Genomic DNA, 57,008 nt, shown 5'->3' with positions numbered 1-57,008 from the left:
GGATGGAGCTTCTGACGTAGAGGCGCTTTTTGCCTCGCAGGAAGACGCGAAGCTACCGACCATTCTAGCCGCTGAAGCTGGATAATATCTAAAAGCGGCAGCGGCTCGCTCAGAATGGGAGGGGAATGGAGCTTCTGACGTAGAGGCGCTTTTTGCCTCGCAGGAAGACGCGAAGCCACCGACCATTCTAGCCGCTGAAGCTGGATAATATCTAAAAGCGGCAGCGGCTCGCTCAGAATGGGAGGAGGATGGAGCTTCTGACGTAGAGGCGCTTTTTGCCTCGCAGGAAGACGCGAAGCTACCGACCATTCTAGCCGCTGAAGCTGGATAATATCTAAAAGCGGCAGCGGCTCGCTCAGAATGGGAGGGGAATGGAGCTTCTGACGTAGAGGCGCTTTTTGCCTCGCAGGAAGACGCGAAGCCACCGACCATTCTAGCCGCTGAAGCTGGATATATTTAAAAGCAAGGCGGCTAGATTCCTCCCATCACTCAAATATAAAATCCCCTGCTTTTTAGCAGGGGATTTTATCATTGTAATTCTTCCTTCTTTTCCTCTAAAGTAGGCATTTTCTCTTTTTTCGGCTTCCCTAGCTTAATTACGAAGAAGTATAGGGAAAGCAATGTAATAAGAAAAACAATTAAAAACGGGTACGGAGAGTAAAAGGCACGCGCCGCCTCAGTCTTTCCCGCAACAAATTTCAATGACTCAATATCTAAAAACTCAGCAAACATTTGTACACCGAGCATACTAAACCAAAAAACAAAAAAACTAATAATAATACCAAAAACTTGCTTCAATCTCGTCATTCATCTCATCCTTTCTATATCTGTAATTTTTAGCGCAATAAATATAGTACAAACAAAATATTCACAGAAAGGAACTATCTCACCATTCACGAATTAACTTAATCTAACCTAACATCGAAATTTGCAAAATAATACCCCAAATTATAAGTCTTCTTAGCCATCGAGGAAAGAAGGTTAAAAATTTAACATACCATTCCAATAGCTTGTTCATAATTCCCTCCTACATAAAATTATATAGGAAAAAGGATATATAATCCAAACCCAACCAAAATGATACCACCTACTATCTCACCATATGTACCGAGCATATCTTTCGCATGTCTCCCAATTAACAAACCAATCCACGCTAATAACATGCTAACAAATCCAAAAAGTAAAATCGTAATAATTGTTTGTGCCCCATAAATACCAAGACTAAGTCCTACTGAGAAACTATCTATACTGACGCCAAATGCAAATACGAATAAACTAATTCCAATAGGGGCTGTTCTAGTCTCTTCATTTTGTAAAATGCTCGAATATACGATATAAAACCCTAGTCCAATTAATAAAATAGCACCCGCAAAATGTGCGATATCTCCATACTTCTCTGATAAAAAACGACCTAGTACCATTCCTATAAACGGCATAATAATATGAAATATCCCTATCGTCATACCAATATACAGGATTTGTCTTAACTTTAGGGGTATCATCCCCATACCAAGACTCACCGAGAACGCATCCATCCCTAAGGCGAACGCCATAATTATTAAAGGTATTATCTGTTCAAGCGTCATTCATGTCCCTCCTCGGACGTGCTACTTCAAAATATGCTTACCCGAGGAGAAATATTCTGTTTGCTAATCATACCTTATGATTCAGTAATAATTTGATGTCCTGCCGCTTTTGTTAAACGATTCATAATGGCATTCCCTATTCCTTCATTCGGGAATGATTCACTAAAAATAACATCCACTTCACTTGCATCAAATGTTCTAAGTACATCATATAATTTAGTCGCAACGCTAGCTAAATCACTTCGAACACCACAAGATAATACAACATCCGCGCTATATACATGCTGATACTCTTCTGTCGTTAATACACCGACTTTGAATCCTTCTTCCTTTTTCTTATCCACAATAAGCTGAATAAATTCACGTGAACCTTCAACAATACTAAGTGGAGCTTTCGGTGCATAATGTGTATATTTCATTCCAGGTGATTTAGGTTTTTCCTTCTCATCCTTTAGAGCCGGATCTAAAGAAACCGTGCCAATCACCGCTTCCAATTGTTCTTTCGTAATCCCACCTGGGCGTAATATCGTTGGAACAGCGCTCGTACAATCAATTACAGTCGATTCAACACCGACTCCTGTTGCACCACCATCTACAATACCTGCGATTTTCTCATTTAAATCTTCATATACGTGAGATGCTAACGTCGGGCTTGGACGACCTGAACGATTCGCACTTGGTGCTGCAACAGGTACATTTGCCTCTTCAATAAGAGCAAGAGCTACCGGATGATCAGGCATTCTTACTCCAACCGTATTAAGTCCTGCCGTCACCCTCTCTGAAATTCCTTCTTTTCTAGGTAAAATAATTGTTAACGGACCTGGCCAAAAATGCTCCATTAACTTCTCTGCAACTGGCGGGATTTCCTTCACAATCCCATCTAACTGCGATTTTGTCCCGATGTGGACAATAAGTGGATTATCACTCGGTCTTCCTTTCGCTTCAAAAATTTTCGCAATCGCTTCATCATTCATCGCATTTGCACCTAGTCCATATACCGTTTCTGTAGGGAAGGCAATCGCCTCATTTTCCCTTAATAATTTTGCTGCTTCTTGTAACTGTGGATAATATTTTTTTCTTTCCACAACATTATCCACAACCCACATATTTGTATGCATTTTTTCCCACGTCCTTTTCTACCATGAAATACTTGTCTATTTTTAGTTTACTATGAGATTTATCCAAAAGACAAACAAGGTTTATCCACAAAATGTGGATAAACCTAATTAATCCGTGGATAACTTTGTGAATAGCTGACAATTTAGTATTATTGCATTCTGCTCTTTTATATTTTTACAAAAATGTTCTAGTTGTTGAATTCCCTCTGGAACCTCATCCTTTTCTATAGTAAAAAAGTCAAAAAACTGAAAGATCGGTACAGATTGTGGATGATTTGTTAGTAAGTACAATTGTTGAACACTTTTTTCTTTCATATACTGCAAAAACATTTCAAAAAAATATAAGAAAGTCTGTTTATCCACATGAGGTGTGAATAAACAAGAACGAATAAGCACATCTTCCCCACTTTGTTCATAACCAATTACAGCTCGTATTTCTTCCGCCTCTTCCAAAATCATAAATTGTGCGTACAACTCATTTATTTTATCATCTTTTTTATTAGCTTGTCCGAAAAAAGAATGTAATCTTTCCACATCTGCTTTCGTAGCAAAATACACTTTCTTCATAATAAATCCCTCCTCATTTTTATATATGAAGAGGGATTTATTAATAGTACTATTTAGAGAATAAAGATGTAAAAGCTTCTACAATAAACAATTTAACTTCTGGCTTTTCTTCTTCCTCTTCTACTTTTACATACTCATTTTGCTTTTCTTGTTTTTTCTCCACAGGTTTCTCCACTTTTTCCACAGTTTTCATTTCTTCTTTACTTACAGGCTGCTCTTCGACTTTTGTTTCATTTTTTACTACTTTCTTTTCAGAAGCTGTTACTTTTTTTACTACTTCCTGCTTTACAGCTTTCGTTTCTTTTACCTTATCTACTTTCTTCTCTTCTTTATCTATTACTTCCTCATCTAGTTGTTTCACCTGCTCCTCTTCAGGAGATTCCGCCTTCACAACGTGCTCTTCTTTTCTTACAGCTGTCCCGCTCGAAAAATCTAAGAAACACATTGGTGGAAATAATACACACCACCAGTTCGCCCCTTCACCTTCTCCAATTGTGATTAATACTGCTTCATATTCTCCTGCTAGATAAATAAAATTCCCGTATACCTTTGTAGGAAACTTTACATTCTTACTAAATTTCACTTGAAATGAATCTTTACTTCCTTCTCTTTTTAACGTATTTTCCACCGTTTTCTCGATTTCTGGAATATGACTTTGAATTACTTTGCGTGCCTCTTCAAATGAAGTTAAATCCGCTACCCACCCATCAATTTGTGCTTTTACTTCATCACGCACTTTACGTTTCAATGCCTGGTCTTTATCTGAATCACTATTTGCTAAAATTCGTAATCGAACGGCCTCTTTCGGAATAACTGAAGGCCCTTTCGCATCAGCTTTCATATATCCAAACTGCACAAGTAACTGTGCACCAATTAATAGTATAAGAAGATAAGCAATAACTTGTTTTTTCATTTCCTCCACCGTCCCTTCTACAAACAGTGTGGACAGACTTTCATCTTTCTAAACTATTAAATTCAAAATCTATATGAATTTTTCCACAAAAAAATAGAGTAAGGTGTGAACCTTACTCCATCTCTGCAAATACCATACGATCTTTTCCGTTAATATCGAAAACAACCTCAACATGAGCATGTGGAAAAGCTTGTTGTAACAATCTTTTTACATCCTCACCTTGTCCTACTCCAATTTCAAACGCCACAATCGCTTTCTTCTGCAACACATTCGGCAATTCTTCCATAAAACGGCGATAGAAATCTAATCCGTCTTCACCACCAACAAGTGCTCTCTTCGGCTCATGCTCTTTCACAACAGGAGAAAGACCACGCCAATCCTCTTCCGGTATATATGGAGGATTTGAAACAACAACATCTAGCTTTTGACCCGTTTTATGAAATGGTGACAATAAATCACCGTGATAGAACGTTACTTCTGCACCTAAAGCTTTTGCATTTTCTTTTGCAACTTCAATCGACCCTTGTGCAATATCTACTGTATAAACATGAAGATTTTCATTTTCTAAAGCAAGCGTAATAGAAATCGCTCCACTACCTGTACCTATATCTGCTACATGTAGTTTCTCATCACCAAAATGGCGCTCGATTCTTTCTAATACTCCCACTATAAGCTCTTCTGTTTCCGGTCTTGGTATTAATACTTCTTCATTCACAAAGAAAGACCGTCCATAAAACATTTCATAACCAATCATATATTGAATAGGAATACCTTCTACATGCTTGTGGATAAACTCCGTAAAGCTTTTCTCTTGATCCTCAGTTATTTCTTCACGCATATTCATAAGTAATCCTGTTCTGTTCACCTTTAATACATGACAAAGGACAATTTCTCCCGCATTTTCATCTCGTCCATTTTCCTGTAAAAAAGAAGAAGCCCATTTCAGGGCTTCATAGACACGCATTACTCAGCTGCCTCCATCTTTTGAGCCTGATCTTCCATCACTAAGGCATTGATGAAATCATCTAACTTACCTTGTAAGATTTGATCTAGCTTTTGAATCGTTAAACCGATTCGATGGTCTGTAACACGGTTTTGCGGGAAGTTATACGTACGAATACGCTCTGAACGATCTCCCGTACCAACAGCTTGTTTACGGTTTTGATCATACTCAGCTTGCGCTTCTTGTCTAAACTTATCATAAACACGTGCGCGTAATACTTTCATCGCTTTTTCTTTATTCTTGATCTGTGATTTCTCATCCTGACAAGATACAACTACACCAGTCGGTAAATGCGTTAAACGCACCGCTGACATCGTTGTATTAACGCTCTGTCCACCAGGTCCACTAGAAGCGAATGTATCAACACGAACATCTTTCTCATGAATATCAATTTCTACTTCTTCTGCCTCTGGTAATACAGCTACAGTTGCTGTAGATGTATGAATACGTCCACCAGATTCCGTTTCAGGAACACGTTGTACACGGTGAGCACCATTCTCGAATTTCAGCTTCGCGAAAGCACCTTTACCATTAATCATAAAGATAATCTCTTTATATCCACCTAACTCTGTATAGCTAGCCTCAATAATCTCCGTTTTCCAGCCCTGTACCTCAGCGTAACGGCTATACATACGGTATAAGTCACCAGCAAATAAAGCTGCCTCGTCTCCACCAGCAGCTCCACGAACCTCAACGATAACGTTCTTATCATCATTAGGGTCTTTTGGAACAAGTAAAATTTTCAGACGCTCTGATAATGTTTTATCTTGTGATTCTAACTCAGAAACTTCTTCTTTTACCATTTCACGCATTTCTGCGTCTAACTTATCTTCTAACATTGCTTTCGCATCTTTTAATTGCTCACGAACATCCTTATACTCACGATACACCTCTACCGTTTCCTGTATATCAGACTGTTCCTTTGAATATTCACGAAGCTTATTTGAATCACTAATAATCGCTGGATCACTTAACAATTCATTTAACTTCTCATAACGATTTTCTACAGCTTGCAAACGATCTAACACATCATTCACCTCTACATCCTAGTATCTAATACAAATAGTATATGGTACTTACTCAAAAAAACGCAAATTATATTTAAAAGCGCAAGCGGCTCGCTCAGAATCGCAGGCCACTTTCAACTCTCGACCTTGAAGCGCTTTTTGCTTCGAGCGAGAGAGCGAAATGGCCGGAGATTCTAGCCGCTGGAGCTAGATAATATATTTAAAAGTGGCGGTGGCTCTTTCAGCTCTGACCAACTAAGGTTCTTTCGACCTAAAGGTGCTTTTTACCTTTCGGGCGGAAGGTTCTTAGATGCGAAGAGCTAGCCACCGGAACTAGATATATTTAAAAGCATAAGCGGCTCACACCGCTCATTCTCTCTATTTTGAAAAAAACCCGCCTTGCGCAGCGAGTTTTACTTATCTTTGTTTGCAGGTACTGCATGACAATGACGACAACGTGGTTCATACGATTCTGAAGCTCCAACTAAAATAATTGGATCATCAAATGCCGCTGGTTCTCCATCAATTAATCGTTGTGTACGACTTGCTGGAGATCCACATACAGAACATACTGCTTGTAGTTTTGTCACATGTTCAGCAATCGCCATCAGCTGAGGAACTTGTCCAAATGGTAGACCACGGAAATCTTGGTCTAAACCAGCTACAATGACACGATAGCCACGATTTGCCAATACTTGCACCACTTCCACAATGTCCCCATCAAAAAATTGCACCTCATCGATTGCAATAACATCCAGCTCTTCTGTAATATGTTCAAATATATCCTTTGAAGCTGAAACAGGAACTGCTTTTACCTTTAATCCGTTATGTGATACAACATCTTCTTCACTATATCGATTATCAATACATGGTTTAAATACAATTGCATGTTGTTTTGCAAATTGCGTACGGCGCACACGGCGGATTAGCTCTTCTGACTTGCCAGAAAACATACTACCGCAAATCACTTCAATCCAGCCATTTTGATTTATTAAGTACATGAAGCTCTCCTTTCATCTACTTTTCAGTTAAAAGTAGGGTAAAGGTATAATATTTTCGCAAAAAAAACAGACAAGCGAATACATACACTTGCCTGTTTTATGTTTTTATTACTTAAGACCGTATTTCTTATTGAAGCGGTCAACGCGTCCGTCTGCAGTAGCAAACTTCTGACGTCCAGTGTAGAATGGGTGAGAATCAGAACTGATCTCAACTTTTAGTAATGGATAAGTGTTACCATCTTCCCACTCAACAGTTTCGTTAGATCCTTTAGTAGATCCGCTTAAGAATTTGAAGCCTGTGTTTGTGTCCATGAATACAACTTTCTTGTAATCTGGGTGAATTCCTGCTTTCATTCTTTTCATCTCCTTCCGCCCTGAATCATTTTCGAAACAGAGTTTTTCATCTTCAGCTGCATACACAACTATATTGATGAAACACATATGATGAAATTATAACAAGGCTAACTTCATTTTGCAACTACCTGTTTTTGTCTTTTTAATTTTAAAAGCGCAAGCGGCTCGTTCAGAATGGGAGGGGGATGGAGCTTCTGACGTAGAGGCGCTTTTTGCCTCGTAGGAAGACGCGAAGCCACCGACCATTCTAGCCGCTGGAGCTGGATATTAAATTGAAAGTGGAGGTGGCTCGCTCAGCTCTGACCAGCTAAGGTTCTTTCGCCCTAAAGGTGCTTTTTACCTTTCGGGCGGAAGGTTCTTAGATGCGAAGAGCTAGCCACCGGAACTGGATATTATCTTAAAGTGGAGACGGCTCGTTCAGAATCGCAGGGCATTGGAACTCTCGACCTTGAAGCGCTCTTCGCTTCGAGCGAGAGAGTGAAATGACCGGAGATTCTAGCCACTGGAGCTGGATATTAAATTTAAAGTGGAGACGGCTTGTTCAGCTCTGACTGGCTAAGGTTCTCTCGCATAAAAGGTGCTTTTTACCTTTAATGCGGGAGGTTCTTAGACACGAAGAGCTAGCCGTCGGAACTGGATACATTTTAAAAGCAGAAGCGGCTCATCCAGCTCTGACTAACTCAAGTTCTTCCACTTATTTCCCTCTTTAATATCACCTAAACAGCATAAAAAACTCGCTTACTATAAAATAAGCGAGTCCTGATTTTTTCCCTTTACTTAGTTGTTACATACCTTTTCGAGTCTGCAACAATGTTTTGTAAAAACTCTTCATTTGTCTTCGTTTGACGAAGCTTACGTAAGAAACTTTCAACGAAGTCTGGTGTATCACGCATTGTTTTACGAATGCCCCATAACTTGTCTAAATGTTCTTTTGGAATTAATAGATCTTCTTTACGTGTACCAGAACGACGAATATCGATCGCCGGGAAGATACGACGTTCAGCTAATGAACGATCTAAGTGAAGTTCCATATTTCCAGTTCCTTTAAATTCCTCGTAAATAACATCGTCCATACGGGATCCTGTATCAACAAGGGCTGTTGCTAAAATTGTTAAGCTACCGCCTTCTTCAATATTACGCGCAGCTCCAAAGAAACGCTTCGGTCTATGGAAGGCAGCTGGATCGATACCGCCTGATAATGTTCTACCACTTGGTGGAATAACGAGGTTGTAAGCTCGAGCTAAACGGGTAATACTATCCATTAAAATGATAACATCTTTCTTGTGCTCTACAAGACGCATCGCACGTTCTAACACAAGCTCAGCTACTTTAATATGATTTTCTGGTACTTCATCAAAAGTAGAACTTACAACATCCCCTTTAACAGAACGTTCAATGTCTGTTACTTCCTCTGGACGCTCATCAATTAAAAGTACAATTAATTCTGCTTCCGGATGATTTGTTGTAACACTGTGCGCGATTTCTTTTAATAGACTTGTTTTACCAGCCTTTGGAGGCGCAACAATTAAACCACGTTGTCCAAATCCAACTGGTGCGATTAAATCCATGATGCGTGTCGGTAACTTTTTCGGTTCCGTTTCCAATTTCATTTGGCGATCTGGGTATAATGGTGTTAATGCAGGGAAATGCACACGCTCTTTTGCTGAATCTGGATCATCTCCATTTACAGCTTCAACTTGTAATAACCCAAAATAGCGTTCATTTTCTTTCGGAGGTCGTACTTTACCAGAAACCTTGTCTCCATTACGTAAATCGAAACGACGAATTTGCGAAGCTGAGATATAAATATCTTCTGAGCTTGGAGAATAGTTGATAGGACGTAGGAATCCAAATCCTTCTGATTGAATAATTTCTAATACACCTTCCATGAAAAAGAAACCTTCTTTTTCTGCTCGAGCTTTCAAAATAGAAAAAATTAACTCTTTTTTCGTTAACTTGCTATAATACGAAATCTTAAATTCTTTCGCAAGCTCGTATAACTCTTTTAATTTCATGTTTTCTAATGCTGCAATTGACAAATTCATTCAGACACCACACTTTAACGTTATTCTCTTTTTTCATGGGTAAAGGGAAAAAATACGGAAGGCAAATAATTAATAATGAAAGGCAATAAGTTCAAGTAGGGTAATATTCACTATTGTAACCCTTTTATCTAGTTTTAATCAATACGTTGGAACACAAATACAAGAAGCGAAGACAAGAAAATTTGTCTTCGCTTCTTATTTAATTTAGTTCCAGCTTCAACAGCTAGAATGGTCGGTGGCTTCGCGTCTTCCTACGAGGCAAAAAGCGCCTCTACGTCAGAAGCTCCATCCCCCTCCCATTCTGAACGAGCTGCTTACGCTTTTTATTTAATAACCAAGTTTGGTTTTTTATTCAAGCTATGACGTCCATCCACGAAGCGTACTGTGCCTGATTTTGCGCGCATAACAAGGGATTGCGTTGTTCCTACGCTACCTTTAAATTGAACACCGCGTAATAGTTCTCCATCTGTTACGCCTGTTGCTGCAAAGATTGCATCGTCACCTTTTACTAAGTCCTCCATACGAAGGATACGATTAATGTCTTCTATGCCCATTTTTTTACAACGTGCTAATTCAGCTTCGTTTTGTGGCAATAGTTTTCCGTGAATTTCTCCACCTAAACATTTTAAAGCAACTGCTGCTAATACACCTTCAGGTGCTCCACCAGATCCAAATAAAATATCTACACCTGTACGATCAAATGCTGTATTAATTGCTCCAGCTACATCTCCATCATTAATTAATTTAATGCGAGCACCAGCTTTACGAATTTCTTCGATAATTTCTTGATGACGTGGACGATTTAAAACTGTCGCTACAACATCTTCAATATCTTTATTTTTTGCTTTCGCAACTGCACGTAAGTTATCAATAATAGGCGCATCAATGTCGACCGCCCCGACTGCTTCTGGGCCAACCGCGATTTTATCCATGTACATGTCAGGGGCATGTAACAAATTACCGTGGTCTGCAATTGCAATAACAGCAAGAGCATTCCAGCCACCAGCTGCTACGATGTTTGTCCCTTCTAAAGGATCAACCGCAACGTCTACACGTGGTCCATATCCTGTACCTAATTTCTCTCCGATATATAGCATTGGTGCTTCATCCATCTCACCTTCACCAATTACAACTGTACCTTTCATCGGAATTGTATCAAATACATCACGCATAGCTGATGTTGCTGCACCATCTGCTTCATCCTTTTTCCCGCGCCCCATCCAACGCGCTGATGATAAAGCTGCAGCCTCTGTTACACGTACTAACTCCATAGATAAACTTCTTTCCACGATAATCCCTCTCCTTTAAGCCTTTATATTTCTGCCGTATTTTGTGAACCGTGTTTTTCTATAAAGTGTACTTCCGCAAGTAGTGATGCTTCGCTTCCCCCTTGCGGAAGTATCACTTATGCGTTCTTCATCTCTTCAATTTCTTGCTTTGTCATTTGTTCTCGCCAAATGTTTGCTCCAAGCCCTTTAAGCTTGTCCACTATATTCTCATAACCTCGATCAATATGCTCAAGTCCTGTTACTTCTGTAATTCCATCTGCCATTAACCCTGCAATAACAAGTGCCGCTCCCGCTCGTAAATCACTCGCCTTCACTTTTGCACCTTGCAGTAACACAGGACCAGTTACAATTGCCGAACGACCCTCTACTTTAATTTGAGCATTCATACGACGTAATTCATCAATGTGCTTGAAACGGGCACCGTAAATTGTATCTGTTACAACTCCCGTCCCGTGCGCCTTTGTTAAAAGCGTCGTAAACGGCTGTTGTAAATCCGTTGGAAAACCTGGATATACAAGCGTTTTGATATCAACTACTTTTAGCTTTCTATTACCGTTCACCGTAATTTGATCATCGTTCGTTTCAACTTGAACACCAGCTTCTCTTAGCTTTGCAGTAACTGATTCTAAATGCTGAGGAATAACATTATCAACCGTTACTTCTCCTCCTGATGCAGCTCCTAGAATCATATACGTACCAGCTTCAATACGATCTGGGATGATAGTATGGTGACAACCATGTAAAGAGTCCACACCATCTATTCGGATTACATCTGTACCAGCACCTTTAATACGTGCTCCCATGCTTGTTAACAATGTAGCTACATCAATGATCTCGGGCTCTTTCGCTGCATTTTCAATAACAGTTCTACCTTTCGCTCGTACAGCTGCTAGCATAATATTAATCGTAGCTCCTACACTAACAACATCTAAATAAATACGTGCCCCACGTAGCTCATCTGCTCTTAAATAGATGGCACCTTGTTCATTCGTAACATGTGCACCTAGCGCTTCAAACCCTTTAATATGCTGATCAATCGGCCTCGGTCCTAAATGACATCCACCCGGAAGCCCAATAACAGCTTTTTTAAAACGGCCAAGCATCGCACCCATTAAATAATAAGAAGCGCGCAATTTTTTCACTTTTCCATTTGGCAAAGGCATTGCAACCATGTTAGAAGGATCGACTACCATCTCCTCCTCCTGTCCATAAGTTACTTTCCCTCCAATTTCCTCTAGTAAGTCTCCTAACATTTTCACGTCCGAAATATTAGGGACACCACCAATAGTTACTGGAGTATCTGCTAAAATTGTCGCTGGAATTAATGCAACGGCACTGTTCTTTGCACCACTTACTCGAATTGTTCCATTTAAAGCTCTTCCGCCTTCAATTAGCAATTTTTCCATATTGAGCTCCCTTCTTGTGAATGTATTTACTTTCTATCTTTTTATAGAAAGCTCCCCTTAAGAATCTCAATTACTCTTTCCATCCCAAAACTCAATAAATAGGAAACCATTATCTTCATTTCTCCTATAGCACGAATAGATAAAGATCAACTATTCATCGAATTCACTTTATCAATTTAGATACGTTATCACATTTATTAATAGGACTATGCACATTATTTTCTATTTAAAAACCAAAAATGATAAAATCTTTAGACTTGTTCACGCTTTCATTATACAACGAAAGGAAACCGTCTAAAAGACTAGACGGTTTCCAAAACGGAATTTTATTCTTACGCTTTACCGTTAGAACCGAATTCGCGAATTTTACCAATAACAGTTGCTTTGATAGCGTCGCGGCCAGGTCCGATAAATTTACGAGGATCGTAAACTTCTTGGTCTTTGTTTAATACTTCACGAACAGCTTTTGTAAACTCGATTTGGTTCTCAGTGTTTACGTTGATTTTTGAAGTACCTAAAGAGATAGCTTTTTCGATATCAGCAGTTGGGATACCAGTACCACCATGTAATACTAAAGGTACGCCAGTGAAGTCACGAACTTGTTCCATTTCAGCGAATCCTAAGTTAGGCTCACCTTTGTAAGGACCGTGTACAGAACCTAAAGCTGGAGCTAGGCAATCGATACCTGTTGCTTCAACAAGGTGCTTACACTCTGCTGGGTCAGCGTAAATTACGCCTTCAGCGATTACGTCGTCTTCTTGTCCGCCAACTGTTCCAAGCTCAGCTTCAACAGATACGTTACGAGCGTGTGCGTATTCTACTACTTGTTTAGTAGTTTCAACGTTTTCTTCGAATGGGTGGTGAGAAGCGTCAATCATTACAGATGTGAAACCTGCATCGATTGCTTCTTTACATTTTTCGAAGCTTGAACCATGGTCAAGGTGAATCGCTACAGGAACAGTGATGTTCATTTCTTCGATTAAAGCTTTAACCATAGCTACAACTGTTTTGAAACCAGTCATATGACGAGCTGCACCCTCAGATACACCTAGGATTACAGGAGATTTTTCTTCTTCCGCAGCAGCTAAGATAGCTTGAGTCCACTCTAAGTTGTTCATGTTGAATTGACCAACTGCGTATTTTCCTTCTAGTGCTTTGTTTAGCATTTCTTTCATAGAAACTAAAGGCATGGTGAATCCTCCTAAAAAACGTTTTTTGTATCCGATAAGTTCTTATCGCTGGTAGTATGACCAGAATAAGGTAAAATATGTATATCTACATACCGGACTTTTTTCTACACTCAATAGGATAACAACTTGTACTCAAAAACTCAACCGTATTCACCTGCACAATAGTCCATGTAAACGCTTTTTTCCATATTTTTTATAAAAAATTCATTTTTATGCCTCTACAGCGAGCTCATTTCTCACAGCTTGACGAATTTCATCAATATCAAATGGTTTAGCAAAATGCATTAAAGCTCCTAAATCTTTTGCTTCTTGGATCATATCAAGCTCTCCATAAGCAGTCATTAAAATTACTTTAATACTCTCATCAATTTCTTTTACATGCTTTAAAATCTCTATACCATCCATGCCTGGAATTTTCATATCTAACACTACTAAATCTGGATTATCTTTTTTCACGATATCTAAAGCTTGAAATCCATTTGCTGCTTGGAATGTCTGATAACCTTCTTTTTGGAACACTTCATGTAATAACACACGAATCCCATATTGATCATCAACGATTAAAATTTTACCTTCCATAATTCCCAACCTTTCTGTGTAAGTACAAGATTTAAAGCTTCTTATATCTTAACGATTTATTTTCGCTATTCTTTGGCAAATTCCTTCCTATTCTTTCTTATTTTACCGTTTCCTATTTTGTTATGCTACCCTACGATTTCACCTTTCTAAAAAAATAAACTATAATGAAAGCCGGCAAACACGTACGAAGGGAGTAACATTATGTTAAAAATTTTTTCAACTCAATTAAGTGGTTATTTCTCCAGAGTTTCTCAAAAAGAAGAAATGAATATAGAAGATAGCGCTCGTTTACTTGCTCAAGCACTAGTTGGCGATGGTTTCATTTATTTATATGGTACAAATGAGATGGAGGGCGTTATTGCCGAAGCACTATTCGGTGCTGAACCAATGAAGCAAGCAAAACGCTTATTTGAAAATGGTAAAGAAGCAGAAGTAACCTCTGCGGATCGTGTACTTCTTATTAGCCGTTTTTCAACAGATGAAGCGGTTGTAGAAATTGCAAAAAAACTACAAGAAGAGGGACACTCTATTGTCGGCATTTCTGCTCTTCAAGAAGGTACGGAATCACTCGAACGATATACAGACGTACATATTGATATAAAACTGTTAAAAGGTCTTATTCCAGACGATGAAGGTAATCGCTACGGATTCCCAAGTTTAATAGTAGCTTTATTTGCTTATCACGGAATCAAATTTACAATCGATGAAATGTTAAACGAATATTAAAAAAAGCGCCTTATTTCAGGCGCTTTTTTTATTACTTGCTCTCTTTATTCGTAATAGAAGCTCTTACGAAGTCATGGAACAATGGTTGTGGACGGTTTGGACGAGAAACAAGTTCTGGATGGAACTGTGCTGCCACGAACCAAGGGTGGTCTTTTAATTCAATGATTTCAACTAGACGGCCGTCTGGGCTTGTACCAGAGAATACAAATCCTTCTTTTTCCATATCCGGACGGAACTGGTTGTTGAACTCATAACGATGACGATGACGCTCATATACAACCGGCTCATTATAAGCATTGTAAGCATTTGTTTCTTCAGCAAGCTTACATGGGTATAGACCAAGACGAAGTGTACCACCTAGGTCCTCTACATCTTTTTGTTCTGGTAATAAGTCGATGATTGCATATGGTGTGTCAGGGTTGATTTCAGAAGAGTTAGCACCTTCTAAACCTAATACATTACGCGCGAATTCGATTGATGCAAGTTGCATACCTAAGCAAATTCCTAAGAATGGAACTTTGTTTTCACGAGCATATTGAATCGCAACGATTTTACCTTCTACACCACGATCACCGAAGCCACCTGGTACAAGGATACCATCTGTATCGCCAACTAATTCTTTTACGTTTTCTGCTGTTACGTGCTCAGCATTTACCCATTTCACTTCTACATCTGTGTCGAATGAGTAACCAGCATGACGAAGTGCTTCTACAACAGAAATATAAGCATCTTGAAGTTCTACATATTTACCAACAAGAGCGATTTTTGTTTTCTTAGAAAGATTACGCACTTTGTTAACTAGAGCAGTCCACTCTGTCATATCTGCAGCTGGATTGTCTAATTTTAAGTGGTCACAAACGATTTGGTCCATGTTTTGTTCTTGAAGAGATAATGGAACCGCATATAAAGTATCTGCATCGCGAGCTTCGATAACTGCTTTTGTATCGATGTCACAGAACAATGCAAGCTTGTCTTTCATATCTTGAGAAACAGGCATTTCTGTACGAACAACGATAATGTTTGGTTGAATACCTAAGCTACGAAGTTCTTTAACACTATGTTGTGTTGGTTTTGTCTTCATTTCACCCGCTGCTTTTAAGTACGGGATTAACGTACAGTGAATGTACATTACATTGTCACGACCGATGTCGCTCTTAATTTGACGGATTGCTTCTAAGAATGGTAGAGATTCGATGTCACCAACAGTCCCACCGATTTCTGTAATAACAACATCCGCATTTGTTTCACGACCAGAACGATATACGCGTTCTTTAATTTCGTTAGTAATGTGAGGAATAACTTGAACTGTTCCTCCTAAATATTCACCGCGACGCTCTTTTTGAAGAACTGAAGAGTAAATTTTACCTGTTGTTACGTTGCTGTATTTGTTTAAATTAATGTCGATAAAACGCTCATAGTGACCAAGGTCTAAGTCAGTTTCTGCGCCATCATCTGTTACGAATACCTCACCGTGTTGATATGGGCTCATAGTCCCTGGGTCTACGTTAATGTATGGATCAAACTTTTGAATCGTTACGTTTAAACCACGATTTTTTAAAAGTCTTCCAAGAGATGCTGCTGTAATACCTTTTCCTAAAGACGATACTACACCGCCTGTTACAAAAATATACTTAGTCATGAAAAAGCTCCCTTCTATTTTGCTGTTATATAATCACCGTTGCAAAGCGCAACGTATGTAGATAACACTGTATCCATCTTATTGTTAGACTCTTTTTATTTTCTAAACAAAAAACAAAAAAGAAAATTGCTCCCCTCATCACAAAAAGTAATAAGTAGGGAGCAATTTTCTTTTATATTTACACTTTAAAAGTATTATCGTCCTTTTTTAAAGAGCCCAAAAATGATTCTACATGGACGATAATGAAAAGTCAAGAACTACAGTTCTTCCTCTTCTTCTTCTTCAGTTTCATCATACTCAAGTTCTTCTTCAGCGAAGTCGTCGTCATCTTCGTCTAAATCATCAAGATCGTCGTCATCTCCGTCTTCTTCTTCAAGAACCTTGTCCAAATCTTCTACATCGTCTTCATCTTCACTTACGTCTGCATCGTCGAAGTCATCTTCATCTTCTTCAATGTAGTCGTCAAAACCGTCTTCTTCAACTTTACGTTTCTTCTTCGGTTTTGGTTGAGGCAAGATTTCTTCATCAATTTGCTCGTATGGGTACCAGCTGCGTAGTCCCCAACGATTTTCTCCTAAATTAATGAAACGTCCATCGATGTTTAAGTCTGTATAAAATTGTGCGATTTTCGCATTAACTTGCTCTTGAGATAGTCCCAGCACTTGAGCGATTTCTTGAACCAACTCGTTGAATGTCGTTGCTTGTTTTTTATCCCCTAAAACGCTATGTACAACTTCAATCATTGAACATTCTTTTAGCTCTTCTGGTGAATATTGCTTAAAATCCACTTATGCGGCACTTCCTTTCATCAAATATAACCTTATATATAACGGCCTGCTTAAAAAAATCCATACTATTCATTATAAACAAAAGTCGCACAAATATGCTACAAAAAAAACGGGAAACTTTTATAGGGTAGTAAAATTATAATTTGTCTGTTCCTTATTTCGGAAGCATATGGGCCCCTTGCAATACATACCTAATTTGCATTTCTGTATATTCTTCGAGCGTATACAGTTTTTGCAACGCCCAGCGTCTAAATCCCCACATCTGCCCTTGTATAAAAATATTATGGGCAAGAAGCTGTATTTCTTTTTTATTTAATGTAAATGTTCCATTTTCCGTACACTGTTCTAAAATATCCTCGAACATTCCTACCATTTGAAACTCCTTTTCTAATACATACGGAAGTGATTCTTTCGGTAAAAAGCGTACCTCTTGATACATTATCAATACTTCTTCCTGCAATTCGTCCATCACTTTAAAGTAATTCGTTATTGCTATCTTTAAACTTTCTACACTCCCTTTTTCTGTACACACTACTTCCTCTAATCGTTCTTTTACATGTTCATATATACTATCACAAACTAAATATAAAACATCGTCTTTTGTACGAATGTACTCATAAAGTGTCCCTATACTAAATCCAGCCGCTTTTGCAATTTCTCTCGTTGTTGTACGCGGAAATCCTTTTTGTTTAAACAGTTGCACCGCACCTTTAATCATTTGTTCACGTCTTAACGCAACTAATTTTTCATCTTTCACCGATGCATGTACATTATGTTTAACCATTCCCTTCACCTCTCTCTATTATTTTTTGGAAGGAAAAAGCGTAGGAAAATACCTACGCTTTCGTTCCTACTTCGTTAACATACGAGAAATTACAAGCCTCTGAATCTCTTGTGTTCCTTCATATATTTGTGTAATCTTTGCATCTCTCATATAACGCTCTACTGGATAATCTTTCGTATAGCCGTAACCACCAAATACTTGCACCGCTTCAGTCGTCACCTTCATAGCTGTATCCCCTGCAAATACTTTTGACATCGCTGATTCTTTTCCATACGGAAGCCCTTCTGATTCAAGCCAAGCCGCTTGATATGTTAAAAGGCGTGCCGCTTCTACATCTGTTGCCATATCTGCAAGTTTAAAGCCAATCCCTTGCTGCGCCGCAATTGGTTTTCCAAATTGATGGCGCTCCCTTGCATATTCTACAGAAGCATCTAAAGCCCCTTGTGCAATACCAACAGCTTGCGCCGCAATACCGTTACGACCTCCATCTAATGTTTGCATCGCAACTTTAAACCCTTGCCCCTCTTCTCCAAGTAGATTCTCTACAGGAATACGGCAATCTTCAAACATAATTTCAGTCGTTGGTGAAGAGCGAATCCCTAGCTTGCTCTCCTTCTTCCCAACTGAAAATCCCGGTGTATCACTTTCTACAATAAATGCACTCGTACCGCGCTGCTTCGATTCAGGATCAGTTAGCGCAAAAACAACATAAATATCAGCAATACCGCCATTTGTAATGAAAATTTTTGATCCATTTAAAATATAATGGTCTCCATCTCTCTTTGCAATTGTCTTCATTCCACCAGCATCCGATCCAGATCCTGGCTCCGTTAAGCCGTATGCACCAATTTTCTTCCCTTCAGCCATCGGTCGTAAAAACTTTTGCTTTTGCTCTTCCGTCCCAAATTTAAAAATTGGCCATCCCGCAAGTGAAGTATGCGCGGACAGTGTTACGCCTGTTGAAGCACAAACGCGAGATAATTCTTCAATAGCGATTACGTACGCTAAGTAATCGCTTCCAATTCCGCCGTACTCTTCAGGCCATGGAATACCAGTTAAACCAAGCTCTGCCATTTGATCAAATAATTCTCGATCAAATCGCTCTTCCTCATCACGCTCAGCTGCTGTTGGTGCCACTTCATTTTTAGCAAAATCTCGAACCATTTTTCTTATCATTTCATGTTCTTCTGATAGTTTAAAATGCATCTCCGTCTCCCCCTCGCCCTTTTATAAAGCACGGCTAATAACAAGTTTCTGTATTTCACTTGTTCCTTCATATATTTGCGTGATTTTCGCATCACGGAAAAATCGTTCTACTGGATAGTCTTTCGTATAACCGTAACCACCAAATACTTGCACTGCTTCAATCGCGACTTCAACCGCTGTCTTAGAAGCAAATAATTTCGCAATAGATGCTTCTTTACCGCACGGTAATCCTTGTGCCCTAAGAGATGCCGCTCTATATACGAGTAACCTTGCTGCCTCGACACTTGTTGCCATATCTGCAAGTTTAAAGCCAATCCCTTGCTGCGCCGCAATGGGCTTCCCGAATTGTTCTCGTTCTTTTGCATAATCAATCGCACATGCAAGCGCCGCTTCAGCAATTCCTAACGCCTGTGCACCGATTCCAATTCGCCCAACATCTAAATTCGCCATCGCCACCTTGAATCCTTGTCCTTCTTCCCCAAGTAAATTCTCAGCTGGCACTTTCATATCTTCAAAAGTAAGTTGTACTGTACGAGAACCGAGAAGTCCCATCTTATGTTCATCTTTTCCGATGATTAAACCAGGTGTATCTTTCTCTACTATAAATGCAGAAATACCACTTTTTCCTGCCTCTGGATTTGTAGAAGCGAATACAATGTATGTACTTGCTTCACCACCATTTGTAATAAACACTTTCGATCCATTAATAATATAATGATCACCTTTTTTCACAGCTCTTGATTTCAAACTCCCTGCATCTGATCCTGCATTTGGCTCTGTTAAAGCAAATGCGCCTAAATATTCCCCGGTTGCAAGTTTAGAAACATATTTTTTCTTCTGTTCTTCTGTTCCGAAATATAAAATCGGATTCATTCCAACTGACGTATGTACAGCTAAAATTACACCAACTGTTGCACTGACCTTTGAGATTTCCTCAATTGCTAGAATGTAAGAAATAAAGTCCATTTCTGCCCCGCCGTATTTTGCAGGCGCTGGAATACCCATTAATCCAAGTTCACCCATCTTTTGCAAAATCTCTTTCGGGAACACCCCTTGTTCCATGCTAGGAACAAAGGGAGCTATTTCCTTCTGTGCAAAGTCCCGAACCATTTTCCTCATCATTTGCTGCTCTTCATTAAAACGAAAGTTCATATATTCCGCCTCCATTTGCTATATATCCTTTAAATAATTTGGTAAGACCACTATGTTGTAACAAAGGGGGCATTTATTCGTAAACGTAGAATCCACGACCTGTTTTACGCCCTAACCATCCTGCATTCACATACTTACGTAATAACGGACATGGGCGATATTTACTATCTCCTAATCCTTCATGCAACACTTCCATAATGTATAAACACGTATCTAAACCGATAAAATCAGCGAGTGTCAAAGGCCCCATCGGATGGTTCATACCAAGCTTCATGACTTCATCAATTGCTTCTTTCGTCGCTACACCTTCATATAACGTATAAATCGCTTCGTTAATCATCGGTAGCAAAATGCGGTTTGATACAAAACCTGGGAAATCATTCACTTCAACTGGTACTTTCCCAATTTTTTTCGTAATATCTTCAATTGCTTCATATACCGCATCATCGGTAGCCAAACCACGAATAATCTCAACAAGCTTCATAACTGGAACTGGATTCATAAAGTGCATACCGATTACTTTTTCCGGACGCTTCGTTACCGCTGCAATTTCTGTAATTGGCAGAGATGACGTATTCGTCGCTAAAATTGCGTGTTCTGGAGCAATTTCATCTAGATTCGCAAAGATTTTCTTTTTAATATCCATTTTCTCAACAGCTGCTTCAATAATAAGATCCGCTTCTTTCACACAATCTAAATCAAGCGTTACTGTAAGACGATTTAATGTCGCTTCCTTCTCTTCTTCCTTCATGCGTCCTTTTTCTACTTGGCGCGCTAGGTTTTTCGTAATGATAGCCAATCCTCTATCTAATTGCTCTTGTTTTAAATCTTGTACCTTCACGTCATATCCTGCCATTGCACATACTTGTGCAATTCCTGATCCCATTTGCCCTGCACCAATTACAACAATGTTTTGTACACCCATTTTTTCTTCCCCCTTAATTGTTAATAAATTTTATACCCTCGAACTTTAATTAGTGAACTTCAATCATCACTGCGTCCCCTTGACCGCCACCGCTACAAATCGAAGCAATTCCAATTCCGCCGCCGCGCTGCTTAAGTGCATGGATTAGTGTAACGATAATGCGCGCTCCGCTTGCTCCAATCGGATGTCCCATCGCCACTGCGCCGCCATTTACATTCAATTTTTCTGGATCAATTCCTGCGATTTCTGTACTTGCGATTGCTACCGCTGCAAATGCTTCATTAATCTCGAATAAATCGATGTCTTCAATTGTCTTGCCTGTTTTTTCAAGCAATGCGTTAATTGCATAACCTGGCGTTCTTGGGAAATCTTTAGATTCCACTGCAATTGCTGTATGCGCCAAAATTGTCGCTAATGGCTTTCTTCCTTCTTGCTTCGCTCTGTCTTCGCTCATTAATACAAGTGCGGCACCACCATCGTTTAGTCCTGGCGCATTACCAGCTGTCACCGTCGCTGTCTTATCAAATACAGGTTTTAACTTTGCTAACTTTTCAATCGTTGTATCTTCACGTGGCGCCTCATCCTTTGCAACGACAATAGGATCGCCTTTTCTTTGCGGAATCGTTACTGGTACGATTTCCTCTTCAAAACGCCCTTCTTTATGCGCTGAAACCGCACGCTGATGGCTACGATATGCCCATTCATCTTGCGCTTCGCGAGAAATTCCATCTTCCTTTGCAACTTCTCCGCCATAAACGCCCATGTGTGTACCTGAAAATGCGCATGTTAAACCGTCAGCAACGTTTAAATCAATAACTTCGTTGTTGCCCATTCTGTATCCCCATCTTGCTCCACGTAAAATGTAAGGACTGTTACTCATCGACTCCATACCGCCAGCTACAATCAGTGATTGATCGCCAGTACGAATAATCTGATCCGCTAACGTAACCGCACGAAGCCCTGATGCACAAACTTTATTCACTGTTTCCGTCTGCACTTCCCAAGGGATTCCAGCAGCCCTCGCAGCTTGGCGCGATGGAATTTGTCCCTGCCCACCTTGAATAACCGTTCCAAATATAACTTCTTCAACATCACTAGCCGCAACATTTGCTCTTTCAAGCGCTGCTTTAATTGCAATTCCTCCAAGTTCCGTCGCTTTTACATCTTTTAAAGATCCTCCAAATTTTCCAACTGGTGTTCTTGCAGCACTTAAAATAACTGTTTTACTCATGTTTCTTTCCCCCATTTCATTTTTTAACACTGAGCGCTCGCTCGGTATCCCTACGTTGAGAAGAGGTGCAATCATTGCACCTCTTTCTAAAGTTGTATACATTCTTACAAACTACATCGCTTCTTTTTTCTGTCCGATAACAGATCGTTCTAAAATCTCTGTCACATCAAGAGTTTGAACTTTCTCTTCTACCTCTTTCGCTTTCGTTCCATCACTGATCATCGTTAAGCAATATGGACAACCTGTACCAATAATGGATGGCTGTACAGCTAATGCTTGTTCTGTACGAGCAACGTTAATACGAGAACCTGTTGTTTCTTCCATCCACATTAAGCCACCACCTGCGCCACAGCACATTCCCGTTTCACGATTACGTGCCATTTCTACAAGATTCACTCCAGGAATCGCTTTCAAAATGTCACGTGGCGCTTCGTACACTTCGTTGTATCTTCCTAAATAACAGGAATCATGGTACGTAACTGTTTCTTCAATAGCGTGAACAGGCTTTAAGCGCCCTTCTTTCACCCACTGAGCTAACAATTCTGTATGATGATAGACTTCTGCTTGCAAGCCAAAGTCCGGATACTCATTTTTAAATGTGTTATAAGCATGAGGATCAATCGTAACGATTTTCTTCACTCCTGCCTTTTCAAATTCTTCGATATTCTTTGTCGCCATCTCTTGGAATACAAATTCATTTCCGAGGCGGCGTGGTGTATCTCCAGAATTCTTTTCTTTATTACCGAGAATTGCGAATGAAATGCCTGCTTCGTTCATTAACTTCGCAAACGATATCGCAATCTTCTGACTACGATTGTCGTATGATCCCATTGAACCAACCCAGAATAAATACTCGAATTCCTCCCCAGCTTTTGATTTTTCTTTTACAGTTGGAACTGTTACTTCGTCATCACCTTGGCGCCATGTTTCACGCTCTTTACGGTTCAGCCCCCACGGATTTCCTTGACGCTCGATATTTGTCATCGCGCGTTGTGCTTCCGCGTCCATTTTTCCTTCTGTTAAAACGAGATATCGACGTAAATCAATAATTTTGTCAACATGCTCATTCATAACTGGGCATTGATCTTCACAGTTACGACACGTTGTACATGCCCAAATCTCTTCTTCTGTAATAACATCTCCGATTAAACTCGGATCGTAAGCGAGTGTTGTAGACGCTGATTCTTGTTGTCCTTTTCCAGCTGCCATCATCGCTAACTGATTTCCTTGTGTATTATTGAAGGCAACTACTGGAACCCACGGTGCTTTTGATGTTACCGCAGCTCCTTTATCAGTTAAATGATCGCGAAGTTTTAAAATTAAGTCCATCGGCGATAACATTTTTCCTGTTCCTGTTGCCGGACACATATTTGTACAACGGCCACACTCTACACAAGCGTATAAGTCAATAAGTTGATTTTGTCTAAAGTCTTCAATTTTACCAACACCAAATGTTTCTTGCGTTTCATCTTCAAAATCAATCTTTTCAAGCTTCCCTGGGTTTGAAAGACGACCGAAGAATACATTAGCTGGTCCCGCAATTAAATGCGCATGTTTTGATTGTGGAACATACACTAAAAACGTTAACAAAATTAGTAAATGCACCCACCAAGAAAAATAGAACACTGAAATGGCTACGGTTTCATTTATCCCGCTAAAAACGTAAGCGATTGCAGAAGCAATTGGTTCACTCCATGAAAGCTCCTCGCCATGCCATATAATTCCCATACCGTTACCAAGTAGCACAGAAATCATTAAGCCACCGATAAAGATAAGAACAAGACCTGATTTGAAGTTACGTTTTAAACGAACAAGCTTTTCTACATAACGTCTATGAAAAGCCCAAAATACTGCAATTAAAATAACAAGTGTGACAATTTCCTGGAAGAATGTAAATGCAGGGTATAGTGGTCCAAGTGGAAGATGTGATCCTGGTGCGAGTCCTTTCCAAACGAAGTCAATTGCTCCAAATTGGACAAGAATAAATCCGTAAAAGAACATAACGTGAATGATGCCGCTTTTCTTATCTTTCAGCAGCTTTTTCTGACCGAAAACATTGACCTTAAGGAGATCCCAACGCTCTTTAAAACGACGGTCAAATTCAATTTTTTTCCCTAATTGTATGTAGGCCATTCTCGTCCGTATAAGATATACAAACAAATATCCTGCATAAGCAATAACAGCAATGGCAGCCAGCCAATTAATGATCAGTAAGCTATTCATTTTTATGCTACCCCTCTCTTTGTAAGCCCTCTTTCTTTTTTTGAATCTTCAAAAATATATAATTTTCTGAATTATATCCCCTATCCCCATTATATAATGAGTGAGCATTCAGTCAACAGTTTTTTGTTATAGAACAACACATTTTTTCATAAAGCTGTTTATTTCGGTGAAACTATAAAGTGAAACTTTAATCAGTAGGGGTGGTTCATCCCCCGCTGATTATTAGTTGAACCAATCGGGCTTTTACGGGCAGTTGATTTCCAAACTAACTTCTACTTATTCAACAGTTTTGAGTTGAAAGGCTTACTGCCCGTTAAAGCGGGATAAAGTGAAACTTTAATCAGTGCAACATACTATCCTCTAATAAAATTTATAATAAGAGCCATGCTACCCGTATCATTTGTAACACACTGAAGGTGAAAAGAATGCGAAGGAGGGAATTCACTGATGCTCTACTTATCTCTTTTGTTAATATCCGTTGCTCTTTGGATTACAATTGACCTTTCATACGGGCGACTTCTTCATTTAAAACGAGTAAGCCCTCGCACTTTCCCTTTACGTCAAAGTGATTTTCACCTTTATACATACGGGAAAGATTTATATGACGCTTTATTTACTGATATAAAACAAGCACAGCATCACATTCATATTTTATTCTTCATTGTAAAAAACGATAAAATCAGTCGTGAATTTTTAAAACTGCTGATTGATAAGGCTCAGGAAGGAATTGAAGTACGACTTTTACTTGATCGATTTGGCAGCCATTCCTTATCAAACGAAGCTATTCGCTCCCTGCAAAAACATGGTATATCTTTTTCATTTTGTCATAAGGTAAAATTTCCTCTGCCTTTCTTTTCTGCTAATCAAAGAAATCATAGGAAAATTACAGTGATTGATGGGAAAACCGGCTATATCGGGGGATTTAATATCGGCGAAGAGTATCTAGGGCATAATGAATATTTAGGATTATGGCGAGACTATCATTTACGTCTTACAGGAGAAGGGGTTCAAGATTTACAAAAGCAATTTTTGCATGACTGGTTTGATGATACGAAACAGAATTTATTGGATGCTTCTCTTTATTTTCCAAAACAAAACCCAGGTACCATCCTGCATCAATTTATTCCGACTGATGGTGCTTATTTACAACATACTTTTTTACATTTAATTAACGGGGCAAAAAAAGAAATCTGTATCGGTACACCATATTTCATTCCTGGAAAAAAAATTATGAATGCCTTATTAAAAGCAAGAGAAAGAGGGGTTCAAATCACAATTCTTGTTCCAGAAAAAGCTGATCACCCTCTCGTTCGAGAAGCAAAATTCCCGTACTGCCGAAAATTAATACAGGCTGGTTGCAATATTTATGCATTTCAACAAGGATTTTTTCACGCCAAAATTATTATAGTGGACGATGATATTTGTGATATCGGAACGGCAAACTTTGATATGAGAAGTTTATATATTAACCATGAAATAAACTGCCTGTTATATAATAAACATTTCATTCAAACAGTAAAAAATAAATTCCATGAAGATCTAGAGAATGCATCCGTACTTTCCTATAGTGATGTAAACCCGCCTTCTCTTATCGATAGAGGAAAGGAATGGATTGGAACAATGCTTGCTTTCTTTTTATAGGAAAAACAATGAATAAAAGGGGGTATCTCATATGATTATACGGTTTGGATATGTCTCACATGCAATGGCACTCTGGGACTGTTCTCCTGCCAAAACAATGACGTTTACAAGCTTTAAGAAACTCAGCAAGCAAGAACGAGAAGACAAACTGTACCATGTTATAAGGCAAAATTTAGAGCACACAATACGTATCCTTCATTACAATATAGCACATGAAATCCCACTATATCGCCTATCATCTTCCATCGTCCCACTTGCAACACATCCCGAAGTCGAGTTTGACTATATTGGGGTATTCACACCACTTTGGCGTAAAATAGGGGCTTTAATTAAAGAACACAATTTACGAATAAGTTTTCATCCAAATCAATTTACGCTATTTACAAGCGACAAGCCACATATTACTACTAACGCTATTACGGATATGACTTATCATTATAAAATATTAGATGCTATAGGCATTGCAGATTCTTCTTACATTAATATTCATGTAGGTGGAGCCTATGGAAATAAAGAAAAGGCAATTGAGCGCTTCCATGAAAACATAAAAAAACTTCCTACACATATAAAAAAACAAATGACTCTTGAAAACGATGATAAAACATATACAACTGCTGAAACTTTATCAATTTGCCAAAAAGAAAATATTCCATTTGTATTTGATTATCATCATCATATGGCCAATCTTTGCGAAGAACCACTAGAAGAGTTGCTTCCTGCAATTTTTGAAACTTGGTCACATACAAATATTTCTCCTAAAGTTCACATTTCCTCCCCGAGATCGGAAAAAGAATTTAGGGCCCATGCTGAATATATCGATTTAGAGTTTATTAAGCCCTTCTTACACATTGCGAAAAAAAACAATCATAATTTCGATATTATGATTGAAAGTAAACAAAAAGACTTAGCACTATTCCAATTAATAGACGAACTTTCTGCTATAAGAGGAATGAAAAGAATAGGTGGTGCAAAGTTACAGTGGTAAATTGTAACTTTGCACCATTTTTTCAAAAAAGTAATTTTTATAGTAAAAAACATTCTATTTTATATGCTATTATTTAAATTAGCATTTTCTCCCCGAGATTCAACTTTATTGAAACGGAGTCATAATATGATTAATCAAAAAAAGTATATACAATCTGTCATAATATACATATTTATATTTGCTCTTTGGATATTCCTTATACCAAATGAGTTGAATATAAAAGAAACCGGGATTCTTTTCTTATTCTGTTTCGCTGCACTTTTTTCTTGCTATTGCTTATGTAAAGCGATTAGAAAAATGACACATGGTGATAAATTATTTTGGATTTTATTATTATGTACTTGTCTATGCGGGTTAGCTATGGAGATAACTTTATTCCTTCATTCACTTTCCATTCATGAGCAAGTTATATTCTCATATAAAGCATTACCTTTTTTTATCATACAATATGTTTTACTCTTTGTTGGATTTGCTATAAAGTTTATAAAAATTTACTCTATTAAGGGTCTTGCTCAATTTTCATTCGATAGCATCTTTATTGTTATTATGAACATTTATTTCACTTTAACTTTTATCTTGGACCTTTCAAGCTTCCGTATGTTAACAAAGGAAACTTGGATTTTAATTGGCTATTTTATTGCACAATCATTAGTAATTTACGCCGTTATTAGTCTTTATAGAAGAGAACAATATTCTTCTAGTAGAATCGCATTAATTATCGGTTTCACTATTATACTCGTATACGGTTACATTCATCTGTTTCAATTAAATTTTGGGATGAAAACTTCTCCTGAATTTAATTATTTAATACACACTGCTTCTATTTTATTAATTGGACTTTCTTCCATACTATATATCTTGGATAAACCAATGCAACATGAAACGAAAGCAAAATATTATCGATTCGATTATGTACGTTTTATACTACCTTATTTTAGTATAATTATTACTTTTTCCTTTATTATCATTCAACCTTGGGATGATAAATTTATGTTAATTGGTCTCGTATTATCACTTATTTTGTTATTCTTGCGGCAACTTTACATGTGGAAAGATAATCAAGCACTAATCCTTACATATGAACAGTTGACTACACAACTAGAGGACGAAGTTGAAGAAGGTGCATTTGCATTATCAAAAAGTGAACAACGCTATAAGTCTTTATTCGAAGATCATCCCGATGCCGTTTTCTCTTTAAATATGAATGGCATTTTTCAACAATCTAATAAGGCATGCGAAAGCTTATTTACTGCCTATTATTGTGAAGTAGGAAGCTATTCTCTGGTACACTTCATTGATTCAAAAGACCACGAACTACTAAAGAAGGCTTTACAAATTACAAAGGAAGGTAGGCCACAAACGTTAGAAGTTCGTACAAAAGAACAAGAAGGCTATTATTATTATCTTCATATTACACTTATCCCTACTTTTATAAACAAAGAAGTGGTCGGAATGTTTGGGATAGCGCGTGATATTACAACTTTATATGAAAAACAAAAACAAGTAGAGCATTTAGCCTTTCACGATGCACTTACTGGATTACCAAATCGCCGAAAGTTCGAAAAAGATTTAAAAGCCATTTTAAATACAGCCCAAACTAACGCAAATGATGTTGCCGTCATATTCCTTGATTTAGATCGATTTAAAAAAATTAACGATAGACTTGGTCATGACGTCGGAGATTTATTATTAATTGAAGTAGCAAAAAGATTACGCGGTTGCTTGCGTTCAAAAGATATCGTCGCTCGCCAAGGTGGAGATGAGTTTACAATTCTATTACCAGAAATGTACTCAGAAAAAAGTGCAATTTTTATAGCTGAACAGATTTTAACTATTTTAAACAAACCATTCTTCATTCAAGGCGAAGAACTCTCTATTACACCAAGTATCGGAATTGCGATGTACCCTGATTATGGAACTAATGTAAATGAGTTAATGAAAAATGCTGATATGGCTATGTACCGTGCGAAAGCAAATGGAAAAAACAGATTTGTTTTCTTCTCAAAAGAAATGAGTATCGCTCAAAATGAAATTCAATTCTTAGAAGGTGAACTTTCAAAAGCATTACAACAAAATGAATTTTTCCTTGAATACCAGCCACAAGTAAGCACAAAAACAAAACAAATTATCGGTTTTGAAGCATTAATACGTTGGAAGCATCCAAAACTCGGTATCGTATCTCCTGCCCAATTTATCCCTCTAGCAGAGGAAACTGGTTTTATTATTGAACTTGGCAATTGGATTTTACGTACTGCCTGCTTAGAGGCAAAAAGATGGCATAATCAAGGTTTTTCTCACTTAAAAGTTGGTGTAAATTTATCTGTTGTTCAATTTAACCATGCAGATTTAATCCCAACTATTTCAAAGGTGTTGGAAGAAACAGAACTGAAACCAGAAGCACTAGATATTGAAATTACGGAAAGCATCGCAATTAATCAAAATCAATCTGTAGTTGCAAAACTAGAACAACTTCAAAATCTCGGTATTCAAATTTCAATCGACGACTTTGGAACTGGTTATAGTTCTTTAGCTTATTTAACAAAATACCCAATCAACACATTAAAAATCGCTCGAGAGTTTATTTGTGGAATTACAACTAGTCCTTTAGAAGAAGCAATTGTCTCTTCCATTATTACACTATCAAAAGAACTAAATTTAAAAGTGATTGCAGAAGGTGTAGAAACGGAAGAAGAATGGGAATTTTTACATAAACACAATTGTGATCACATTCAAGGTTTCTTTATTAGCAAACCTGTTTCTAGTAAAGACGTTTGGATGTTACTCCATAAAAAAACAACCGTCTAAGTTAAGACGGTTGTTTCTTAAAACTCAAAAGGCATATCTGAAGCTAATTGTACCTCTTGATCATCATGAGAAATTACTTGGCTTTTCTCTAAAGCTGTATCTGCTAATGAAATACCCCATGCCATCGCTAACGTTAATAGACTACCAATAAGTAGTTTCTTCATATTCCATCACCCACATTTTTTCTTTTAATATATCATGAAAATTTATCCATACATTATGCAATTATGCATATTTAGTTTTTGCGTTATTTTATTTCGGCATTTTTTTCATAAACTTTTCTTTATACGTATGCATTTCTAATATATCAAAAAAGAAACAAGCTTTTTCATAAGCCTCTTCACTCTCTGCCTCATCATAGCCTAGCTTTTCTAAGCATTCACCTTTTTGATAGTATAGTTGCCCAATCAACGCCATACTATTAATTCGACACGATATTTCAATAGCTTTATTTATTTGATAAAGAGCCTCTTCATATTGATTATCTAAGTATAATGTTTTCGCATAATTATGTCTTACCTTCACATCAAACTCTTTATTTTCAGGTAATGCCTCTAATTGCTTTAATATACCTTCAAATAACTCCATACCCTTCTTAAAGTAACCATTTTCAGCATAAATATTTGCAATTGCATTCTCTATATAAAGGTTTTGGTACACATCAATCCCAGTTAATTGTTGGTTTAACAATTTTTTTAATTCTAAAATACAATATTCATAATCACTTTTCTTCAATACATACGCTGCTACATGATATTGCCATTGAAGAAATTGCTGAAACTCAGGATGATATTCTTCCTTTTTCAACTCATTCCATACTTTATTATAAATCTCTTTATATTTCTTTTGCTTACAAAGCATAATGATTTGATCTTTTAACTGCTTTTTCCTCTCAATGTCAGAATAAATGAGTACCTCATAAAAATGAATAATGGGAACTTGTAACTTTGCTGCAATACCTTGCAATATATCCATACTTGGGTATACCGCACCCGATTCAATTCTGCTTACTTCCGATTGATGACATATGTTCTCGGATAACTGTTTTTGTGTTAATCCTCTTAACACTCTAATTTTCTTAATTTCACTTCCTAATTTCTCTGCTTGCATACTTACTCACCATCCCATTATAACAATCTAATTTGTTAAGTTGTCATACCACTACAATAATGTGAATTCGACAATTTTTGATATGAAATAATGCATAATATATATAAAATTCGGCAAATTTTTCATACAATTCATCTCACATACAATAATAGATTAGGAGTGTTATAGATGAATTATAGAAAACTTGCCAGTGCTTTCGTTACATTCGGTCTTCTTTACCCTTTATCAACAGAAGCTATTCATGCTCAAGAATTAGACAAAAGTGCAGTCAAAGTTGAAATTGCTCAGCCTGGTTTAACAATCGGGAAATTAACACAACCTCAAAATGATACGAAAGAAAATATTGCTAAAAAGTATTTAAAAGGTGAGGTAGATGGGGCTAAAGCTCAACAAGAACAAGTCACTACTGAAAAAAATGTAGATTTCCAACCTACAAATAAAGAAACCAAAGAAAATCAAACCGAAGTTCGCCTTGCACAAACATATAAAAACTATAAAGTATATGGCCAAGATCTCATTGTAAAAGTAGATAAAAATGGAGTAATCACAACTGTTAGTGGTAAAGTTGTTCAAAATTTAAATCAACAACCTAATCTTACTATAACAAATTTTTTGTCGAAAAATGAAGTAAAATCTAAATTACGCGATATAGTTCAAATTCCAAGTGATGCAGTTGAGACAGAATTCTCTAGCGAAACCGTTGTTTATAAGAAAAAAGATGGCTATTATACATTCGCAACTGTTATTACATTTACTTATGAAAACAATGAACAAATTATAAACGGCAATGCTATCGTTGATTTAAAAACTGGCGAAGTACTTTTCCAAGAAAAATTCATTAAAAACAAAGAGAATAAGACTATAAATCAAGTAACGTCACCTAGATTATCCCCTGCAAGTGAGCAAGGAACTGGGAAAAATGCACTTCAAGAAAACATCTCTTTTAATATTGCCAAAGGAACTGATGGGAAATTTTATTTAGCGGATTTATCACGCGGAAATGGTATTTATATTTATAATGCAAACTACGCCGATTCCCTCGGAGGATATAGTCAAGCTGGTTATCCAGGGACACTAATTTCAAGTAGCAATCCTAATTTTGCAGATAAAGAAGCCGCGGGCGCTATGAAGAACATGAGTGATATTTACGATTACTTTAAGAAAGAACATAATCTAAAAAGTTACGACAATAAAGATTCAAAAGTTGTTGCTAGTGTACACGGTTTTGATTCTACTGAAGTTAGTGATGGTGTAAAAGAAGACTATGTAAATGCATTTTGGCATCCCGCTTGGAACCAAATGGTATTTGGTGATGGTTTAGACGGAAAACTAACATCAGCTCTTGATGTAACAGCTCATGAATTTGGACATGCTGTATTCAGTGGCACAACGAAAAATAAAGTCGTGAGATATCCAAGCGCTGAAACATCTGCACTAAACGAGGGATTAGCGGATTTCTGGGGTACACAAATCGAATATTACGTAAAGAAAGATAAAGGAAACTGGATTATGGGCGATACATTAGGTGGCCTAACAATTCGTGATATCCCAAGGGAAATTGGTGACGGCGGTCATAAACTATATACAAATTTACAAGATTTCTATAACGATGGTAATAATCAAGAATCACACGTGAATTCTGGTATTATCAGTCACGTATTATATCAATTAGCTGAAGGTAAAACATATAACGGTGTTGCTGTTCAAAAACAAGGAAATGAAAAAGTAAGTAAAGTTGTTATGCGTACATTGCAAAATTATGCAACTTCCGCTGAAGACTTTGAATCACTTCAATCTCATATCGTACAAGCTGCAAAGGATTTATATGGAACTGCCGTATCAAATGAATTTGCAAAGGCATTTGAAGCACACGGTTACAAACCGTTACAAAAAATAAATAAAGTAATAGCGGTACAATAATAAAAAAGAAGTTTACCAATCATAGGTAAACTTCTTTTCATATCCATCCCTTTTCTTCCGCAATTGTAATTGCTTCAATTCTATTTTTCGCATCAAGCTTCGCTAATACTTCAGAAATATAATTACGTACTGTACCCGGCGAAAGATAAAGCGCCTTCGCAATTTCGTTTGCCGTCTTTCCTTCTTTCGCAAGCAACAATACTTCCTTTTCGCGATCTGACAACGGATTTTGCTCCTGCCATAGGCCGAACATTAAATCTTGGGAGACCTCTCGTTTCCCCTTCATTACATTACGAATTGCTGCTGCTAAATCTTCACTTGGGCTATCTTTTAACAAATATCCGTGCACACCAGCTTTCATTGCTCGTTCAAAATAACCAGGTCTTGCAAATGTTGTTAAAATCATTACTTTGCATGATGATTTTTCTTTCTTTAAAGCCTCAGCGACATCCAATCCACTTTGAATCGGCATTTCAATATCCATAATACTTACATCTGGCTTTAACGATTCAATTAATTGTAACGCCGCTTCCCCGTTCGCAGCTTGCCCAATTACTTCGATATCATCTTCTAGGTCAAGCAGGGCCCCTAACGCACCACGAAGCATCCGCTGATCTTCTGCAATAATAATTCGGATCATGCCCTCACCTCATCTTTTCCTGTTCTAATAACAACTGGAACTTTTACTGTTAACAACGTCCCTGGATTGATTGTACCTAGTTCAACAAATCCATCAATAAGAGCAATTCGTTCTTTCATGCCGCGAATACCATTTCCATCATGATTTTGATCTGTTAAACCGATTCCGTTATCTTCTACTTGTAAAATCAGCTCACCTTGCGATTCTAATACAGAAACTGCGCACCGCGTTGCCTTACTATGTTTTACAACATTTGTAACGGCCTCACGTAAACACATCCCGACAATATTTTGTTCAATTGGTGATAACGAGCTCGATCTTGCTTCTTGCCTCACTTCTAATTCAATATTAGCTGCTTGTAAGATCGCTTTTATTTGCTCTAGCTCTTCTTCTACCGTAATCATACGCATATCAGAAATTAATTCCCTCAGCTGTTTTAAGGCTGTACGAGACGTTTGTGTAATTTCCTTCGCTTCCGCACTTGCACGCTCTGGATTTTTCAAAATTAACTTCTCAACGAGCTGGCTTTTTAAAGTAATAAGAGATAGCGTATGTCCTAATGTGTCATGAAGATCTCTTGCAATCCGCTGCCGTTCTTCACGTTTTACTAAGTCTTTAATTTGCTCGTTCGCCTCATCTAATTGATTTCTTAACATCTTTTTCTGATTAAAATTACGCATACCAAATGGCGTAAGAAGCATTAAAATAAACATCGGAACGATATTTACTAAACTTGTAGTTGTTAATTGATTCATATTTACAACTAAAAATGCTCCAAGCATTATAACTAACGAACATAAAAGCACTCGAAATACTTTCTTATTTGGCGCAAATCCCATCGCACTTGCTGTGAAAAAGCCAAAAAATATCATAAAAGGATTATAAAATAAAGCAAATAAAAAGATGAGTATCATTTGAATGCATGCCCAAAAAACAAACGTCCTCTGAACAAAATATAGCTGACGGTATGTAATAATAAAAAGTATCAACATACCGCTTCCTAGCACAAGCTTCCATCCTGATGCTTGTGCTAAGTGATAAATTGGAAATAATAGATAAACAAACCACATGTATGGAAAGAATCCCATATGTTTCGGAAAAATCTCAACCCTCTTCTTCTCTATCATTTATACCGCTTCCTGTCTTTTTCTTATATATATTGATACTACAACAAATATAAGGAAATAACCTCCTAATACCGCGATATTTTCCCATCCAATTGATTTTCCAGCTACAATATCCCACGCACCACTTCCGAAATGGTATGTCGGTGTCCATTCACCAATCGTTCTTAATATTTTTGGGAATACTTCAATCGGCATCCACAACCCGCCAACTATAGCTAAACTCATATTTAAAATATTTGCTAAGCCAGCAGCTGCGTCCGCCTTCTTAATGGAACCTATTACTGTTCCTAACGCTAAAAATGGTGTTACCCCTAACAATAACCATAACCCGGCACCAATCCATTGCCCTACCGTTAACTCAACATGATTAATTAGTATCCCTGCAATAAAGATAACTAATATTGAAAAAGCATTTACTACTGTTTGAGCGATAATTTTTGCTGTTAAATATGCTCCCTCTGGAAGCGGTGTAATTTTTAGAAGATGTGTCCATCCTTGCCCTCTTTCCTGAGAAAGTCTCACACCGAAACTAAAGAGTGCAGTCCCTACAATACTGAAAGTTGCCATCGAAATTAAATAATGTGCTTTCCACGCATCTCCGTTTTGTGGTACTTGAACAACATTTGTAAAAATGTAGTAAAACATAACAGGCATTAATAATGAGAAAAAGATAAATAATTTATTGCGGAATGTACGTAAAATTTCTATTTTGCACTGCATCCATAACGCTCTCATGCGATTTCCTCCTTCTGATTTGCGACAAACTGTTCAAATGCCTCATCAAGGCTTCCACGTTCAACTGAAACATCTGTTACAGGTAAACTCCTTTGATAAATGGCTTTTAAAGTTGCATCCGTATCCTCCGTTGTTAAAATGAAGCGTCCTTCGTTTGACTTTACTTCTGTTACATTTGGTAATTCCTTTAGTAATTTTGTAGGAATGCTTTCCTTCGAATAAAATGTGATTGTTTTTCTCGAAATCGTTGCTTTCATTTCGTCTGGTGTACCATCTGCGATAATCTTTCCGTTCGCAAATAATAAGATACGATTTGCTAAAGCATCTGCTTCTTCTAAATAATGCGTCGTTAAAATAATCGTTTTCCCTTCACTTGCTAACTTTCGAATCGTTTCCCAAAACGTTCTTCGAGACGTAATATCCATTCCGACTGTCGGCTCATCTAAAAATAACAAATCCGGATTTCCCGCAAGTGCAAGCGCAAAGTTTAATCTTCTTTTTTGCCCACCTGATAATTTCTCACATCTTTGCTTTCGCTCTGATTCTAAATTTGATAACTGCAGTAACGTTTCTTTCGCTATAGGATTCGTATAATAACTACGGAATAACTCAATTGCCTCTTCCACCGTAATACTATCAATGACACTTACTTCTTGCAGCATCGCACCGAAGCTATTACGAACATCCCTATGCTTTGGACTCTTTCCAAATATAAAGACCTTACCTTCTGTTGGATCCTTTAATCCAAGCATCATCGACATCGTCGTTGTTTTTCCCGCACCATTCGGACCAAGTAACGCTACTATTTCCCCTTTATTTACATGAAATGAAACATTATTTACTGCGCTTTTATGTTTAAATGTTTTAGAAACACCATTTACTTCAATAATCTTTTCCATCTCTCCACCCCCGCTGTTTCTTATATTTACATTGTATTACTTGGAAAACTTAGGAAACAGTATGATGCGTCATGACATCGATATGACAATTGTCATGTATTCTTTATGAGAGGAATCAACCCGCATACCGCAAGCGAGTAGCAGGACGAAAATAAACATGATACAATCGGATAAGATATATATTCGAGGAAGGACAGTGGTTTTCATGATTATTCGTAATGAACAAGATTTAGAAGGCTTACGAAAAATCGGCCGCATCGTTGCGCTTGCACGTGAAGAAATGAAAAAACAAGCGAAGCCAGGTATGACAACGAAAGAGCTTGATTTGATCGGTAAAAAAGTATTAGATGAGCATGGTGCTATTTCTGCACCTGAAAAAGAATATGATTTTCCAGGTGTAACTTGCATTAGTGTAAATGAAGAAGTTGCTCATGGTATTCCAGGAGATCGTGTATTAAAAGAAGGCGACTTAGTAAACGTCGATGTATCTGCTGCACTTGATGGCTATTATGCAGATACAGGTATTTCATTTGTACTTGGAGAAGACGAGGAAAAAGAAAAACTTTGCCAAGCAGCGGTTGATGCATTTTGGACAGCAATGAAAAAGGTTAAAGCTGGCTCAAAACAAAATCAAATTGGTCGTGCTGTTTCAAACTTCGCACATAAAAGTGGGTACAATGTTATTCAAAACTTAACTGGTCACGGCATTGGTCTTAGCTTACATGAAGCACCAAATCACATTTTAAGCTACTATGATCCAATGGATAATGCGCTTCTAAAAGACGGTCTTGTTATCGCTGTAGAACCGTTCATCTCTATGAAAGCTGATCATATTATTGAGCGTGGTGACGACGGTTGGACATTCGTTACACCTGATAAAAGTCTTGTTGCACAATGTGAACATACCGTTGTCGTAACACGCGGTGAACCAATAATCTTAACAGAAATCTAATACCAAAAACGGCTGTTTTGTAGATTTATTCCACATAAAACAGCCGTTTTTTATTTTTGGGAAAATATGTGAACTATTGTTGAACTCTTTATCATTTAAGTATATAATCTTTAGCGGAGGTTACTTAAGCTTATCTTTACTAAAAAGATATTGTAACTAAGGAGTAAAACACCTTCTTTCTTATTGTTTAAACAGGCTCAAAAATGACCGTAGTAACGTGTTAGTCGAATATTCTGTAATCCTTATATCTCTCTAACAATGTAAGAAACTATCATCTTTCAACTTCGGTCCACTAATCGCACAACTCTCTTTAGACAAAATAAATGACTATTTTCAAAGTACATATTGTCTTCATTCTGACCAAAACCAACCCTATCTAGCTTTTTATTTCCACATAACTTTAAGGCAAAAATAAGCCTTCACAAAGGGATACACTACCTTGGTTAGTATGTATCGTAAAACTTACCTTTATAACCATTCTTTTTTACTAGATATACATGAAAACTATCTCACATATGAAGGTCTGATATCATTCTTTATATCAGTATTTTTTTCGACATTTTTTGTCGAATTGTGTATATTTCCATAGAACTGTGTAAATATACATTTTGTTTTACGTTAAACAATTTTACTTTGAACATAATCCTGTTTGTCTGAGAACGCGTATAGAAACGGAGGGATAACAAAAATAAATAGCTTATAACAAATACTTTTAATATTCCATTTGTTCATGTGGAATAAGTCCCCAATGGACAAATGAATGTTCAGAGGAGGAAAAATGAAAAAACTTTTTAATGTATGTTTAATTGTATTCGTACTATTTTCGCAACTTGCTAGTTTTCCATACAATCAAGTAAGAGCAGAAACGTTAACAGGAGATTCCTTATTTGACACTGTTGAAATGAAAGATGCAACAAATCATATTATTGACGAAGCAAAAAATCCTAACAATTTAATAAAGATAGGATCAACCATTCAAGTAGAATACGCTTGGTCAATAAAGGATCGACAAGTTGCACACGCAAATGATACAGCAGTAGTTCAAATACCACTTGCATTAAAAGTATCTAAAGATTTGCAAGGGGATTTAGTAACAGATCAAAAAAATATTGGTCAATATTTTATAACAGCTAAAGATAATAAATTAAAATTAATATTTAATGATCAAGTAGAAAATTTGAAAGACGCTAAAGGAAAAATTAAAGTTGATACCGTGTTTAACTCAACTTTAAAAACTGGGGAAAAATCAGTTCAAATCGCTTTTCCTTTAGGAACAATGGTTCAGCCTATATCAGTTCCTGTTCAGGTAAAAGACTCTAAAGAAGATGGCACCAAACAGGATACTAATAAACCAGTGCAAGATCCAGTAGCTAAACCTGTTACTGACAATCCGGAGCAAGATCCAACAACTAAAACTGTTACTGATAATCCGGAACAAAACCCAGCAACTAAAACTGTTACCGATAATCCGGAACAAAACCCAGCAACTAAAACTGTTACCGATAATCCGGAACAAAACCCAGCAGCTAAAACTGCCACTGATAATCCGGAACAAAACCCAGCAGCTAAAACTGCCACTGATAATCCGGAACAAAACCTAGCAGCTAAAATTGCTACTGACAATCCAGAACAAAAGCTAGCAAGCGACCCTGCTGAGAATACAAATTCAGGTCCAAAGCAAATAACAACAAACATTTTAACCGGTGTAAAGTTGACGGATAAAGACGGAAAACCATTTACAGAGGATAACCGTCCAAGTACAGATTCCCCTGCCAATATTGAGTTTACATGGGAACTTTTAAAATCAATGAATGTGAAAAATGGAGATTACTATATTTTTGATCTTCCTAAACATTTTAAGATTTACAATACAATTAACAGTCCTTTATATGATAGTGAAAACCATCAAATTGGTAATTTTACTGTTACAAAAGATGGAAAAGTCACGATGACATTCAACGATTATGTTGAAGAGCATCCAGATGTTGCTGGTAACCTACAATTAAAGACAGAATTTAATAGAGCTGAAATTAAAGGTACAACAACACAAGAAATTCCTTTCCCGATTAAAGATAAGGATGTTTCTATTACAGTTGACTTTAAGCCTAATGTACAAACAGCTACGAATAAAAAAGGATTACCTGATAGACCAATTAATACAAATGAAATTAATTGGAAAGTAGAGATGAACAAAACGCAAGACACCCTTAAAAACGCTATTTTTAAAGATAGCATTCCACAAGGTACAAACTTAAATAAAGATTCTATTAAAGTTTATTATTTAGAAGTTGATGTTAATGGGAATGTAACGCGTGGTGCAGAAGCTGAGCCAACAGATTACAATATTATTTCATCAGATGGCTCAAAATTGGAGATTGCTTTTAAAGATTCTATCAATAAAGCATATCAAATCGAATATGCCACAAAAATTACTGATGAAAATATTAAAAGTTTCCGAAATAACGTTACGATAACGAGTGATAATCAAAAGCAACAAAACGCAAGCTCTACTGTAACGGTTTCTCGTGGTACACACTTAAATAAAACAAGTAAATATGATCCAAAGACGCAAACAATTGAGTGGACAATTACTTACAATGGTGATCAAAGAGAGATCAAAAAAGCAGATGCGATTTTAAAAGATATTTTTGACGATACACACGAACTAGATGCAAATTCTATTGTTGTAAAAAACGCTTCATATAATGAAAAAGGAACGCTTGTAACAGGTGACGCTGTTAATAATTACACTGTAAGCAACAAGAAGAATGGATTCGATTTACAGTTTAACAATGATATTAATAGTGCTTATGTGATTACCTATAAAACCAAGCCAACTAATAAAGTTATAGAAGATGGAAAAGTAAAAAATAAAGTTACAGCTGATAATGATTCAAGTAAAGAAAATGAAGCTAGCTTCAAGCAGCAAAATATTATTAAATCTAATAATAAAGCTGAAACAAATTATAAAGACAAAACAACAACTTGGACAATTATAGTAAATAATAACAACTATCCATTAAACAAAGCGATCATTACGGACACCTTTGATCACGGTGGATTACAATTAAAAGATAAAAAACTAGAAATTAAAGACGGAAATTATATCCTTCAAGCTGGGACTGACTATGTTTTAGATGCAACAGATAAAGGCTTTACAATTACTCTTATAGGTACATATCAGTCTAATATGACAAAGACATTAGTCGTAAAATATACGACAGACTTTGATTATACAAAGCTAGAAAGTGGTAAAACTTCATTTAAAAATACAGGTAACCTATCTTGGATAGATACGGATTCTAATCCACAATCAAATAAAGTTGAAGCTAATTTCGATCCTGATACTTTCACAAAGGCAAATGGTTATAAATACGGTTCTTATAACGCCCAAACGAAGGAAATTACTTGGATAATAGGCTTTAACTATAATAACGTTGAGATTAAAGATCCTTACGTTATAGACGTAATACAAGATAAACAAAAGTTAGTTCCTGGATCCATTGAAGTGCGCGACATGATTTTAAATGGAAATCCTGATAATGCACAACCTGGTAATGCTGTACCAACTGAGAAATATGAACTTGAAGAACCTACAGAGAAAAATAAAAACACCCTAAAGGTTCATTTCAAACAATCAATTAATTCACCCTACTATATTATCTTTAAAACAAGCCTTGATGGTGAACTTATCCAAGGTACCTACAAAAATGAGGCAGATTTAAAAGATGGCTCTAAAATTGTAAACACCCTTACAGGTGACACTCAAGTAAATAAAGGTGGCAGCTTTGTTACTAAACAAGCTGTGCAAGATGACAACTATATTAATTGGAGTATCGCAATTAACGAAAGCCAATCAACCATTGCGGATGCGGTTGTAACAGATGACCCAACCGAAAATCAGGTAATTGTGGAAGATTCATTCCACTTATATCCTACAACTGTTGATCCATATGGAAATTTAACAAAAGATAAAGTAAACGAATTAAAAGAAGGAACAGACTATAAACTCAAAATAACAACAGACAATAATACCGGAAAGCAACATTTCGAAATTGCCTTCTTGAAAAAAATTGATCGAGCTTATATTTTAGAATATCGCTCACTTATTAATGCAGACGATAAAGAAAAAGTAAGTAATAAAGCGAAAATCACAGGCAATAAGTTGACAGTTAAAAACACAGAAACTACTGAAACAATTGAAGTGAGAATGTCTTCTGGTTCAGGTGGAGGATCTGCTACCAAAGGTCGTGGAAACCTTGAAATTATAAAGGTAGATAACGACAATAAGAACGTACTATTAGCTGGGGCAGAATTTACTTTATACGATCGTACAGGTAAAACTGTTATCCGTAAAATTACAACAGACAAAGACGGTATCGCTAAATTTAATAATTTAAAACGTGATAAATATTTATTAAAAGAAACAAAGGCTCCTGAAGGCTATGTAATTAGCTGGGATTTAAAACAAGGGAAAATTGTTGAACTTGGTACACAAGAGACTACAACATATAAACTTGCAAATAAGAAATTTGTCGGGAAAGTAGTTTTAACAAAATCTGATGACCTGAACAAAAACGCAACACTACAAGGCGCTATTTTCACACTACTGGATAAAGATAAAAAAGTAATTCCAGAACACAAAGAATTAACAACAAATAATAACGGACAAATTATTATAGATAAACTAAAACCAGGAACTTACTACTTACAAGAAACGAAGGCTCCTGAGCATTATCAATTAGATAGCAAACTTATTCCGTTTACTATCTCTATAGATCAAACAACAGTAGTAAATCTAGCTGCGACAAATAGTTTAACTAAAGGATCTGCTCTTTTAACAAAAGTGGATAATTATAATAAAACTTTAGCAGGGGCAGAGTTTACTGTTCAAGATCGCAACGGAAAAAATATTCCTGGATATGAGAAATTAACAACAAATGAACATGGACAAATCGAAGCAAAAGATTTACGTCCTGGTAAATATCAATTTGTCGAAACAAAAGCTCCTGAGCACTATGAATTAGACAAAACACCTATCCTATTCGAAATAGAAAAAAGCCAAACTACAGCTGCTTCTATTAAAGCAAAAAACACTATAATTAAAGGTGGTGTTACTTTAACAAAAGTTGATGATGTAGATGGCAATACTCTTGAAGGTGCGGTATTCAAAATTGTTAACAACAAGAACGAAGACGTGCGTACAAACTTAAAAACAGAAAAAGATGGAACTTTAACCGTTGAAGATTTAGAGCCTGGTGAGTATCAATTTATTGAAACAACACCACCTAAATACTATGAGTTAAATAAAGAACCAGTTCCATTTACAATTGAAAAAAGTCAAACAAGTATCATTCCAATTACTGCAAAAAACAGTTTAACAACAGGTGCCGTTGAGTTATTAAAAATCGACGAATTTGATAAAAAGACTCCTCTTGCTGGAGCTATATTCAAAATCGTTAATGAAAAAAACGAAGACGTGCGTACGGACTTAACTACCGATAAAAACGGAACTATTAAAGCTTCTGACTTACGTCCAGGCAAATATAAATTTATTGAAACGAAAGCTCCTGAACATTATGAACTGCGATCAACACCAATTGAATTTACAATTGAAAAAGGTCAAAAAACACCGATTGTTATCACAGCTGAAAATAGTCTACTACCAGGCGATGTTGAGCTAATAAAAATCGATGATGTTGATGGCACTCCACTTACAGGTGCCGTATTCAAAATTGTTAATAACAAAAATGAGGATGTCCGTACAGAATTAGTTACGAATCAGGAAGGTAAAATTATTGCTACTGGTTTACGTCCAGGTAACTATAAATTTATCGAAGTAAAAGCTCCGGAGCATTATGCCTTAAATAAAACACCTATTGAATTTACAATTAAGGTAAGTCAAGCAACTGCTATTAACGTTACTGCTACTAACAGCTTAATAAAAGGCGGTATTGAATTAACAAAAGTTGATGATGTAAATGCTAAGGAAACCCTTGAAGGTGCGGTATTTAAAATAATTAATGACAAAGGCGAGGATGTTCGTACGGAACTTACTACCAATAAAGACGGTAAATTAGTAGTACAAGACTTACGTCCGGGTAACTATAAACTTATCGAAACAAAGGCTCCTACTTATTACGATGTAAATGAAGAACCTATTGAATTTACAATTGAAAAGAGCCAACAAAAACTCATCCCTATTACTTTCAAAAATAGTTTAACGAAAGGAAAAGTTAAACTTATTAAAGAAGATGATGTGGAAAGTAGTAAAGCTCTTGCCGACGCTGTATTCACATTGCAAGACACAACTGGCAAAGAAATTATGAAAGATTTAACAACAGATGGTCACGGAGTATTAGTTATTCCTGATTTAGCACCAGGGGATTATCAATTTATCGAAACAAAAGCCCCTGAACATTATAAATTAGACAAAACACCTATTAAGTTCACAATTAAAAAAGGTAGTAAGGAAGATCTTCCTATCCCTGTTACTATAAAAAACAGTTTACTTACAGGTGGCGTCACTTTAACAAAAGTTGATGATGTTGATGGCACTACTCTTGAAGGTGCAGAATTTATAATCGTTGACGCTCATGATACTAAAAAGGTAATTCGCAAAGGTTTAACGACTGATACAAACGGTAAAATTACTGCTTCTGATTTACGTCCTGGAGACTATCAATTTGTTGAAGTGAAAGCTCCAAAAGACTATACCTTAAGCAAAGACCCTATTCCGTTCACTATCGAAAAAAGTCAAAAAGAGAATATTACTGTTACTGCTACTAACAGTTTAAAGAAAGGTGCAGTAACATTAACAAAAATCGATGACATCGATCGTACGATGCTCGAAGGTGCAATCTTTAAGATTGTGGATATGAATGGTAAGGAAGTTCATACGAATCTTGTTACAGATAAAAACGGTAAAATTTCTGTTTCTCATTTACGCCCTGGAGACTATCAGTTCATTGAAACAAAAGCTCCTGAGCACTATGTATTAGATGAAACAACGATTCCATTTACAATTGAAAGAAGTCAAACGAAAGAGATCAATGTTACAAGCAAAAATGCTTTAAAAAACGGTAGCGTTGAACTAACAAAGATTGACGATATTGATATAAATACAAAACTTGCTAATGCCGTATTTAATTTATTAGATGCAGACGGAGAGTTGGTTGAAGAAGGCTTAAAAACAAATGATGAAGGTAAAATTGTTGTTGAAAATCTACGTCCTGGTACGTATCAATTCGTTGAAACAATTGCTCCTGAACATTACGATTTAGATAAAAAACCTATCGTATTTACAATTAAAAAGAGCCAAACTGAAACTCTTCATGTCACTGCTACAAATGCTTTAACAAAGGGTGCAGTTAAACTTTCTAAAACAGATGATGTTGATGGCACTGTTCTTAAAGATGCAGTATTTAAAATTGTTAATATGAATGGTGATGTAGTTCATAAAGACCTTGTTACAAATGAACAAGGAATAATCGAAATTAACGACCTACGTCCTGGTGATTATCAATTCATCGAAACGAAAGCTCCGAAGCATTACGTTTTAGATGAAACACCAATCAAATTCACTATTGAAAAAGGACAGAAGAAAGCTATTTCTTTAACTGCTACAAATAGCTTAAAACAAGGTAGTATCGAATTACTTAAAGTTGATGATTTAAACAATCAAACAAAACTTGCCGATGCGGTATTTAATTTACTAGATCAAGATGGCAAAGTACTTAAAACAGATTTAAAAACAAACAGTGAAGGTAAAATCGTTATCGAAAACTTACGTCCTGGTACGTATCAATTCGTTGAAATAACGGCTCCTGAACACTATGATTTAGACAAAAAACCAATTATATTTACAATTGAAAAAAGCCAAAAAGATATTGCTACCGTTACTATGAAAAATAGTTTAACAAAAGGCGGCGTGGAACTTTCTAAAATGGATGACGTCGATGGCACTACTCTTGAAGGCGCAGTATTTAAAATTGTGGATATGAATGGCACCGTAATTCACAAAGAGCTTGTTACGAATCAACAAGGTAAAATTAGCGTTTCTGACCTACGTCCTGGTGATTATCAATTCATCGAGACAACGGCTCCGAAACACTATGATTTAAACAAAGAGCCAATTCCATTCACAATCACAAAGAGCCAAGCTGATCCTATCTCCGTTACAGCTACAAATAGCTTAACGAAAGGCGCTGTGGAACTTTCTAAAGTGGATGATGTAGATGGTACCGCTCTTAAAGATGCGATATTTAAAATTACTGATATGAATGGTAACGACATTCGCACTGAGCTTACAACAGATGTAGATGGAAAAATTTCTGTTTCTGATTTACGCCCTGGGGACTATCAGTTTATTGAAACGAAAGCTCCTGAACACTATAAATTAGATAGTAAACCTATTAAGTTTACAATTAAGAAAAGCCAAAAAGAAAAGCTCCAAGTTACTGCTACAAATAGCTTAACTGAGGGTTCTGTAGAATTAATAAAAGTGGATGATATAAATCCAGATACAAAACTTTCTGATGCAGTGTTTAACATCATTGATGCGAATGGTAAAATTGTTCGCACGGATTTAACTACTGATAAAGATGGTAAGATTACTGCTACAAACTTACGCCCTGGAGACTATCAATTCATTGAAACGAAAGCTCCGAAAGATTACGATTTAAATAAAACACCTATCAGCTTCACTATCGAGAGAAGTCAACTATCTCCCGTTTCTGTTACTGCTAAGAATGGCCTAACAAAAGGTGGCGTGGAATTAACTAAAGTTGACTCTATAGATAAGAAAGAAATGCTAGAAGGTGCGGTATTTAAAATTACTGATATGAATGGTAACGACATTCGTACGAATTTAGTTACCAATAAAGACGGAAAAATCATCGCGAAAGACTTACAGCCAGGAGACTATCAATTTATTGAAACGAAAGCTCCTAAACATTACGACTTAAATGAAGAACCAATTAAATTCACAATCGAAAGAAGTCAAACAAAGCATGTCTTCGTTACAGCTATTAATAGCTTAACGAAAGGTAGTGTGGAGTTAATTAAAGTTGATGATGTTGAAGAAAACACAACACTTGAAGGTGCAGTATTTAAAATTGTTAACAAGGATGGGCATGACGTCCGTACCGATTTAACTACTGATAAAAACGGCCGTTTAGTCATTGATGAATTACCACCAGGACACTATGAGTTTATCGAAACAAAAGCTCCTGAACACTATGACTTAAACGAAACACCTATTAAGTTCACAGTTAAAAAAGGCCAAGAAAAAATCGCCTCTGTTACTGCTACGAATAGCTTAACTAAGGGCACAGTTGAATTAACTAAAGTTGATGACATCGACGGTACTACTCTTGAAGGGGCTATCTTTAAAATTGTAGATATGGACGGCAAGGATGTTCGTTCAGATTTAACTACTGATAAAGATGGGAAGATTTCTGTTTCTGATTTACGTCCGGGAGATTATCAGTTCATTGAAACGAAAGCTCCCACTGGCTATGATTTAAACGTTAAACCAATTCCTTTCACAATTACGAAAGGACAATCTCAGATTACCTCTGTTACAGCTTTAAATAGTTTAACAACAGGTTCAATTGAGTTAACTAAAGTTGATATTGATCACCACGGAACACTTGAAGGTGCCATTTTCAATATTTTAGACCAAGATGGAAAAGTAGTACGAGTAGGTTTAAAAACAGATGGGCATGGTAAATTAATCGTAAATGATTTGAAACCTGGTAATTATCAACTAGTGGAAACAAAAGCTCCTGAAGGCTATCAATTAGATGCATCACCAATAAGCTTTACTATTGAAAAAGCCCAAGCTTCACCACTACAAATTACAGTTTCAAATAAAAAAATTGAATCTTCTTCAGGTGGAGATGACAAGCCAGTTACTCCTCCAAATAAAGAAGAAAACAAAGGCAATGAGAAATCTGAGAAACACGAAAACGGAACTTCTGAAGAAACATCGAATAAAACAGATAACAAACAGCAAGATGATCAAAATACGGATAAACACCTTCCAAATACAGGTCATAAAGAAGACCCTACACAAACAGTAGGTATCGTTCTTCTACTAGCTGGATTATTAAGTATTTTAGCTACAAAACGCAAAAAAAATTATTAATAATTTTTTCACATCCAATCAATCTCTCAATTGATTGGATGTTTTTTTATACAAAAAGGACGATACATAAAGTATCGTCCTTTTAACGGGGTGAGGCTGCCCAAAAGTACGGAAAACCTTTGAACAGCCTCTTATTTTCATATGGATGCCTTACATATATCACTGATAATAATTATGAAATGCGGAAACATAATTACCATCAACTGATTCAAACATGAGAAATGAAACCCTACAGTGATTCCATTCCTCTACATAATCTAAAGTTTGGGTACACTAGATTCATGCAATGTAGGAGCTTTCAGAGTAGAAAGCGAACCTTCGTTTAAAATGATAGCATACATATCTCCCTCAAAAATATGCAAATATGCATATATCGTTTTTATTTCTCAATGTCAGAATATTGAAAAACAAAAGGCGCGAAGGTAAAATAAAGTCATTATCCGTCTTCTTTTGTCAGTCAGAGAGAATAGAAGAATAGGAGAGGAAAAAATGAGAAAATCATTGAAACAAAAAATAGTAAGCTCTTTGCTTGCTGTATCACTCGCTGTTAGCTTAGCTCCAATCGGGCAAGCGAAAGCGGATTCCACGTCAGAGGTTACACAAACTCCATCTATTACAAAACAGATTGATCCAAACCGCGCGATTGAACATGTTCGTTTCTTGTCTGAAACAATTGGTCCTCGCCCCGGTGGGACAAAATCTGAAGAATGGGCTTCTCGTTACATTGGTATGCAGCTTAAATCAATGGGCTATGACGTAGAATATCAACCATTTCAGGTGCCCGATCAATACGTTGGATTCATTGAATCACCACTATCAACAAAACGTACTTGGCAAGCTGGTGCTTCTCCTAATGCACTAATTTCTACAGAAGCTGTTACAGCTCCCCTTATCTTTGTTCAAGGTGGGACAAAATTAGAAGATATTCCAAATGAAGTAAACGGTAAAATTGTTTTATTTGAAAGAGGAACGACAGTTACAGACTATAATAAACAAGTTGAAAATGCTATTAGCAAAGGTGCAAAAGGTGTTCTTTTATACAGTTTAATTGGCGGACGCGGAAATTATGGACAAACCTTCAATCCCCGCCTAACGAAAAAGCAATCTATCCCTGTCTTTGGTCTTGCTTATGCACAAGGAAATGCATTTAAAGAAGAAATCGCTAAAAAAGGGACAACAATTCTTTCCCTAAAAGCGAGACATGAATCTAAATTAACATCTCTAAATGTTATCGCCAAAAAGAAACCAAAAAAGAGTACAGGTAATGAAAAAGCAGTCGTTGTAAGCTCGCACTATGATAGTGTTGTCGGAGCACCTGGCGCAAATGATAATGCTTCTGGAACTGGATTAGTATTAGAACTAGCTCGTGCTTTTCAAAATGTAGAAACTGATAAAGAAATTCGCTTTATTACCTTTGGTTCTGAAGAAACTGGATTACTTGGTTCGGATTATTACGTGAATAGTCTATCCCCAAAAGAACGCGACCGTATTTTAGGTGTCTTTAACGCCGACATGGTTGCAACAAATTATGATAAAGCAAAGAATTTATACGCTATGACACCTGATGGCTCTACAAACTTTGTAACAGACGCTGCCTTGCAAGCAGGTAAACAACTAAATAATGAACTCGTCCTACAAGGTAAATTCGGTTCTAGTGATCATGTTCCATTTGCTGAAGCTGGTATTCCTGCTGCTCTATTCATTTGGATGGGTGTCGATAGTTGGAATCCATTAATCTATCATATTGAGAAGGTATACCATACACCTCAAGATAACGTATTAGAAAACATTTCGCCTGAACGAATGAGAATGGCATTAGACGTTATCGGAACAGGAGTTTATAACTCACTTCAAAAACCTGTTCCTCAAACTGAACAGAAAGCTGCTTAATCATTTAAAAGACCACTGATTTTATCAGTGGTCTTTTATTGAGAAAAAATATATATGCATAAAAGCATATTTTATCCTACCCATTATCGTATACAATATTAATTGTAACAAAAACGATTACAACTAATAAGGAGGCTTTTTCTATTATGAAAAAAATGATTTTAGCAGGTGCATTAACTTTAGCAGGAATTACTGGAGCTACTGCGTTTATCCCTGAAACAAAAGTCGCTGCTGCCGCTCAAGAACAAAGCTTTACAAAATTTTATTCTTTGCAAACTGGAGGTAGTTCTGAACAAGAACCTATTTTCCTTCAAAAAGGACAAGAACTAACAATTCATCCTAACAGCAAAACTCCTAGTTACAGTGTTTATGACTCAAATCATAACCTTATTGGACGTTATTCTGATGGTTACGGCCGAATTTTCACTGCAAAAACAGATGGAAATATGTATGTTCAATTTCATGCACCTTACGTTTACTATAGTCCTGTTAGTTTTTCTGTTACTTATACTATTCAATAGAAAAGAGGTCCTTTATAGGACCCCTTTTATTTCTCTTCCCAATTCACTTTTACAAATCCATCTTTTACTTTTAATCCGCTTATATTCAATACATATTCTTCATTTGCTTTTAAAGTAACTGTAAAAGTACCTTTTTTCGATTCACAAATTTCCTTTAACTCTTTTATACCTTCTCCTTGTCTTTCATACACACTAAAACATAAGTTCCCTCGTTTTGCATCTGTCTCATAAGAAAATGTCACTTCTGTATTCTTTTCATATTGAAATTTAATATCCTTACCGGCAATATCCCATGATGAGAATTTTGCCTCGTAACTTGTTTTCCCTTGCTTCTCATTTTCTAAATATATATCTCCTGCTCTCCACGCATCATCTAACGTTTGTGCAAAAGTAAAACCACTAAGTAATACAAACATTGTACTTGCCAATATCGCAACTAATGTTACTTTCTGTTTTTTAACAAAATTCACCTTACATTCTCCTTCAACCTTCTTTTTACTTCTTCTTACCATATATAATAAAAATCCAATAAAGAATGGCAATATAACTGCTAAAATACTCCATCCTTTGCTCATTTGATGTGCTTTAGCATCTGTATATACCCATGATGCAACACATATTAAAAGTGCTATAAAAGCCAAAAACATTGTAATTCCAGCTATCTCAAATACTACAAATGGATTAGCGAACTCTATCATGTAATTTATACTCCTTCTTTAAAAATGACTGTATTACAACATATATCGGAATGTATACGTGCATCATAATCACACTTGCTATCAGCATAGGAATTTTATGATCCAAATGAGTGATAAATTGTTCTATAACAATTGTTAACAAAACAATCCAAATGGCATGAATACTAATTAGCCACCTCTTCTCTAACTTCTGAGCCTTTCGCACACCCTGCTTCGTGTTATTGATTAGCTCTTCGCTTGGAATTATCTCTCCTGCTAAACTGCTCTTTATTTTCTGTTCAAGTTTATCTTCCCTCATGAACGAACCCCTCCAAATGTTCTCGCATTTTCTTTTTCCCATAATTAAGCCGATACTTTACCGTACCAATTGGTATATTTAATATTTCACTCATTTCCTTGTAAGAATATTGTTCATAGTAATAGAGTACGAGTACCGTTTTATATTTTTCATTTAATAACTGTATAACTTCCCGTATCATTTCGGCTTCTACCTTTTGAATGATTTCCTCTGATATATTCACATCATCTACAAACTCTACTTCTCCACCACCTTCTTTATGAAATAAATCTAATACGCGATTTTTCCATCTTTTCTTCTTGCGGTAAAAGTCATAAAATGTACGAACGCAAATTGTAGTAATCCACTTTTTATAATTATCCACATAAGAAAGTTGGTGCCTTGATGAAAAAACCTTTATCCACGTCTCTTGAAAAATATCTTCCGCATCTTCTTTCGTTTTCGCTAATTTATAGCATAAGGAATATATTTGCTTCTTATATATATCAATTAATTCTTCTATCTTTTCTTCCATCATAAGCCTCCTAACATTTACATAAGACGACGCAAATTCCCCTTTTGTTTGATAAAATTTTATTTTTTTTATTATCTCCACATAAAAAGGCAATCACAACATCGTGTGATTGCCTTTTATTTAAAAACGAAAGCCCGCTTCCGCTTTTCTTCATTACATTTTTTCTGGTGCAGATACTCCTACGATTGCTAATGCATTTTGAAGTGTAGTGCGTACTGCTTTCATTAACTCGTAACGAGCTTTACTTAATTCTAAGTTATCTTGGTTTAATACTTTTTCCGCATTGTAGAAGCTGTGTAATGTTGCTGCTAATTCAAATGCATAGTTTGTAATACGGTGTGGCAGACGTTTTTGTGCTGCATCCGCAACTACAGCTGGGAATTCACCAAGTTTTTTCAGTAACTCTACTTCTTTCTCAGAAGTAACAAGTTTATAGTTCACATCTCCATCTGCAGCTAATCCTAATTCTTCGCCTTGACGAAGGATACTGCATACGCGAGCATGAGCATATTGTGCATAGTATACTGGGTTTTCATTAGATTTTGATACCGCTAAGTCCATATCAAAGTCTAAATGAGAGTCACCGCTACGCATTGCGAAGAAGTAACGCATTGCGTCCACGCCTACTTCTTCCATAAGCTCACGAAGTGTAACTGCTTTACCCGTACGCTTACTCATCTTCATTTTTTCACCGTTTTGATACAGTTGTACCATTTGGATGATTTCTACTTCAAGCGTGTCTTTATCGTAACCAAGTGCTTGAATAGCAGCCTTCATACGAGGAATGTAACCGTGGTGGTCAGCACCCCAAATGTTGATTAACTTATCAAAACCACGCTCTAATTTATCACGGTGATAAGCGATATCTGGCGTTAAGTATGTGTAAGAACCATCGTTTTTAATTAATACACGGTTTTTATCGTCACCGTAAGTCATTGAACGGAACCAAGTTGCTCCATCTTCTTCAAAGATCTCTTCGCGCTCTTTTAATACGGCAAGAGCTTGATCAATTTTTCCGTTTTTGTATAGTGATGTTTCTGAGAACCATACATCAAATTTAACACGGAAGCTTTCTAAGTCTTTTTGAAGTTTTGCTAATTCATATTTTAAACCGTACTCACGGTAGAATTCATAGCTTTCTTTTTCATCAGCTTTCGCATAACGATCGCCGAATTCTTCAGCTAAACGTTTACCGATTCCAATGATATCCGCACCATGGTAACCGTCTTCTGGCATTTCTTTATCTAAGCCTAAAGCTTGCATGTAACGAGCTTCAACAGAAAGAGCTAAGTTATGAATTTGGTTACCAGCATCATTAATGTAGTACTCACGAGATACATCATAGCCTGCTTTTGCTAATAGGTTACATAAAGTGTCACCTACTGCCGCACCACGTGCATGTCCTAAGTGAAGGTCACCTGTTGGATTCGCAGATACGAACTCAACTTGTACTTTTTCACCTTTACCAGTATTCGTTTCACCGTAAGCTTCACCAGCGTTTACGATTGTTGGAATTAAATCTGTTAAATAGCTATTATCCATATAGAAGTTAATAAAACCAGGACCAGCGATTTCGATTTTTTCAATAGAAGCTTTTGCTTTATCAAAGTTTGCAACTAGTTCTTCTGCAATCATTCGAGGTGCTTTTTTTGCAACGCGTGCAAGTTGCATTGCCATATTTGTAGAGAAGTCACCATTTGTTTTATCTTTTGGAGATTCTAATACAACGTTTGGAATCTGTTCTTCTGTCGCTAATTCTGCCTTTAATACAGCAGCCTGAATTTCTTCTTTAATCAATCCTTTTACCTGTTCTAAGGAATTCATTATTTTGCCTCCTTCAAATTAATTGTAATAGTATATCTGCCAGCTTCTTGTTCACTTAGAAGCAATGCGTAAGTTAAGAAGAGTTGTCCTTTTTTCTTTTCATCCGACCATTTAAAAAGAACGTTATCAGTCTTTGTTTGCAATGCAAACGTACCAAGTTCACTCGTATACGTACCAGTTGTCCATTCACCTTTCACATGCGTCTGACGCATAGAAACAGCACCTGAACGCATAATGAGAACTTGTTCATCTTGAATTTTAATAATTGTTTTCACTTCGCCTTGTTCGTTCGGCTCCTGGAATGTTACATATGTACCTTGACCTTTTACATAGTATTGACCATTTGCTTCAAAAGCAACGGTTTCCTTCCTCGCCCCTTCACGGATTTCTGTTACGAAATGAACGTGTACCGGCAAGCCTGCAAGTTGTTTCTCCACGTCTTGCACACCTTTCAAATGTTATAGATATTAAATACTACTTATAATAAATCACTTTTCCTATCATATCAAAAAAAGACTCTGTCTGTCTGCTGAAAAATCAGGAAAACTCCATTTCAAAAAATAATTCACTTATACTTTATTTCATATGATAAAATGTTTTTTAAATCTAAATATTCTTTTAATTATAGAGGTGAATTTAGTGATACCAACAAAATTAATAAAAGGCGATGAAATACGAGTGATTTCCCCATCGTGTAGTTTAAGTATTGTTTCAAATGAAAATAGAAAACTTGCTATAAAAAGATTAACTGACATGGGCTTTCAAGTTACATTCTCAAAATATGCCGATGAGATAGATCGATTTGCTTCCTCTTCTACTTCTTCCCGCATTCAAGACCTCCATGAAGCATTTGGAGATCCTAATGTAAAAGCTATTTTGACTACACTTGGCGGATACAACTCAAATGGTTTATTAAAACATCTCGATTACGATTTAATTCGTGAAAACCCGAAATTTTTCTGTGGTTATTCTGATATTACTGCCTTAAATAATGCAATTTACGCAAAAACAGGACTTGTTACATATTCAGGACCCCATTTCTCTTCATTTGGAATGGAGAAAGGACTCGAGTATACAGCCGATTACTTTTTACAATGCTTAACCGCTAATGAGTCTATTGAAATCGTTCCGGCTGAAACGTGGAGCGATGATTCTTGGTATATAGATCAGGAAAATCGAGAATTTATTAAAAATGAAGGATACGTTTCAATTCATGAAGGAGAAGCTACGGGAGATATTATCGGTGGCAATATGAGCACATTTAACTTACTGCAAGGTACACCATATATACCAAATTTAAAGGACAAAATTTTATTTATTGAAGAAGATAGTTTAACTGGAACATCTACTCTTAAAACTTTTGATCGTTATTTACATTCCCTTATGCAGCAGCAAGATTTTGAATACATAAAGGGAATCGTTATAGGAAAGATGCAAAAAGGTGCAGAATGTACGATAGAAGACATTCAAGAAATGATTGCTTCAAAACCTGAACTTGCACATATTCCTATCATTGCAAACGCAAGTTTCGGGCATACAACTCCGATTTTCACTTTCCCAATTGGTGGAAGTGCAAAAATTATTTCTAACAAAGAAAAGACATCTATCACTATTTTAACGCACTAAAGAAGGAGCGAATGAGTCGCTCCTTTTATGGTTTTTCTATTTTTTCCAACGCTTTTTGCGGTATTGACTCTTTCGTTATTTCAGCCCATCCTTTTCCTTGCATACCTTTTGCATAAATTTTTATAAAAGCACCTGCATGCAATTCACGATTTACCATTCTTTTAATAATTTGTTGCTTTCCGTCCTCTGTATACCCTTTAAATGTATACAAATATTCACCGTCTTTTTTCTCACCTTTATCTACAACCGCATAATAATCTTGTATTTCTTTATTTGAAAAGAAGTTGTCTACAAAAGCATGTACACCTTCTGTTTTTGTGTTTAAATAATACGCTGTTCCACCTAGAATAATGGCGAATACAGCTAAAACTTTAATTACCAATTTCATACATGAACCTCCTGTTTGCACTTCTTTCTCGCTAGTATTATATCTATACTTGTATTATACGGAAAAGAGCATACTATACTCTATCTAAAAGTCTTACACTTTCCTTACATTATTGTAAGGGATTTTTTCTTACAGCAAGTTCTCAAGAAAAAATTTTTCCGTTTCATACACTTTTATATTATTATTGAATGATACGAATTTTTATTACAAAAATCAAAGGAGACAGTTTTCAAATGGCTATCTTGCAAGGTTTAGCACTATTACTCGTTGTACTTTGTCTATTTACACTTTTCAGTTACCGCGCGCCTTACGGAATGAAGGCAATGGGCGCTTTAGCTAATGCAGCAATTGCAAGTTTTCTTATTGAAGCATTTCACCGTTATATAGGTGGAGAAATGTTTCATAATGACTTTTTACAATCAGTAGGAGAAGCTTCCGGTAGTATGAGCGGTGTCGCAGCAGCGATTTTAGTCGCATTAGCAATCGGTGTTTCCCCCGTATACGCTGTTTTAATTGGTATCGCTACTAGTGGATTCGGTATTTTACCAGGATTTTTCGCTGGATACGTTTGTGCCTTCGTCGTGAAATTTCTCGAAAAGAAATTACCAGCTGGTGTGGAATTTTTAGCAATCCTATTTATCGCTGCACCAATCTCACGCGGAATGGCAATGCTTATGGATCCGCTCGTTAACGCAACACTCGGTAAAATCGGTTCTATGATTTCAGTTGCAACTACAGAAAGTCCTATCATTATGGGTATTATGCTTGGTGGATTAATAACAGTTATTTCTACCTCTCCACTGAGTTCTATGGCACTAACTGCAATGCTTGGATTAACAGGTTTACCAATGGCAATTGCTAGTCTGGCCGTTGCAGCCTCAGCCCCGATGAACTTTATTTTCTTTAAACGATTAAAAATTTGTTCAAAGAAAGATACAATTGCTGTAGCAATCGAGCCTTTAACACAAGCCGATGTTGTCTCAGCAAATCCAATTCCAATCTATATGACAAATTTCGTTGGCGGTGCACTTGCTGGTATTATTACATCGCTATTCCAGCTTGTTAATAATGCACCTGGAACAGCATCACCAATTCCAGGTCTTCTTGTCCTATTCGGATTTAATGACGTTATAAAAGTAACGATTGCTGCCGTACTATGCGGAATCGTTACCACTATTGTCGGATACATCGGATCTATTGTTTTCCGTAAATATCCGATCCGCTCTGCTGATGAAATTCGCGGCATTGCTTCAGAAGAGAAAGTTGCATAAGAAAAAGAGCTATTCCCATCATTTGAGAATAGCTCTTTTTTATGTTGCATAACGGTAAATGAAATTATATAGGCGATTTTTTAAATATATCGGCGCAACTCGAATTATATCAGCGATTTTTTAAATATATCGACTTACCGACACATAACGACAAAATAAAAGCCCTCTAATCTGAAGTGACCCCCGAAAGTTAGACAGGTCGTTTCATTAGGCAGCCTCTAGGGTATGAGCCCGGTATTGTACTGGGCTCATACCCTTTAATTTTGCCTTAATTCTTTTATG

Annotated in this window: 45 protein-coding genes; 11 read left to right on the top strand and 34 right to left on the bottom strand. The window is 36.7% G+C overall.

What is annotated here, in order from left to right; genetic code table 11:
- Positions 1-528: 528 nt before the first annotated feature.
- The 14 genes from MR143_RS28750 to spo0F all read right to left on the bottom strand — a co-directional run bounded on the left by MR143_RS28750 (position 529) and on the right by spo0F (position 14,058).
- A complete protein-coding gene (locus MR143_RS28750; protein WP_000197472.1) occupies positions 529-807 on the bottom strand; it encodes a DUF3935 domain-containing protein in 279 nt (92 codons plus the stop codon).
- Positions 808-1,037: 230 nt separating this feature from the next.
- On the bottom strand, positions 1,038-1,586 hold the full coding sequence (locus MR143_RS28745) for a manganese efflux pump MntP (protein WP_000171549.1): 549 nt from the start codon (positions 1,584-1,586) through the stop codon (positions 1,038-1,040).
- Positions 1,587-1,660: 74 nt separating this feature from the next.
- Positions 1,661-2,704: an L-threonylcarbamoyladenylate synthase gene (locus MR143_RS28740; protein ID WP_000557345.1), complete on the bottom strand. Its 1,044-nt coding sequence runs from the start codon at positions 2,702-2,704 to the stop codon at positions 1,661-1,663.
- 108 nt (positions 2,705-2,812) lie between these two features.
- Positions 2,813-3,271: a GNAT family N-acetyltransferase gene (locus MR143_RS28735; protein ID WP_000758437.1), complete on the bottom strand. Its 459-nt coding sequence runs from the start codon at positions 3,269-3,271 to the stop codon at positions 2,813-2,815.
- A 49-nt stretch (positions 3,272-3,320) separates the two neighbouring features.
- On the bottom strand, positions 3,321-4,184 hold the full coding sequence (spoIIR, locus tag MR143_RS28730; protein WP_002180957.1) for a stage II sporulation protein R: 864 nt from the start codon (positions 4,182-4,184) through the stop codon (positions 3,321-3,323).
- A 112-nt stretch (positions 4,185-4,296) separates the two neighbouring features.
- Positions 4,297-5,148, bottom strand: coding sequence for a peptide chain release factor N(5)-glutamine methyltransferase (gene prmC / locus MR143_RS28725; protein ID WP_199717921.1), 852 nt, complete (start codon positions 5,146-5,148; stop codon positions 4,297-4,299).
- A complete protein-coding gene (prfA, locus tag MR143_RS28720) occupies positions 5,148-6,215 on the bottom strand; it encodes a peptide chain release factor 1 (protein WP_000887064.1) in 1,068 nt (355 codons plus the stop codon). Before prfA ends, prmC begins: the two co-directional genes overlap by 1 nt.
- Before the next feature lie 392 nt (positions 6,216-6,607).
- A complete protein-coding gene (locus MR143_RS28715; protein ID WP_000280859.1) occupies positions 6,608-7,195 on the bottom strand; it encodes a thymidine kinase in 588 nt (195 codons plus the stop codon).
- A gap of 108 nt (positions 7,196-7,303) precedes the next feature.
- On the bottom strand, positions 7,304-7,549 hold the full coding sequence (locus MR143_RS28710; protein WP_000643433.1) for a type B 50S ribosomal protein L31: 246 nt from the start codon (positions 7,547-7,549) through the stop codon (positions 7,304-7,306).
- A gap of 773 nt (positions 7,550-8,322) precedes the next feature.
- Positions 8,323-9,594 (bottom strand): transcription termination factor Rho, encoded by a 1,272-nt coding sequence (gene rho, locus MR143_RS28705; protein ID WP_001053903.1) that lies wholly within the window; start codon positions 9,592-9,594, stop codon positions 8,323-8,325.
- Between the two features lie 323 nt (positions 9,595-9,917).
- Positions 9,918-10,883 (bottom strand): class II fructose-bisphosphatase, encoded by a 966-nt coding sequence (gene glpX, locus MR143_RS28700; protein ID WP_000442340.1) that lies wholly within the window; start codon positions 10,881-10,883, stop codon positions 9,918-9,920.
- Positions 10,884-10,999: 116 nt separating this feature from the next.
- Complete coding sequence (gene murA, locus MR143_RS28695; protein ID WP_000413254.1) at positions 11,000-12,289, bottom strand: UDP-N-acetylglucosamine 1-carboxyvinyltransferase; 1,290 nt, start codon at positions 12,287-12,289, stop codon at positions 11,000-11,002.
- 332 nt (positions 12,290-12,621) lie between these two features.
- Positions 12,622-13,479 (bottom strand): class II fructose-bisphosphate aldolase, encoded by an 858-nt coding sequence (locus MR143_RS28690; RefSeq protein WP_001131855.1) that lies wholly within the window; start codon positions 13,477-13,479, stop codon positions 12,622-12,624.
- Between the two features lie 210 nt (positions 13,480-13,689).
- The gene (gene spo0F, locus MR143_RS28685) at positions 13,690-14,058 is read right to left on the bottom strand and encodes a sporulation initiation phosphotransferase Spo0F (RefSeq protein WP_000398594.1); all 369 of its coding nucleotides are present in this window, start codon (positions 14,056-14,058) and stop codon (positions 13,690-13,692) included.
- Positions 14,059-14,259: 201 nt separating this feature from the next.
- On the opposite strand from spo0F, the gene MR143_RS28680 reads away from it, so the two are divergent.
- Positions 14,260-14,784, top strand: a complete 525-nt coding sequence (locus tag MR143_RS28680; RefSeq protein ID WP_000912412.1) for a DUF2529 domain-containing protein — start codon at positions 14,260-14,262, stop codon at positions 14,782-14,784.
- Positions 14,785-14,815: 31 nt separating this feature from the next.
- Here the strand turns inward: MR143_RS28680 and pyrG are convergent, their stop codons facing one another.
- The 8 genes from pyrG to MR143_RS28640 form a co-directional block, all read right to left on the bottom strand.
- Positions 14,816-16,423, bottom strand: a complete 1,608-nt coding sequence (gene pyrG / locus MR143_RS28675; RefSeq protein WP_000170460.1) for a CTP synthase — start codon at positions 16,421-16,423, stop codon at positions 14,816-14,818.
- A gap of 257 nt (positions 16,424-16,680) precedes the next feature.
- Positions 16,681-17,211 (bottom strand): DNA-directed RNA polymerase subunit delta, encoded by a 531-nt coding sequence (gene rpoE, locus MR143_RS28670; protein WP_000346280.1) that lies wholly within the window; start codon positions 17,209-17,211, stop codon positions 16,681-16,683.
- 154 nt (positions 17,212-17,365) lie between these two features.
- Complete coding sequence (locus tag MR143_RS28665) at positions 17,366-17,995, bottom strand: TetR/AcrR family transcriptional regulator (RefSeq protein WP_000238603.1); 630 nt, start codon at positions 17,993-17,995, stop codon at positions 17,366-17,368.
- Between the two features lie 66 nt (positions 17,996-18,061).
- A complete protein-coding gene (gene acdA, locus MR143_RS28660) occupies positions 18,062-19,201 on the bottom strand; it encodes an acyl-CoA dehydrogenase AcdA (protein WP_000545543.1) in 1,140 nt (379 codons plus the stop codon).
- A gap of 21 nt (positions 19,202-19,222) precedes the next feature.
- Complete coding sequence (locus MR143_RS28655; protein WP_001011174.1) at positions 19,223-20,353, bottom strand: acyl-CoA dehydrogenase; 1,131 nt, start codon at positions 20,351-20,353, stop codon at positions 19,223-19,225.
- 73 nt (positions 20,354-20,426) lie between these two features.
- Positions 20,427-21,278, bottom strand: coding sequence for a 3-hydroxybutyryl-CoA dehydrogenase (locus tag MR143_RS28650; RefSeq protein ID WP_000538874.1), 852 nt, complete (start codon positions 21,276-21,278; stop codon positions 20,427-20,429).
- 49 nt (positions 21,279-21,327) lie between these two features.
- Entirely contained in the window at positions 21,328-22,611 is a 1,284-nt protein-coding gene (locus MR143_RS28645; protein ID WP_002026635.1) for an acetyl-CoA C-acetyltransferase, read from the bottom strand.
- A 9-nt stretch (positions 22,612-22,620) separates the two neighbouring features.
- Complete coding sequence (locus tag MR143_RS28640) at positions 22,621-24,732, bottom strand: (Fe-S)-binding protein (RefSeq protein WP_001086769.1); 2,112 nt, start codon at positions 24,730-24,732, stop codon at positions 22,621-22,623.
- 447 nt (positions 24,733-25,179) lie between these two features.
- Between MR143_RS28640 and cls the strand changes: the two genes are divergently transcribed.
- From cls to MR143_RS28625, 3 genes are all read left to right on the top strand, one after another.
- A complete protein-coding gene (gene cls / locus MR143_RS28635; protein ID WP_000966413.1) occupies positions 25,180-26,373 on the top strand; it encodes a cardiolipin synthase in 1,194 nt (397 codons plus the stop codon).
- A gap of 31 nt (positions 26,374-26,404) precedes the next feature.
- Positions 26,405-27,358: a UV DNA damage repair endonuclease UvsE gene (gene uvsE / locus MR143_RS28630; RefSeq protein WP_000586777.1), complete on the top strand. Its 954-nt coding sequence runs from the start codon at positions 26,405-26,407 to the stop codon at positions 27,356-27,358.
- A 126-nt stretch (positions 27,359-27,484) separates the two neighbouring features.
- Entirely contained in the window at positions 27,485-30,163 is a 2,679-nt protein-coding gene (locus MR143_RS28625) for a DUF4084 domain-containing protein (protein WP_000609926.1), read from the top strand.
- A 17-nt stretch (positions 30,164-30,180) separates the two neighbouring features.
- Here MR143_RS28625 and MR143_RS28620 read toward each other — a convergent pair whose 3' ends face one another.
- Positions 30,181-30,327, bottom strand: coding sequence for a quorum-sensing peptide PapR (locus tag MR143_RS28620; protein WP_000734722.1), 147 nt, complete (start codon positions 30,325-30,327; stop codon positions 30,181-30,183).
- An 88-nt stretch (positions 30,328-30,415) separates the two neighbouring features.
- Positions 30,416-31,273 carry a helix-turn-helix domain-containing protein gene (locus tag MR143_RS28615; protein WP_001147495.1) on the bottom strand — a complete coding sequence of 286 codons (858 nt, stop codon included), beginning with the start codon at positions 31,271-31,273 and terminating at the stop codon, positions 30,416-30,418.
- A 168-nt stretch (positions 31,274-31,441) separates the two neighbouring features.
- On the opposite strand from MR143_RS28615, the gene MR143_RS28610 reads away from it, so the two are divergent.
- On the top strand, positions 31,442-33,193 hold the full coding sequence (locus tag MR143_RS28610; RefSeq protein WP_001109524.1) for a M4 family metallopeptidase: 1,752 nt from the start codon (positions 31,442-31,444) through the stop codon (positions 33,191-33,193).
- A 37-nt stretch (positions 33,194-33,230) separates the two neighbouring features.
- Here MR143_RS28610 and MR143_RS28605 read toward each other — a convergent pair whose 3' ends face one another.
- Genes MR143_RS28605 through MR143_RS28590 form a run of 4 tightly spaced genes read right to left on the bottom strand, consistent with a single transcriptional unit; the run spans position 33,231 to position 36,594 of the window.
- Positions 33,231-33,833 carry a response regulator transcription factor gene (locus MR143_RS28605; protein WP_000619235.1) on the bottom strand — a complete coding sequence of 201 codons (603 nt, stop codon included), beginning with the start codon at positions 33,831-33,833 and terminating at the stop codon, positions 33,231-33,233.
- Complete coding sequence (locus MR143_RS28600) at positions 33,830-34,960, bottom strand: sensor histidine kinase (protein ID WP_000570638.1); 1,131 nt, start codon at positions 34,958-34,960, stop codon at positions 33,830-33,832. Before MR143_RS28600 ends, MR143_RS28605 begins: the two co-directional genes overlap by 4 nt.
- Positions 34,961-35,695: an ABC transporter permease gene (locus MR143_RS28595; protein ID WP_001202431.1), complete on the bottom strand. Its 735-nt coding sequence runs from the start codon at positions 35,693-35,695 to the stop codon at positions 34,961-34,963.
- Complete coding sequence (locus MR143_RS28590; RefSeq protein WP_000411133.1) at positions 35,692-36,594, bottom strand: ABC transporter ATP-binding protein; 903 nt, start codon at positions 36,592-36,594, stop codon at positions 35,692-35,694. Before MR143_RS28590 ends, MR143_RS28595 begins: the two co-directional genes overlap by 4 nt.
- 157 nt (positions 36,595-36,751) lie before the next feature.
- Between MR143_RS28590 and map the strand changes: the two genes are divergently transcribed.
- The 4 genes from map to MR143_RS28570 all read left to right on the top strand — a co-directional run bounded on the left by map (position 36,752) and on the right by MR143_RS28570 (position 50,107).
- Positions 36,752-37,546, top strand: a complete 795-nt coding sequence (map, locus tag MR143_RS28585; protein WP_139032807.1) for a type I methionyl aminopeptidase — start codon at positions 36,752-36,754, stop codon at positions 37,544-37,546.
- A 778-nt stretch (positions 37,547-38,324) separates the two neighbouring features.
- Positions 38,325-47,696 (top strand): SpaA isopeptide-forming pilin-related protein, encoded by a 9,372-nt coding sequence (locus MR143_RS28580; RefSeq protein ID WP_199717917.1) that lies wholly within the window; start codon positions 38,325-38,327, stop codon positions 47,694-47,696.
- Positions 47,697-48,185: 489 nt separating this feature from the next.
- A complete protein-coding gene (locus MR143_RS28575) occupies positions 48,186-49,586 on the top strand; it encodes a M28 family metallopeptidase (RefSeq protein ID WP_001232221.1) in 1,401 nt (466 codons plus the stop codon).
- A 146-nt stretch (positions 49,587-49,732) separates the two neighbouring features.
- Positions 49,733-50,107: a hypothetical protein gene (locus MR143_RS28570; protein ID WP_000738221.1), complete on the top strand. Its 375-nt coding sequence runs from the start codon at positions 49,733-49,735 to the stop codon at positions 50,105-50,107.
- Between the two features lie 26 nt (positions 50,108-50,133).
- Here MR143_RS28570 and MR143_RS28565 read toward each other — a convergent pair whose 3' ends face one another.
- The 5 genes from MR143_RS28565 to MR143_RS28545 all read right to left on the bottom strand — a co-directional run bounded on the left by MR143_RS28565 (position 50,134) and on the right by MR143_RS28545 (position 53,878).
- Positions 50,134-50,805, bottom strand: a complete 672-nt coding sequence (locus MR143_RS28565; RefSeq protein WP_199717912.1) for an anti-sigma factor — start codon at positions 50,803-50,805, stop codon at positions 50,134-50,136.
- On the bottom strand, positions 50,789-51,103 hold the full coding sequence (locus MR143_RS28560) for a hypothetical protein (RefSeq protein WP_001206381.1): 315 nt from the start codon (positions 51,101-51,103) through the stop codon (positions 50,789-50,791). Before MR143_RS28560 ends, MR143_RS28565 begins: the two co-directional genes overlap by 17 nt.
- Positions 51,090-51,617 (bottom strand): RNA polymerase sigma factor, encoded by a 528-nt coding sequence (locus tag MR143_RS28555; RefSeq protein ID WP_002164261.1) that lies wholly within the window; start codon positions 51,615-51,617, stop codon positions 51,090-51,092. The genes MR143_RS28560 and MR143_RS28555 overlap by 14 nt, the downstream gene beginning before the upstream one ends.
- Before the next feature lie 153 nt (positions 51,618-51,770).
- Positions 51,771-53,441 carry an arginine--tRNA ligase gene (gene argS, locus MR143_RS28550; RefSeq protein WP_001086444.1) on the bottom strand — a complete coding sequence of 557 codons (1,671 nt, stop codon included), beginning with the start codon at positions 53,439-53,441 and terminating at the stop codon, positions 51,771-51,773.
- Positions 53,441-53,878, bottom strand: a complete 438-nt coding sequence (locus tag MR143_RS28545; protein ID WP_000414867.1) for a YwiB family protein — start codon at positions 53,876-53,878, stop codon at positions 53,441-53,443. The genes argS and MR143_RS28545 overlap by 1 nt, the downstream gene beginning before the upstream one ends.
- Before the next feature lie 202 nt (positions 53,879-54,080).
- On the opposite strand from MR143_RS28545, the gene MR143_RS28540 reads away from it, so the two are divergent.
- Entirely contained in the window at positions 54,081-55,067 is a 987-nt protein-coding gene (locus MR143_RS28540; protein WP_000613222.1) for a S66 family peptidase, read from the top strand.
- A 25-nt stretch (positions 55,068-55,092) separates the two neighbouring features.
- Here the strand turns inward: MR143_RS28540 and MR143_RS28535 are convergent, their stop codons facing one another.
- Entirely contained in the window at positions 55,093-55,455 is a 363-nt protein-coding gene (locus MR143_RS28535) for a YxeA family protein (protein ID WP_000779931.1), read from the bottom strand.
- 233 nt (positions 55,456-55,688) lie between these two features.
- On the opposite strand from MR143_RS28535, the gene MR143_RS28530 reads away from it, so the two are divergent.
- Positions 55,689-56,726: a PTS sugar transporter subunit IIC gene (locus MR143_RS28530; RefSeq protein WP_000996307.1), complete on the top strand. Its 1,038-nt coding sequence runs from the start codon at positions 55,689-55,691 to the stop codon at positions 56,724-56,726.
- Positions 56,727-57,008: the final 282 nt, after the last annotated feature.

The organism is Bacillus cereus group sp. BfR-BA-01347 (assembly GCF_022663835.1).
Lineage (GTDB): Bacteria > Bacillota > Bacilli > Bacillales > Bacillaceae_G > Bacillus_A > Bacillus_A thuringiensis_K.
Note: the sequence above shows the minus strand (reverse complement) of the source record. Positions and strands in the feature narration are given on the sequence as shown.

Excerpts from the sequence above, each read along its gene's own strand:
- argS (WP_001086444.1), bottom strand. The coding sequence starts at position 53,441 with ATGAATTCCTTAGAACAGGTAAAAGGATTGATTAAAGAAGAAATTCAG.
- MR143_RS28715 (WP_000280859.1), bottom strand. The coding sequence starts at position 7,195 with ATGTACTTAATAAATCAAAATGGCTGGATTGAAGTGATTTGCGGTAGT.
- MR143_RS28665 (WP_000238603.1), bottom strand. The coding sequence starts at position 17,995 with ATGGTTAAACATAATGTACATGCATCGGTGAAAGATGAAAAATTAGTT.
- MR143_RS28530 (WP_000996307.1), top strand. The coding sequence starts at position 55,689 with ATGGCTATCTTGCAAGGTTTAGCACTATTACTCGTTGTACTTTGTCTA.
- MR143_RS28575 (WP_001232221.1), top strand. The coding sequence starts at position 48,186 with ATGAGAAAATCATTGAAACAAAAAATAGTAAGCTCTTTGCTTGCTGTA.
- MR143_RS28580 (WP_199717917.1), top strand. The coding sequence starts at position 38,325 with ATGAAAAAACTTTTTAATGTATGTTTAATTGTATTCGTACTATTTTCG.
- MR143_RS28750 (WP_000197472.1), bottom strand. The coding sequence starts at position 807 with ATGACGAGATTGAAGCAAGTTTTTGGTATTATTATTAGTTTTTTTGTT.
- MR143_RS28595 (WP_001202431.1), bottom strand. The coding sequence starts at position 35,695 with ATGAGAGCGTTATGGATGCAGTGCAAAATAGAAATTTTACGTACATTC.
- MR143_RS28650 (WP_000538874.1), bottom strand. The coding sequence starts at position 21,278 with ATGGGTGTACAAAACATTGTTGTAATTGGTGCAGGGCAAATGGGATCA.
- rho (WP_001053903.1), bottom strand. The coding sequence starts at position 9,594 with ATGAATTTGTCAATTGCAGCATTAGAAAACATGAAATTAAAAGAGTTA.
- MR143_RS28555 (WP_002164261.1), bottom strand. The coding sequence starts at position 51,617 with ATGGAAGAAAAGATAGAAGAATTAATTGATATATATAAGAAGCAAATA.
- prmC (WP_199717921.1), bottom strand. The coding sequence starts at position 5,148 with ATGCGTGTCTATGAAGCCCTGAAATGGGCTTCTTCTTTTTTACAGGAA.
- spo0F (WP_000398594.1), bottom strand. The coding sequence starts at position 14,058 with ATGGAAGGTAAAATTTTAATCGTTGATGATCAATATGGGATTCGTGTG.
- MR143_RS28625 (WP_000609926.1), top strand. The coding sequence starts at position 27,485 with ATGATTAATCAAAAAAAGTATATACAATCTGTCATAATATACATATTT.
- MR143_RS28745 (WP_000171549.1), bottom strand. The coding sequence starts at position 1,586 with ATGACGCTTGAACAGATAATACCTTTAATAATTATGGCGTTCGCCTTA.
- cls (WP_000966413.1), top strand. The coding sequence starts at position 25,180 with ATGCTCTACTTATCTCTTTTGTTAATATCCGTTGCTCTTTGGATTACA.
- MR143_RS28570 (WP_000738221.1), top strand. The coding sequence starts at position 49,733 with ATGAAAAAAATGATTTTAGCAGGTGCATTAACTTTAGCAGGAATTACT.
- MR143_RS28680 (WP_000912412.1), top strand. The coding sequence starts at position 14,260 with ATGTTAAAAATTTTTTCAACTCAATTAAGTGGTTATTTCTCCAGAGTT.
- MR143_RS28535 (WP_000779931.1), bottom strand. The coding sequence starts at position 55,455 with ATGAAATTGGTAATTAAAGTTTTAGCTGTATTCGCCATTATTCTAGGT.
- MR143_RS28615 (WP_001147495.1), bottom strand. The coding sequence starts at position 31,273 with ATGCAAGCAGAGAAATTAGGAAGTGAAATTAAGAAAATTAGAGTGTTA.
- MR143_RS28565 (WP_199717912.1), bottom strand. The coding sequence starts at position 50,805 with ATGATAGAGTTCGCTAATCCATTTGTAGTATTTGAGATAGCTGGAATT.
- MR143_RS28610 (WP_001109524.1), top strand. The coding sequence starts at position 31,442 with ATGAATTATAGAAAACTTGCCAGTGCTTTCGTTACATTCGGTCTTCTT.
- spoIIR (WP_002180957.1), bottom strand. The coding sequence starts at position 4,184 with ATGAAAAAACAAGTTATTGCTTATCTTCTTATACTATTAATTGGTGCA.
- MR143_RS28605 (WP_000619235.1), bottom strand. The coding sequence starts at position 33,833 with ATGATCCGAATTATTATTGCAGAAGATCAGCGGATGCTTCGTGGTGCG.
- MR143_RS28740 (WP_000557345.1), bottom strand. The coding sequence starts at position 2,704 with ATGCATACAAATATGTGGGTTGTGGATAATGTTGTGGAAAGAAAAAAA.
- MR143_RS28655 (WP_001011174.1), bottom strand. The coding sequence starts at position 20,353 with ATGAACTTTCGTTTTAATGAAGAGCAGCAAATGATGAGGAAAATGGTT.
- uvsE (WP_000586777.1), top strand. The coding sequence starts at position 26,405 with ATGATTATACGGTTTGGATATGTCTCACATGCAATGGCACTCTGGGAC.
- map (WP_139032807.1), top strand. The coding sequence starts at position 36,752 with ATGATACAATCGGATAAGATATATATTCGAGGAAGGACAGTGGTTTTC.
- MR143_RS28690 (WP_001131855.1), bottom strand. The coding sequence starts at position 13,479 with ATGCCTTTAGTTTCTATGAAAGAAATGCTAAACAAAGCACTAGAAGGA.
- MR143_RS28640 (WP_001086769.1), bottom strand. The coding sequence starts at position 24,732 with ATGAATAGCTTACTGATCATTAATTGGCTGGCTGCCATTGCTGTTATT.
- MR143_RS28560 (WP_001206381.1), bottom strand. The coding sequence starts at position 51,103 with ATGAGGGAAGATAAACTTGAACAGAAAATAAAGAGCAGTTTAGCAGGA.
- MR143_RS28600 (WP_000570638.1), bottom strand. The coding sequence starts at position 34,960 with ATGATAGAGAAGAAGAGGGTTGAGATTTTTCCGAAACATATGGGATTC.
- MR143_RS28590 (WP_000411133.1), bottom strand. The coding sequence starts at position 36,594 with ATGGAAAAGATTATTGAAGTAAATGGTGTTTCTAAAACATTTAAACAT.
- MR143_RS28735 (WP_000758437.1), bottom strand. The coding sequence starts at position 3,271 with ATGAAGAAAGTGTATTTTGCTACGAAAGCAGATGTGGAAAGATTACAT.
- acdA (WP_000545543.1), bottom strand. The coding sequence starts at position 19,201 with ATGCATTTTAAACTATCAGAAGAACATGAAATGATAAGAAAAATGGTT.
- MR143_RS28620 (WP_000734722.1), bottom strand. The coding sequence starts at position 30,327 with ATGAAGAAACTACTTATTGGTAGTCTATTAACGTTAGCGATGGCATGG.
- MR143_RS28645 (WP_002026635.1), bottom strand. The coding sequence starts at position 22,611 with ATGTATACAACTTTAGAAAGAGGTGCAATGATTGCACCTCTTCTCAAC.
- murA (WP_000413254.1), bottom strand. The coding sequence starts at position 12,289 with ATGGAAAAATTGCTAATTGAAGGCGGAAGAGCTTTAAATGGAACAATT.
- MR143_RS28710 (WP_000643433.1), bottom strand. The coding sequence starts at position 7,549 with ATGAAAGCAGGAATTCACCCAGATTACAAGAAAGTTGTATTCATGGAC.
- pyrG (WP_000170460.1), bottom strand. The coding sequence starts at position 16,423 with ATGACTAAGTATATTTTTGTAACAGGCGGTGTAGTATCGTCTTTAGGA.